At 72.1% G+C, this 57,671-nt stretch carries 36 protein-coding genes (1 of these 36 only partly in view); 21 read left to right on the top strand and 15 right to left on the bottom strand.

What is annotated here, in order from left to right:
- The 10 genes from WME97_RS08610 to WME97_RS08655 all read right to left on the bottom strand — a co-directional run.
- Positions 1-1,191 carry the 5' portion of a protein kinase domain-containing protein gene (locus WME97_RS08610; RefSeq protein WP_437551041.1) on the bottom strand. The gene continues 405 nt to the left of window position 1, outside the view, so only the first 1,191 of its 1,596 coding nucleotides appear in the window; it begins with the start codon at positions 1,189-1,191; its stop codon lies off the left edge, out of view.
- Between the two features lie 346 nt (positions 1,192-1,537).
- A complete protein-coding gene (locus tag WME97_RS08615) occupies positions 1,538-2,896 on the bottom strand; it encodes a PGRS family protein (protein WP_437551043.1) in 1,359 nt (452 codons plus the stop codon).
- Between the two features lie 305 nt (positions 2,897-3,201).
- Positions 3,202-4,281 carry a tetratricopeptide repeat protein gene (locus tag WME97_RS08620; RefSeq protein ID WP_437551045.1) on the bottom strand — a complete coding sequence of 360 codons (1,080 nt, stop codon included), beginning with the start codon at positions 4,279-4,281 and terminating at the stop codon, positions 3,202-3,204.
- 88 nt (positions 4,282-4,369) lie between these two features.
- Entirely contained in the window at positions 4,370-5,731 is a 1,362-nt protein-coding gene (locus WME97_RS08625; RefSeq protein ID WP_437551047.1) for a PGRS family protein, read from the bottom strand.
- A gap of 254 nt (positions 5,732-5,985) precedes the next feature.
- A complete protein-coding gene (locus WME97_RS08630) occupies positions 5,986-6,996 on the bottom strand; it encodes a PEGA domain-containing protein (protein ID WP_437551049.1) in 1,011 nt (336 codons plus the stop codon).
- A gap of 44 nt (positions 6,997-7,040) precedes the next feature.
- On the bottom strand, positions 7,041-8,816 hold the full coding sequence (locus tag WME97_RS08635) for a hypothetical protein (protein WP_437551051.1): 1,776 nt from the start codon (positions 8,814-8,816) through the stop codon (positions 7,041-7,043).
- Positions 8,806-9,825: a hypothetical protein gene (locus WME97_RS08640; protein ID WP_437551052.1), complete on the bottom strand. Its 1,020-nt coding sequence runs from the start codon at positions 9,823-9,825 to the stop codon at positions 8,806-8,808. Before WME97_RS08640 ends, WME97_RS08635 begins: the two co-directional genes overlap by 11 nt.
- A gap of 276 nt (positions 9,826-10,101) precedes the next feature.
- On the bottom strand, positions 10,102-11,172 hold the full coding sequence (gene tsaD, locus WME97_RS08645) for a tRNA (adenosine(37)-N6)-threonylcarbamoyltransferase complex transferase subunit TsaD (protein ID WP_437551054.1): 1,071 nt from the start codon (positions 11,170-11,172) through the stop codon (positions 10,102-10,104).
- Positions 11,160-11,750 carry a hypothetical protein gene (locus WME97_RS08650; RefSeq protein ID WP_437551056.1) on the bottom strand — a complete coding sequence of 197 codons (591 nt, stop codon included), beginning with the start codon at positions 11,748-11,750 and terminating at the stop codon, positions 11,160-11,162. The genes tsaD and WME97_RS08650 overlap by 13 nt, the downstream gene beginning before the upstream one ends.
- Positions 11,747-16,018, bottom strand: a complete 4,272-nt coding sequence (locus WME97_RS08655) for a HEAT repeat domain-containing protein (protein ID WP_437551058.1) — start codon at positions 16,016-16,018, stop codon at positions 11,747-11,749. The genes WME97_RS08650 and WME97_RS08655 overlap by 4 nt, the downstream gene beginning before the upstream one ends.
- A 244-nt stretch (positions 16,019-16,262) precedes the next feature.
- On the opposite strand from WME97_RS08655, the gene WME97_RS08660 reads away from it, so the two are divergent.
- The 13 genes from WME97_RS08660 to WME97_RS08720 all read left to right on the top strand — a co-directional run bounded on the left by WME97_RS08660 (position 16,263) and on the right by WME97_RS08720 (position 40,035).
- Positions 16,263-18,020: an AAA family ATPase gene (locus tag WME97_RS08660; RefSeq protein ID WP_437551060.1), complete on the top strand. Its 1,758-nt coding sequence runs from the start codon at positions 16,263-16,265 to the stop codon at positions 18,018-18,020.
- A gap of 236 nt (positions 18,021-18,256) precedes the next feature.
- Positions 18,257-22,273: a protein kinase domain-containing protein gene (locus WME97_RS08665; RefSeq protein WP_437551062.1), complete on the top strand. Its 4,017-nt coding sequence runs from the start codon at positions 18,257-18,259 to the stop codon at positions 22,271-22,273.
- Positions 22,274-22,708: 435 nt separating this feature from the next.
- Positions 22,709-23,257: a hypothetical protein gene (locus WME97_RS08670; protein ID WP_437551064.1), complete on the top strand. Its 549-nt coding sequence runs from the start codon at positions 22,709-22,711 to the stop codon at positions 23,255-23,257.
- 88 nt (positions 23,258-23,345) lie between these two features.
- The gene (locus tag WME97_RS08675) at positions 23,346-24,518 is read left to right on the top strand and encodes a TolB family protein (RefSeq protein ID WP_437551066.1); all 1,173 of its coding nucleotides are present in this window, start codon (positions 23,346-23,348) and stop codon (positions 24,516-24,518) included.
- A complete protein-coding gene (locus tag WME97_RS08680; RefSeq protein WP_437551068.1) occupies positions 24,515-28,048 on the top strand; it encodes a hypothetical protein in 3,534 nt (1,177 codons plus the stop codon). The genes WME97_RS08675 and WME97_RS08680 overlap by 4 nt, the downstream gene beginning before the upstream one ends.
- Before the next feature lie 166 nt (positions 28,049-28,214).
- Entirely contained in the window at positions 28,215-29,033 is an 819-nt protein-coding gene (gene pssA, locus WME97_RS08685) for a CDP-diacylglycerol--serine O-phosphatidyltransferase (protein WP_437551069.1), read from the top strand.
- 142 nt (positions 29,034-29,175) lie between these two features.
- Positions 29,176-29,577 carry a hypothetical protein gene (locus WME97_RS08690; protein WP_437551071.1) on the top strand — a complete coding sequence of 134 codons (402 nt, stop codon included), beginning with the start codon at positions 29,176-29,178 and terminating at the stop codon, positions 29,575-29,577.
- Between the two features lie 176 nt (positions 29,578-29,753).
- Complete coding sequence (locus tag WME97_RS08695) at positions 29,754-30,665, top strand: cytochrome C assembly family protein (RefSeq protein ID WP_437551073.1); 912 nt, start codon at positions 29,754-29,756, stop codon at positions 30,663-30,665.
- Between the two features lie 5 nt (positions 30,666-30,670).
- Positions 30,671-32,260 carry a glutamyl-tRNA reductase gene (gene hemA, locus WME97_RS08700; protein ID WP_437551075.1) on the top strand — a complete coding sequence of 530 codons (1,590 nt, stop codon included), beginning with the start codon at positions 30,671-30,673 and terminating at the stop codon, positions 32,258-32,260.
- The gene (hemC, locus tag WME97_RS08705) at positions 32,257-33,162 is read left to right on the top strand and encodes a hydroxymethylbilane synthase (RefSeq protein WP_437551077.1); all 906 of its coding nucleotides are present in this window, start codon (positions 32,257-32,259) and stop codon (positions 33,160-33,162) included. Before hemA ends, hemC begins: the two co-directional genes overlap by 4 nt.
- Positions 33,163-33,428: 266 nt before the next feature.
- Entirely contained in the window at positions 33,429-35,027 is a 1,599-nt protein-coding gene (locus tag WME97_RS08710; RefSeq protein ID WP_437551079.1) for a glycoside hydrolase family 57 protein, read from the top strand.
- Positions 35,028-35,581: 554 nt separating this feature from the next.
- Positions 35,582-36,763 carry an efflux RND transporter periplasmic adaptor subunit gene (locus WME97_RS08715; RefSeq protein WP_437551081.1) on the top strand — a complete coding sequence of 394 codons (1,182 nt, stop codon included), beginning with the start codon at positions 35,582-35,584 and terminating at the stop codon, positions 36,761-36,763.
- Positions 36,764-36,807: 44 nt separating this feature from the next.
- The gene (locus WME97_RS08720; protein WP_437551083.1) at positions 36,808-40,035 is read left to right on the top strand and encodes an efflux RND transporter permease subunit; all 3,228 of its coding nucleotides are present in this window, start codon (positions 36,808-36,810) and stop codon (positions 40,033-40,035) included.
- Positions 40,036-40,105: 70 nt separating this feature from the next.
- Here WME97_RS08720 and WME97_RS08725 read toward each other — a convergent pair whose 3' ends face one another.
- A complete protein-coding gene (locus tag WME97_RS08725) occupies positions 40,106-41,260 on the bottom strand; it encodes a S1C family serine protease (protein WP_437551085.1) in 1,155 nt (384 codons plus the stop codon).
- Positions 41,261-41,375: 115 nt separating this feature from the next.
- Here WME97_RS08725 and WME97_RS08730 point away from each other — a divergent pair, with 115 nt between their 5' ends.
- From WME97_RS08730 to WME97_RS08760, 7 genes are all read left to right on the top strand, one after another.
- Positions 41,376-43,088 (top strand): DUF885 domain-containing protein, encoded by a 1,713-nt coding sequence (locus WME97_RS08730; protein WP_437551087.1) that lies wholly within the window; start codon positions 41,376-41,378, stop codon positions 43,086-43,088.
- 128 nt (positions 43,089-43,216) lie between these two features.
- The gene (locus WME97_RS08735) at positions 43,217-43,744 is read left to right on the top strand and encodes a hypothetical protein (RefSeq protein ID WP_437551089.1); all 528 of its coding nucleotides are present in this window, start codon (positions 43,217-43,219) and stop codon (positions 43,742-43,744) included.
- A gap of 260 nt (positions 43,745-44,004) precedes the next feature.
- Positions 44,005-44,478, top strand: coding sequence for a hypothetical protein (locus tag WME97_RS08740; protein WP_437551091.1), 474 nt, complete (start codon positions 44,005-44,007; stop codon positions 44,476-44,478).
- Between the two features lie 251 nt (positions 44,479-44,729).
- A protein-coding gene (gene prfB, locus WME97_RS08745) for a peptide chain release factor 2 (protein ID WP_437555342.1) occupies positions 44,730-45,873 on the top strand; the annotation gives its coding sequence in 2 pieces (ribosomal slippage) (positions 44,730-44,798 and positions 44,800-45,873; 1,143 coding nt in all).
- Entirely contained in the window at positions 45,870-47,591 is a 1,722-nt protein-coding gene (gene lysS, locus WME97_RS08750) for a lysine--tRNA ligase (protein WP_437551093.1), read from the top strand. Before prfB ends, lysS begins: the two co-directional genes overlap by 4 nt.
- Positions 47,588-49,750 carry an FtsX-like permease family protein gene (locus WME97_RS08755; RefSeq protein ID WP_437551095.1) on the top strand — a complete coding sequence of 721 codons (2,163 nt, stop codon included), beginning with the start codon at positions 47,588-47,590 and terminating at the stop codon, positions 49,748-49,750. Before lysS ends, WME97_RS08755 begins: the two co-directional genes overlap by 4 nt.
- Positions 49,751-49,757: 7 nt before the next feature.
- The gene (locus WME97_RS08760) at positions 49,758-50,492 is read left to right on the top strand and encodes an ABC transporter ATP-binding protein (protein WP_272101325.1); all 735 of its coding nucleotides are present in this window, start codon (positions 49,758-49,760) and stop codon (positions 50,490-50,492) included.
- Here the strand turns inward: WME97_RS08760 and WME97_RS08765 are convergent.
- The 3 genes from WME97_RS08765 to WME97_RS08775 all read right to left on the bottom strand — a co-directional run bounded on the left by WME97_RS08765 (position 50,481) and on the right by WME97_RS08775 (position 54,835).
- A complete protein-coding gene (locus WME97_RS08765) occupies positions 50,481-52,562 on the bottom strand; it encodes an FAD-dependent oxidoreductase (protein ID WP_437551097.1) in 2,082 nt (693 codons plus the stop codon). The genes WME97_RS08760 and WME97_RS08765 overlap by 12 nt on opposite strands.
- A gap of 196 nt (positions 52,563-52,758) precedes the next feature.
- A complete protein-coding gene (locus WME97_RS08770) occupies positions 52,759-53,802 on the bottom strand; it encodes an arginine N-succinyltransferase (protein WP_437551099.1) in 1,044 nt (347 codons plus the stop codon).
- Between the two features lie 187 nt (positions 53,803-53,989).
- On the bottom strand, positions 53,990-54,835 hold the full coding sequence (locus tag WME97_RS08775) for a shikimate dehydrogenase (RefSeq protein ID WP_437551101.1): 846 nt from the start codon (positions 54,833-54,835) through the stop codon (positions 53,990-53,992).
- 47 nt (positions 54,836-54,882) lie between these two features.
- Between WME97_RS08775 and lepB the strand changes: the two genes are divergently transcribed.
- Positions 54,883-55,617 carry a signal peptidase I gene (lepB, locus tag WME97_RS08780; RefSeq protein WP_437551102.1) on the top strand — a complete coding sequence of 245 codons (735 nt, stop codon included), beginning with the start codon at positions 54,883-54,885 and terminating at the stop codon, positions 55,615-55,617.
- A gap of 9 nt (positions 55,618-55,626) precedes the next feature.
- Here lepB and ftsH read toward each other — a convergent pair whose 3' ends face one another.
- Entirely contained in the window at positions 55,627-57,450 is a 1,824-nt protein-coding gene (ftsH, locus tag WME97_RS08785) for an ATP-dependent zinc metalloprotease FtsH (protein WP_437551104.1), read from the bottom strand.
- Positions 57,451-57,671: the final 221 nt, after the last annotated feature.

The following is a 57,671-nucleotide window of genomic DNA, read 5'->3' on the forward strand; positions in this document are numbered from 1 at the left end:
TGCGGGAGACGGAGCCTCGGCCTGCCCGCCATAGTACGCTCCGAGCGTCACGCCGAGCCCGCTGACGGCAGCCGCGGCGCCCGCGGCGATGAGCCACGTCGTCCACGCGACCGAGCGCCGTCCACCGGACGGCCTGGCGGGATCGATCGTGCCAGTCAGCGTGCCCGCCGAGACAGAGCCCGCCAGCGGCGCTGGTGACGGCGCGAGCGGCCCGCCGGGGGTCGTGCCGCCCGGCCCCAGTGGCATTCCGGGCAGGGGCGTCGCCGCCCCTGGAACGAAGCCGGTGGGGGCCAGGGGGAACGGTCCGTGCGCATCGGAGACGGACGACGCGAACCGCGGCGCGCCCGCGATGCGCGCGAACTCGTCGACCAGCTCGCGGACGGTCTGGAACCGGTGGGCCCGATCGCGCGCCAGCGCCCGGTGGAAGAAGGCGTCGATGGCCGGGGGCAGGCCGGGGGCGAGCTGGGTCGCGGAGGGGATCGGGTCGACGAGGATCCTCGTCATGACCTGCGCGAGCACATCGCCGGGGAAGGGGAGGTATCCCGTGACCATGCGGAACAGGATGACCCCGAGCGCCCAGAGGTCGCTGCGCGCGTCGACGTCGCGCTCGGCGCGGAGCTGCTCCGGGCTCATGTAGTGGGGCGAGCCCATGACCTCGCCCGTCGTGGAGGCGTCGGCGACGAGCTTCGAGGTGGTCTCCTTGGCGATGCCGAAGTCGAGGAGCTTCACCATGTCCTCGTCCTCGCCGTCGACGCGCGCGAGGAAGAGGTTGGCGGGCTTGAGGTCGCGATGGACGAGGCCGGCGTCGTGCGCGCTGCGCAGGGCCTTGCCGGTCTGGGCGAGGATGCGATGCGCCTCCAGCAGCGGGAGGCGGCCGCGCCGCAGGAGGCGCGCGTTGAGGTCCTCGCCCTGGAGGAGCTCCATGACGAGGTAGGGGACGCCCTCGTGTATGCCGAAGTCCTGCACCTTGACGACGTGCGGGGTCCTGAGCTGGGCGGCCGCGCGCGCCTCGCGCTCGAAGCGGGCGCGGAACGCGGGAGAGTTGGCGTAGGCCGGGTCCATGAACTTGACGGCGACCGGCGTGCCGAGCTGGAGGTGGTGCGCGACCCAGACCGAGCCCATGCCGCCGCGGGAGAGCGGGCGCTCGAGGCGGTACTTGCCGATGAGGACGGAGCCGGCGCCGAGGTGCATGGGCGGGAGTTCGGGAGGAGGGGAGAGGCTAGCGGATCCGGGCGTGGGGGAGGAAGAGGATGAAGCCGAGCGAGGGTGGATCGGGCGGAGGCGGCTGGCGGAGGGAGGCGCGGGGCAGGCGGCGATGCGGTGGCGACCGGGATTCTCCCGATGCGGGCGTGGTGGACGGAAGCTCCGGCGCGCGGCTGATGCCGAGGTCGGGGGTGCTGACAGCGTGTCTGCGCTCCTCTCGGTGGAGCGGTGACACCCTCGGGAAGCGGGCCGCGCCGAGCGACGCCGCTGGCGGGATCGCGAGGCCATCGGGGGAGCGCGAGACGCACGAGGGGCCATCGATGGGGCCATGGCGTCACGGGGAGGCGAAATCGAGCGTCGGCGCCTTGGCTCCGGAGGCGCCGTCGCCGTTGCTCCCGTCTCCCTCGCCGCCGAGGCCGGGCTCGCCGAGCTCGAAATGGAGGTCGTTCGCGTCCATGGGCGGCGGCTTGTCGCGAAAGGCGATGCCGATGGAGTGACCGCCGCGGCCACCGCCGCCGCGACCGCCCTGACCGCCCGGGCCGCCCGGGCCGCCGTCGCAGGCGTCGTCAAGGCCGGAGGAGCCCGACAGCGCCTTGCCGCCGGTGCCGCCGTTGCCGCCGTTGCCGCCGCGCTGTCCTGGAGCGCCGTTGCCGCCCTTGCCACCGCTGCCTGTCTTCAGGGTGACGTCGTGGAGTTGTAGAGTCGAGTCGAGGCTGATGAGCGCGATGCTCGCGCCGCCGGCGGAACCGCCGAGGCCGCCCTTGCCACCGCAGCCGCCCGCGCCACCCGAGCCGCCGCTGGGGCCTCCGACTCCCTTGGCATTGGGGTCGGGGCAGGAGCGCCCGGAGGCGCCACTCTGGGGAACACCGCGAGCGCCGCCACCACCGCCGCCACCCTGCGCCTTGGTTCCGGGCAGGCCGGGCAGGCCGCCTGCGCCGTCGTAGCCACCTCGTAAGAGGGTGCCGAGAGCCGTGGCCCCGCGGCCTGGCTCGCCGGGCATGCCACCTGCACCAGCGTTGCCAGGGGCGCAGACAGTTCCCCCTGCCGTCTGCGCGGCTCCGCCATTGGCCGAGTCACCCGGTAGGCCATCGCTGCCGTTGCCACCGTTGCTCGTCTGTCCTACTCCGCCAGCGCCGCCGATGGAGACCTCGCCCCCATCTTCGCAGTCGTTGACTGGCTCGGCACCGCCGGCGGTAAATGCGGCCATGCACCCACCGTCACCTGGGTTCCCATCGACACCGCGCGTGGCGCTGCTCGTGTCCTGGCTTTGAACGGCGCCAGGTGCGGCATCACTTGCCTCAATCGTGCAGCGCGCCAGCGAGACACTGACACCATCGGCCATCGCCGCGATGGACGACGCTCCGGATGTCAGAACCGATTCAGCAAGGACATTCACGTCCTCCATCCGAACTGATCCGCCCCCGTGCATCGTGAGCGGGATGGTCCCAGCCTCGGCCGTCAGCGTCGTCCGCTTCTGTTCGCCGACCCATCGCCAGCCGTTCTCGCAGTCGAGTCCACCGAACAGCGTCACATTCGCCTGGATCTCGACCTTCTCTTCGAACGTCTCGGCGCACGCATACACGTTCTTCCTCGTGGCATCGGGGAAGGCAGTCGCGAGGGCGATGGCTTTCCCCAACGACTTCACCGGCGCGTCCGGCGTCCCGGCGTTCTCATCGTCTCCGTCGAGCCTCACGAAGATCCCACCACACAACGCGTCGGCCTTCCATCCTTCGCCCTCTCCTGGCACACACTGCGGCGGCGGTCGCGGCTGTCCTCCGGCTCCGCCTTCTCCCTCGCTCCCGTGGCAGCCGAGGATGTCCGCGCAGCCGGTGGTGTCCTCTCCTTGGGAGCCCGCTTCGTCGGCCTCCTGAGGACGAGAGAACGGCCAGTCGCACCCGGCCCCGCCGGCGGCTAGGGCCATCGTCGCTAGAAAGAGCACCGAGGCGACACGAGCGCGGCGACGCATAGTGCAAACTCCTCCTGTCCAGGAATGCGAGATCAGAGCTGTCCGGTGAGCGAGAGTCCGGCAACACTCGGCCCCAGGAGCGGCGCTGCCCGCACGCCTGGCGCCACCTCAACAGGCTTCCTCGTCACGAGCCCATACACAAGCGTGCCAGCCCCGATCGCCCCGCCTGCCACGAAGCTCCAGAACGCCGCGTTGCTGAGATCAACCTTGGCATATGCCGTATCCCTGAGGCCAGTGCAGCCGGTCTGGCTCATGCCACGACAGGAAGATTCGCTGTACCCGTTGGCCAGCAACGCATCCTTCTTGTGCTCTGCCTCGCTCGCCCGCGCGTTGGCCATCACCGTGAGTATCGCGCCCGCCGCGACGCCAGCGCCAGCCGCAATCCCGCCTCCGACGAGCACTGCCGTCCGGACGTCATCTCGCGGCGTCATCAGTGCCGAGGAGATCGATGGGGCAGCGCGCTCAGTCACGCTTGAGGATGGCATGCGTTCGGCTGCCGGTTGCTCAACGGCCGGCAGCGCATCGATCGCGGCCTGATCAAGCTTGACGCGTTCTCTCGATCCCTCGGCCAGCTGGATAGCCCGGGTCAAGGGGCGGCGCCCAGGCGAGCGAACGACCAAGGTGTGAGCGCCTGGATCGCGCTGCACCGGGGTAGAACCCTGGATGGGCAGGCCATCGAGCGTTATCTCCAGCCCGGCAGGAACGGTACCCGTGACGTTGACTTCCACGGTCGGGGTGCGCGCTTCTAGCTCGGCAAGCTCCTTCGTCGCGCTGGCTTTCGCGTCGGCGAATGCGGGTGGAGCGCCGGGCGCAAGCTTTTCGTTCACGACGAGCCGATATATATCGCGCGCCTCGAGAAAGCGGCCGAGCTTGACGTAACAGCGCGCCACCATGAGCAGGAACGGGGGCGCGTGCGCTTTCGCCTCCGCGTCACGAAACGCCTGAAGCGCCTCAGTGTACCGGTCAGCCTCGTAGTGGGCCCATCCCAGCTCAGCGAGCGCGACAGCGGCTGCTTTGCTCTGCGCCGACACAGGACCGTCCTGCGCCGCCGCAGGCGATGTGCAGAGCAGGCCGACGAGGAGCAGGCTGGCCGCTGCAGAACGGTAGTTCATCGCCGCACTCTTACTCACGGATTGTCCTCGGGGAAAGAGCGCGTGCCGGCAAGCTCACGAGACCTGGCCACCGCGGGGCACGGTGGCGTCACGGAGAGGAGAAATCGAGCGTCGGCGCCTTGGCTCCGGAGGCGCCGTCGCCGTTGCTCCCGTCTCCCTCGCCGCCGAAGCCGGGCTCGCCGAGCTCGAAATGGAGGTCGTTCGCGTCCATGGGCGGCGGCGTGCCGCGAAAGGCGATGCCGATGGAGTGACCGCCGCGGCCACCGCCGCCGCGACCGCCCTGACCACCCTGACCGCCGCGACCGCCGTTGCAGGCGTTGTCAAGGCCGGAGGAGTCCGGCGGTGGCGGTGCCACGCCGCCGGTGCCGCCGGTGCCGCCGGTGCCGCCGGGCTGTCCTGGAGCGCCGTTGCCGCCCTTGCCTCCGCTGCCTGTCTTCAGGGTGACGTCGTGGAACTGGAGGGTGGCGTCGAGGCTGATGAGCGCGATGCTCGCGCCGCCGGCGGAACCCCCGAGGCCGCCCTTGCCACCGCAGCCGCCCGCGCCGCCCGAGCCGCCGCTGGGGCCGCCGACTCCCTTGGCACCGCCGGGGCAGGAACGCCCGGGGGAGCCACTGCTGAGAACACCGCGAGCGCCACCGCCGCCACCGCCACCCTGCGCCGTGGTTCCGGGCATGCCGGAAACGCCGGATAGGCCGGTGTAGCCACCTTGTGAGAGGGTGCCGAGAGCCGTGGCCCCGGCGCCTGGCCCGCCGGGCATGCCATCTGCGCCGGCCTTGCCGGGGGCGCAGAGAGTTCCCCCTGCCGTCTGCCCGGCTCCGCCAATGGCCGAGCCTCCCGGCGTGCCATCGCCGCCGCTGCCACCGCTGTTCGGTTGTCCTACTCCGCCAGCGCCGCCGACGGAGACCTCGCCCCCATCTTCGCAGTTGTTGACTGGCTCGGCACCGCCGGCGGTAACAGAGGCCATGCACCCAGCTTCACCTGGGTTCCCATCGTCACCGCGTGTCGCGCTGTTCGTGTCCTGGCGTTGATCGGCGCCAGGCGCGGCATCACTTGCCTCAATCGTGCAGCGCGCCAGCGACACCTTGACACCATCGGCCACGGCCCCGATGGACGACGCTCCGGATGTCAGAACCGATTCAGCAAGGACATGCACGTCCTCCATCCGAACTGATCCGCCCCCATGCATCGTGAGCGGGACGGTCCCGGCCTCGGCCGTCAGCGTCGTCCGCTTCTGATCTCCTATCCATCCCCAGCCGTTCTCGCAGTCGAGTCCACCAAACAGCGTCACAGCTGCCTGGATCTCGACCTTCTCTTCGAACGTCTCGGCGCAGGCATACACGTTCTTCTTCGTGGCATCGGGGAGGGCGGTCGCGAGGGCGATGGCTCTCCCCAACGACTTCACCGGCGCGTCCGGCGTCCCGGCGTTCTCATCGTCTCCGTCGAGCCTCACGAAGATCCCACCACACAACGCGTCGGCCTTCCACCCTTCGCCCTCCCCTGGCACACACTGCGGCGGCGGATCCGGCGGCCCTCCTGCTGTTCCGCTGGAGCCGCTGTCCGATTCCAACGCTTGGTCTGCGATCTCATCGTCGCTATCGAATCGAGGCCACGCGGAGCACGCGGCCATCGTCCCCAGGAAGATCGCTGCAGCAAGATAGGCGCGGCGACGCATAGTACGGCCTTCTCCCTTCGAAATATGTAAGCTCAAAACCTTCCGCTGAAGGAGAGCCCGGCCGCGCCGGGTCCGAGGAGCGGCGCCACGCGTGGGCCCGGGGTCGTTCTCGGAGGCTCAGTTCTCCTCGTCACTAGCCCGTAGACCAGCGTGCCGACCCCGATCGTTCCTCCCGCGACAAGGCTGACGAACCCGATGTTGCTGAAGTGGATCTCGTCAAGCACCGCGGCTTTGAGGTCGCGGCATTTCGACACGTCTCCGGCGGGGCATCGCTTCTCGCCATTCCATCGACCGAGCAGCTCACGCCGCATCTCTTCCGCGTCATCGGCTCGTTGGCTGGAGAGCACCCCGAAGATCACGCCCGTCACGATGCCGGCGCCCGCCACGACCCCACCTGCGATGAGCAACGGCGTCCGCAGCTCAGCGCGCGGCGCCACCGGCCCCGTCGGCTCCACCACGAAGGGACGCGCTCCCACGCCAGCGGCCGGCGCCCGCTCCAGCTGCACCACGACCGTCTCCGCACGGCCCGCCACCGCCGCGATGGGACGCATCGCAGGCGTGTACCCATCGAGCTTCGCCCCGATCTCGTGCTCGCCCGGATCCAGGAACACCCGATCCGCGAGCGGCGCCTTGCCCACGACCGCCCCGTCGACCGTCACCTCCGCCCCTGCCGGCGTCGCCTGCACCGTCACGGATGCGACCTTGGCGAGCGCCTCCTTCAGCGACGTCTCCGCGTTCTGCCGCTCGTTCACCTTGGTGGCTGGCGCCTCGCGCAGATACCGCGCCAGGTACTCTGCTGCGTCACGGTGCTTGCCCAGCTTGAGGCACGCGACCCCGAGATTCGACGCGATCTGGTAATGTGGCTTGATCGCCCACGCCGCGAGGAACGACGCGTGCGCGTCGGCCCATTTTCCCGCCGCTGCCGCCTGTCTCCCCTCTTCATAGAGCTGTCGCGCCTTGTCCGTCAGCGCGTCGGTCTCGCCGGCGGCGGCGGCGGACGGCTGCTGCGCGCCCGCAACCTGCGCCGTCAACGCCACGGCCACGCTCCAACTCCACAGAAGCGGTCGCTTTCTCATCGTCGGAGTCATCAGAACTCAGGCTTCCCTTCGGGGAGAGGCGGGACGGCAGTGCTCGACGGCGGCACCTTACCCCCTCTGGGCTTCGGGTCCAAGCGCCCCGGCGAAGCCCCACCTGCCTTGGTGTTCCTCGTCCGCCCTGATGGCTGCGTCTTCGGCTGCGGCTCACCCTGCTGCGGCTGCTCCTGCCCCGCCTGCGGCTTCGCAGTCGCCTCCGGCGGTGCCGTCGTGGCGGGCGAGCCTGTCGTCGCTGCCGCGCCGACCTCGGCGCTCGGCCCCGGCGCCGCCGCGCTCCCGGCGGGCGGCGCCACGCCCGGCCCCGTTGCCTCCGGCGTTGCCGTCCCCCCTCCGGGCGCCCCTTGCGATACCAGCACCGCGACCATCCCCGCCACGGCCACGAAGCCGAGCCCCGCGACGGCCCAGATCCACGTCCGCGACGAGGCCGGCTTCTCCACGATGACCGGGATCTCGTCGCGCTCCTCCCCGCCGACGCTCGGCACCGGCGGCATCGGCCCCGCCGGCGCGCTCCACGCCCCGCCGCCCGCCGCCCGCCCGGCCCCACCGCCCGCCGCCTGCGCCGGCACGGCGTTCCCCGCCGCCGCCTGTCCCATCCGCACGGGCCCCGTGCCTCCGGCCTCGACCCCCGCCGCCAGCGCCGCGCTCCCCAGCAGCTTCTCCGAATCGATGACCAGCGTCCCCTTCGGCCCAACCTGCTGCGACGTCGGCCCCGCCGGCCCCGCCACGCCCCGCTGCGACGGCGGCATCGACCCCGGCGCCCGCCGCTCTTGTCCCGCGCCGCCCACGCCATGCGCCGCCACGCCCACCGGCCCCGTCCCGCCCTGCTGCGCCGCGAACCGCTCGCGCCATCCGCCGCCGAACTGCGGCTTCTCCTCCACCTCGGCCAGCGGCCGCGCCCCGAACATCCCCCGCGCGATCTCCCCCTCGTCCTCCGAGACCTCCTCGATCCGGAGCAGCACCCCGTGCCGGTCCTCCATCGTGACGTCCCGCTCCCTCACGAACCGCACCGATACCCCGCCCGGGATATCCGCCTCCCGCCCGCTCGTGATCGACGTCCACTTGATGTTTGACCGGTACAGCACCGTCGCGATCCGCGCCGCCGCGTGCGCGATCGCCCCGAATGGCTCATCCGGCTTGTGGACGATCACCACCCGCTTCGGCTGCGCCGCCTCGTCGGCCACCCAGTCCCATGTCGCGCCGCTCCGCCGGAGATACGGCAGATCCCCGAACTCCTCGACATACCGCTCCAGCACGTGCGCCACGCGCTCCGGCGCCTCCCGCACCGCGCCCGTGTACTCGCGGTAGAACATGCCCGCCGACGAGTTCAGCTCCGTCGCGTTCATCACGTGCCGGTAGAACGTCGCCGACGCCTCCAGCAGCGTCGTATACCCGAGGTCCCGATCCACCGCGACGATCCCGTGCGCGAATGGCGGGTTCCCCCGCCCGGCGTGGTCGACCGCCCCGCCGATCCGGAAGCCGAAGATGAGCCCCACCGCCCCGTGGCCAGGCTCGTGCTGCGTGTCATCCCTCGACAGATTGCCAATCGCGAACGCGTGCGTCGCCCCCGTCGCAGGTTCGATGTACTTCATCAGCCGCGCCAGGTGGCTGAACTGCGTCGTCGTGAGGGGCCCTTGCGGCACCTCCGGGCAGTACATGAAGTCGATCTGGTGCCCCGGGATGTTCCCGTGCAGCACGTGATACCACGCCGCGTCCGCCGGCGCGCGGTACCGCGGGATCACATACCCCGAAGCGCCCTCGTTACCGTACATTGGGCCTGACCTGCTGCGGCACCGGCGGGGCAGGGAGCGCCGCGGTCCGCGACAGCGCCGAATGTCCGCTGATGTCCTGCTTCATCCGCTGCAGGAGCTGCGGATCATACGCGTTCTTCGGGAGGATCTTCTCCACGAAGTGCGAGAACAGGTGATGCGTGCTGTGCCCGTAGCTCGCCGACCCGACGAGCACGCGAATGTCGATGTTGTTCTTGTACCGCTCCAGGCTGTCGATGAGCGTCTTGTAATACCCGCGCGCCTCCCGCTCCACCTCGGCCGGCGTCCCGGACAGAACATCGGACTTGTTGATGAAGAGCACAACCGCCTTGCACGAGGCCAGCGTCTTCGGGCTGAAGAAGAACTGCAGCGACTGCGGCTGAAACTCCCGGAGCTGCTCCTGGATCCTCGACGGCTCGACCTTCTGACCGTCCTTGCCCGCCAGATCCACGACCATCAAGAGCCCATGGACCTCCTCCATGATGAGCTCCTGCTGCGCATCCACGATGTGCTCGCCGCCCCAGTCGCCGACCTCGAACACATGCTCCGTCAACACCTCTTTCGTGAGGACGTGGCTGACGGTCCGCTCGTAACGCTCGATCTTCGTCCCCTGCAGCGTGCCCAGATCCACGAGGGGATTCGCCCACTTGAGCGTGAGCGACGTCTTGCCGGTCCACTTGATGCCGAGCGTCAGGATCTTGTACCGCTTCTGCGTGATCTTCGGCCGGCTCTCGAGCTCGCTCTTGTACCAGTCGATCTCCTTCTGCTGGGCGTCGAGCCAGTCGACCTTCTGCCGGTCCTCGCCCCGCGAGATCTCAAGCGCCTGCTGGAGCTGCCCGTACTGCGCCCGCAGCTGATCCAGCTGGCCCTTGGCCTGCCGGAGCGCCTCGATGTGCTGGTTCGCGTCCTGAAGCTTCCGCTTCAGCTGCGTGGCCTGCATCAACAGGAACACGGCGCCTGCGCCGCACGCCACCGCGATCAACCCGAGCACTATCGGTAGAACAACCTGCATGGCTTACAATCCTCGCGACCCGCCGGGCGGGCTATCCCGCCCTGTCCTGTCCCGCGCGGCCGGAAGAACGGCGAGCGCGGGCCGGCCTGAATCCTGAGAAACGCATCAGACCACGGCTCGCCGCAGCGTACAAGTCCGAGGTAATCCCCAGCACGAGCCATTACTTCATCGTCCGCCACCGTTCGCCATCGTCCGCCATCGGACGCCATGTCCCCACGCACACAGGACCCGCGTCCTCCGCGCCCGCGCGCCGTTCGCGCTACCGGCCTGTCCCGATCACCTCGCGCCACCGCCCTTGCGGGTCACCCGCGGCAGCGCCGTCCTCGTCTCCGGCGCGAGATCCAGCGTGTCCCGCTCCCCGGCCGCGAGCCGCAGCGCGCCCGCATACGCGATCATCGCCCCGTTGTCCGTGCAGCTCGCGAGCGGCGGCACGAACAGCGCGAGGCCCCGCCGCTCGCACGCCGCGGCCATCTTCGCGCGGAGCCCCTGGTTCGCCGCGACCCCGCCGCCGAGGACCACCCGCCCGATCCTCTCGGCCCGCGCGGCCCGCACGGTCTTCTGCACGAGCGCGTCGACAACGGCCCCCTGGAAGGCCGCGCACAGGTCGCGGAGCGCCTGCCCCTCCGGCCGCCCCCGCTTCGCCACGTGCCGCGCGACCGAGCTCTTGATGCCCGAGAAGCTGAACTCCAGCGACTCCTTGCGCGCCATCAGCGCCGGCACCGCGTCCGCCGCGGCCGCCGCGTCGCCCCCGGCCGCGAGCCGATCGACCACCGGCCCGCCCGGATACCCGAGGCCGAGCAGCTTCGCCACCTTGTCGAACGCCTCGCCCGCCGCGTCGTCGCGCGTCGCGCCGAGCTCCCGGATCGCGCCGATCGCCGGGCCATCCACCCGGTAGATGGCCGTGTGCCCGCCCGAGGCGAGCAGCGCCACGTACGGGAACGACGGCCGCTCGCGCTCGTCGGAGAGCGGCGCGCCGCCGCGCCGCAGGAACACCGCGAGCAGGTGCCCCACGAGGTGATCGACGCCCACGAGCGGCTTGCCCGCGGCCCACGCGAGCCCCTTCGCGGCCTGCAGGCCGACGAGCAGCGCCCCGGCGAGCCCCGGCCGCGACGTCACCGCGACGCCGTCGAGATCCGCCACCGAGACGCCCGCGCGCGAGAGCGCCTCGCGCACCACCGGGACCACCGCCCGCGCGTGATCGCGCGCCGCGACCTCGGGCACGACGCCCCCGTAAGGCGCGTGCAGCGCCACCTGGCTGCGCACGACGTCGGAGAGGACGTCGCCTCCCTCGGTGACCACCGCCGCCGCCGTCTCATCACACGATGTCTCGATCCCTAGAACCCGCATGTCCCTGTCCGCCGCGTCAGCCTGAAATTGCCAAACACCTGCCGCTGCCCCGCCGCATCCGCCTCGCCCGGCGCGAGCGGCGCCCGGCCAGGCCGGAGCAGGCGCACCTCGACCGACGCGTCCGTGCGCAGCGACAGCACCGCGAGCATCGGCTCCGTCTCCGGCTCCGACGCGTCGACCGCGTAGATCGCGTTGCGCTCCCGGCCCTCCCCGAACTCCAGCCGCGACAGCGGATCGTGGGCGAGCGCGCCGATCGGCCGCAGCGGCGCGCCGTCGAGGAGGCGCCGCTCGGCCGTGGCCCCGTCGGGCGCCTCGTAGGTCCACAGCGCGCCGGGCGGCTCCGCCCTGTCGAGCGCGTCCGCGTCGAGCGTGAGCCGCATCTGCACCCGCGGGCTCAGGCCGGCGCGGAACGCGCCGCCCAGCGTGATCGCGCCGCAGTACGCCTCCCCGTCGGCCGTCGAGAACCGGCTCAGGTCGTCGCAGCCGGCCGCCCCGCCGGCGCTCATCGCGCCGGCGAGGGCGAGCGGCGCGAGCCGCAGCGCGCGGCGCCGCGGCCCGGGCGGAGAAGCGCGGCTCAAGGCGCGGCGCTCCGCATCAGCTCGGCCGCGGTCTGGCGGACGCGCGGCTCGGGATCGCTCGCAGCGAGCTGCCGGAGCACCGGCGCCGCCGCCGCGCGGTCCGCGGAGGCGAGGGCGCGGGCCGCCGCCTCGCGCACCAGGGCGTACGCGTCGGCGCGGGCCGCCCCGCCGAGCGTCTCGGCTACCTGGCTCGGCCTGCCGCCGCCCGCGCCCCCGCCCGGCGCGCCGAGCCGGCCCAGCGCCTCCGCCGCGCGCACGCGCAGCGGCCAGCTCGACGAGGTCCGCAGGAGCTCCGAGACGGCCGCGATCGTCGGCCCGTGCCGGACCGCGCCGAGCGCCGCGAGCGCCGCGCGCCGCACGCTCTCCTCGGGATCGCCGAGCGCGTCGACCACCGCGGCCTGCGCCTCCGGCTCGGGCCGGGTCGCGAGCAGCTCGACCGCGCGCGTGCGCACCTCGATCGCCGGGTGCCGCACGAGCGCCACGAACCCGCTCACGACCGCCGCCGCGATCCCCTCGACGGCGGCCTCCACCTGCCGCCTCGGCTCCGGGGCGAGCGCCGCGCGCCCGTCCGTGAACGGCGCGAGCCCGAGCGCCGCGACGCCCCCGCCGGCGCCGGGATCGCCGCCTGCCCCGCCCGACACGGCCGCGCCGCGCGACAGGATCGCGTCGGCGACGACCAGGGCCCGCTCGGGCGACGTCGCGACCGCGGCGACCGCGGCCTTCTGCAGCGCCGGGCCGAGCGCCACCAGCGCCGCCGCGCGATCCTCCGGGCCGGGCGGATCGGGGTCGAGCCCCGCGAGCACGTCCTTCACCGTCAGCGCGCCGTCCGGCACCGGCAGCGGCTCGCGCGCGCGCGGGTACGCGCGCCGCGTGAGCGCGACCGCCGCCGAGACCGCGGCGGCGCGCAGCCCCTCGTCCGACGAGAACGCGCCGGCGGCGATCGCCTGGGCGGCCCCGCCCGCGGCGACCGCCTCGGCCTCGCCGGCGCCGCCGCCCCCGGGTCCCGCGCTGCCGCCGCCGCCGAGCCGCGCGAGCGTGATCAGCGCCGCGCGGCGGAGCTCCGGCTCGCTCGAGTCGGCGAGCGACATGAACAGCGCGGGCCCCTCGCCCCCGCCCGCGAGCTCGCCCAGCGCGCGGACCGCGGCGGCGCGCGGCACGGAGCCGGCCTCGGGCGCCCTCGCGACCGCGGACAGCGCCGCCGCGTGCTTCCGGTCGTGCGTCAGCCCGAGGCCGACCGCCGCGAGCGCCCGCACCTCCGGCGCCGGCGACGACAGGAGCCGCGCGAGCAGCGCCACCGCCTTGGCCGCCGGCCGCCCGCCGCCCGCCGCGAGCCGCGCCACGCCCCAGGTCGCGGCGACCGCGACCGCGTCGTTCGGCAGCACGCTCGCCGCCGCGTCCCGCGGCGCGAGCATCTGCTCGTAGCGCTCCAGCATGGCCGGGTCGCGCAGCGCGCCGCACGCGATCATCGCGCGGGCGCGCAGGCCCTTGTCGGCCTGGCCTACCGCGAAGTTGTAGAGCGCCGGCCCGGCGCCCTTGTTCTCGACGTAGGCCAGCACCTCGATCGCGACCTTCTGCTGCGACTCCTTCTCGTCCGCGAGCGCGTCGAGCAGCGGCTTCACCGCGCGGGCGCCGATCTTCGCGAGCTCCGCGCGCGCCGCCGCGCTCGCCGCGCGGCCCTCGCCGCGGACCTTCTGCATCAGCGGGAAGGTCATCGCGCCGTAGAGCTCCACGAGCAGCCGCCGGTAGAGCGGCTTCTGCGGGTTGCCGACCGCGACCGGCAGGAGCTCGCGCTCGAGCACCTCGAGCGAGCCCCTGCCGAGGTTCACCTGCATCGACATCCGCGCCGCGCGCGCGACGAGCTCCTCGTCGTTCGACGCCCTCACCACCCGGCGGAAGAGCCGGTCCGCCTCCTCGGCCTGCCCCGCGGTGAGCAGCAGCTCGGCGAGGTCGAAGTACACGGGGAACAGCCGGTCGTTCTTCGCGAGCGCCTGCCGGTACTCGGCGATCGCGCGCTGGAAGTCCTGCCGCCGGCGGTACATGTCGCCGAGCTTCTGGTGGCCGCTCGCGTCCTCGGGCGAGAGCTCGACGGCCCGCGCGGCGTACCGTATCGCGTCGTCGTCGCGGTACAGCTCCGCGGCGTACTGCGCCATGCGCTGGTAGAACTCGCGGGCCCGCTTCGGGTTCACCTCGACGAGCTTGCCCAGCACGTCGATCGCGCCGAGGAGGTTCTGCTGGAGCACGAGCACGCGCTCCAGCGCGAGGAGCGAGTCCTCGTCGCCCGGCGCGGCCTGGACCAGCCGCCGGAGCGTGGCCTCGGCGTCGGGCAGCCGGTGCAGCTTGCGCTGCACCTCCGCGAGCAGCCGACCCGCCTCCAGGTCGGGCGGGGTCGCGTTGAAGCGCGCGGCGAGCGGCGCGACGCGGCTCGGCAGCTCGTGGGTGAGCGACCAGAGGCTGACGATGTGGGTGCGCGCCTCGCGCGCGAGCAGCTTGTCGTTGCCCGCCCCGGCGAGCAGCTGCTCCCAGAGCTCGCGCGCCTCCGTGTAGCGCGGCCCCGCGTTGCCGAGCGCGCTCGCCGTGCGCTCCAGTGCGATCGCGAGCGCCTTCTTGTAGCGGCTGTTCGCGGGCTCGAGCTGCGCCGCCTCCCGGAGCGCGGCGAGCGCCTCCGCCACCATGTCGTGGTCGAGGTACACCTCGCCGAGCGTGGCCGCGGCGCGCGCCCGGCTCGGCACGACCTGCTTGATGCGCGCCCACGTCTCCAGCGCCTTCTTCTTGTCGCCGGCCTGGAAGTACCGGTCGCCCAGGTCGACGAGGTGGCTCGGATCGCCGCCCGCGGCCGCGGCGAGCCGCTGGAGCACCTTGAGGGCCCGGTCCTTCTCCTCCACCCGCTCGTAGAAATCGGCGACGGCCGCGAGCGTCTCGGCCTCGTCCGCGACGCGCCCCTCGAGCTGGGTGAGCAGCGCGAGCGCCTTGGGCCGGTCGCCCCGCTGGATGAGCGTCTCGCACAGCTCGAAGACGAAGTCCGCGTTGCCCGGGGCCGCCTTGATCAGGAGCTCGTACTCGCGGATCGCGGCGTCGAGCTCGCCGGCGGTCTGGAGCAGGTGGACGAGCCGGAGCCGCGTGTCGATGTGCTTGCCGTCGAGCGCGAGCGCCTTCCTGTAGATCCCGATCGCCTTGTCGACGTCGCCGGTCTCCTCGTACAGGGCGCCCAGGGTCGCGAGCCGCTGGAAGTCCTGCCCCCTCTCGGCCTCGAGGATCGCGATGAGCTCCGCGAGCTTGCCCTCGGCGCGGAACGCGTCGGTCATGATGAGCAGGATCTCGGCCCGCACCCCGGCGGCGCTGCCGGCGATGGCGAGCGCCCGCTTCAGCACGGCGAGCGCCTCGTCCATCTTCTTCTGCTTGGCGAGCGCCTGCCCGAGATCGCGCAGCGCCGGCGCGAGCGCCCGGTTGTCGCCGGCCGCGGCCTTCACGAGCTCGCGGAACTCGGCCTCGGCGCGCGCGTGGTGCCCGCGCGCGGAGAGCTCGCGCCCGAGCTCGGCCTTCACGAAGAGCGAGCCCTGCGCGTTCTTCACGAGCGCGTCGTGCTGCGCCTTGGCCGCCTCGAAGTCGGAGAGGTCGAGGCAGAGCGCGAGCAGCGTGCGCCGGGTCTGCTCGACGTCCGCGGGGACCTTGAGTAGCGGCAGCGCCTTCTCGTAGTGCCCGCGCGCGCGCGCCTTGTCGCCGCGATCCGCCTCGAGCTGGGCGAGCGCCATCATCGCCGCCGGGTCCCCGGGCCGGTCCGCGATGGCGGCCTCGTACGTCTTGATGGCGTCGTCGTAGCGCCCGTCCTGCTTGTAGACGCCGGCGAGCACGACCTTCGAGGCCCAGGCGTCGGCCCCCGGCTGCGCGGCGCGGCGCTCGAACTCCTCGACGAGCTTCTTCAGGTTCCCGTCGCGCTCGCGGTAGAGCTGGGCGAGGCGCTGGAGCGGGAAGGGCGCGCTCGGCTGGCTCATGACGATGGCCGTGTAGCGCGCGATCAGCGCGTCGCTCGACGGGCCGCCCCGCTTCCCGTCGCCGGTCTCTGCCGGCTCCGGCTTCGCCTGCGGCGGCTTCGCGGGCTGCGGCCGCGCGGCGGGGCCAGGCCTGCCGCCGCCGGGCTTCGGGGCCTTCGGCCTGGGCCGCTTGCCGCGGCCGGACGGATCGAAATCCGCGGCCTCGGCGCGCGGGATCGCGAGCGTCGCGGCCGCGGGGATCAGGACCGCGAGGCAGCCGGCCAGAACGTGGGATCGCACCTGGGTAGGGTAGATCGACGGTGCGCGGCCGGCCACGCGGAGCAGCGGCGGCGCCGGGAACGGGCGCGATCGGGGCGGCGCGGATGCCGGACATGCGAGGCCGCTGAGCTCAGCAGACGACTTTCCAATTCCGGCCGGGCGCTTGACGCGCCGGGGGCGGCCGGGGACAGTCCCCCGCGCGCTCTGTCTGGCAGCGTCGACACCATCACGTCGAGCGACAGCCCCCTGCGCGCCGCGAGTCGCCATGCCCTTCGTCCCCGCCCTCGGCCAGTCCGATTTTCGCGAGCTCCGCCATGCGGGCGCGGGTTATGTCGACAAGACACCCTTCATAGGACAGCTCCTCGCCGATCCTGCGCAGGTCGTCCTGTTCCCGCGACCGCGCCGCTTCGGAAAGACCCTGAACCTCTCCACCCTCGCGTATTTTATCGGGAAACGCGACGAGGACCTCTCCCCGCTGTTCCAGGATCTCGCCGTCTGGAACGACCCGGCGGCCCGTGAGCATTTCCAGCGGTACCCCGTCCTCTTTCTGACGTTCAAGGACATCAAGACCCTCTCTTACGAGACCACGCTGGACGCGATTCGCACGGAGGTTCAGCGCCTCTACAGCCAGCATCAACACCTGCTGAAGAGCGACGCGCTCCGCCCCGATGAGCGGCGACATTACGAGCACATGCTCCTCGGCGAGATCTCCGAGGAAGACTGCCGTGGCTCGCTGAGAGAGCTCTCCGATTACCTCGCGCGCCACCACGGTCAGAGGGTGGCCATCCTGATCGACGAGTACGACACCCCCATCCAGTCCGGGTACCTGAACGGCTTCTTCGACGAGGTGACGCTGTTCTTCCGGAACTTCTTCTCTGCCGCCCTCAAGGACAACCCCTCTCTCTTCAAGGGGGCGCTCACGGGGGTGCTGCGGGTCGCCCGGGAGAACCTCTTCTCCGGCCTGAACAACGTCATCGTGTCGTCGATCCTGAGCGATCGCCGCTACGCAACGTCGTTTGGCTTCACCGAGGCCGAGGTCGCCAGCGTCCTGGAGCAAGCGCGGCCCGACGGCGTCTCCGCAGCGCAGCCGGCGCCGCTCCCGGACCCCACGCTGCCGCGCCTCGAGGAGGTACGCGCGTGGTACAACGGATATCGCTTCGGCGGCGAGGTCATCTACAATCCCTGGTCCATTCTCAACTGTGTGGCCAGCGGCGCTCTCCGGCCGTACTGGGTCAACACCGCCTCGACCGAGCTCCTCCAGCACCTCATCGCCCGGCGGGGGCTCGGGCTCTCGAGCGAGACCGAGGCGCTCCTGCGCGGCGAGCCCGTCGAGGCGCGCATCGACGAGAACATCGTCTTGCGCGATCTGGACCAGCAGCCGGAGGCGCTGTGGAGCTTCCTCCTCTTCTCCGGCTACCTCACGACCACGGCGGTGCGGGAGGAGCTCGGCGAGGTCACCGCCTCGCTCGCCATTCCCAACCTCGAGGTCCGCGTCGCGTACCGCGATCTCTTCCGCTCCTGGCTCCGGCGCGGGCTCCCCGAGCGGAGGCACGCCGAGGCGCTGATCCGCGCGCTGCTCGGCGGCGACGCCCCGTCGCTGGAGGCGCTGATCGAGCGGCTGCTCGTCACGGTGATGTCCTATCAGGACCCCGCCGGCCGGGAGCCGGAGAAGCTGTATCACGGCTTCATCCTTGGCCTCCTCGTGCAGCTCGAGGGTGATTACGACGTTCGCTCGAACCGTGAGTCCGGCCTCGGCCGCGCGGACCTGCTCGTGCGGCCGCGCGCGCCGGGCCGTCCAGGCGTCGTGCTGGAGCTCAAGGTGCCACAGCGAGGCGAGACCCCGGAGCAGGCGCTCCTCGCCGCGGCGCGGCAAGTCCGTGATCGCCGTTACGCGGTCGAGCTGGTCGCCGCCGGCGCCGCCCCCGTGCATGAGCTGGTCGCGGTCTTCGACGGAAAGCGCGCCTGGGTGAGGCTGGTCGATGAGGTCCTCCCCGGCGCCAAGGACGGACACCCGCAGGGCTAATCGACTCGGGCAGACGTCGGGCACATCGCTGTTCGTTGTGGTGAGGCGCACTACCTCGGATCCGCCCTCGCCGCGAGCTCACCGCGCTGCGGTCCCTGACGTTGCCTTGCTTACAGCACAATTTGCTGACGGGGAGCGCTGCAGTTCTGGATATCCTCGGTCGCTGCGATGAGCTCGTCCGAAGCACCCCACAGGCGAGCGCTGCGGCTCTCTGAGTCGTCTCAGGGGTACCGCTGATGCGCGCTGGTGACATCGTCGCCGACCGCTTCGAGATCGAAGGGCACGCGACCTCCGGCGGCATGGCGCAGATCTTCCGCGCCCGCGATCGGCTCACGGGCGAGCCGGTCGCGCTGAAGATCCTCCAGCGCACGGGCCCGCAGGAGTCGCACCGCTTCCGCCGGGAGGCTCACGCGCTCGCCGCGCTCCGTCACCCCGGGGTCGTCGGGTACGTCGCCCACGGCACGACCGAGGGCGGCGAGCTCTACCTCGCCATGCAGTGGCTCTCCGGCGAGACCCTCGCCGAGCGCTTGCTCCGCGAGCCGCTCACCGTCCCCGAGAGCCGCTCGCTGGGCGTGCGCGTCGCCTCCACGCTCGGCGCCCTCCACCGGCTCGGCATCGTCCACCGCGACCTCAAGCCGAGCAACCTCCTGCTCGTCGGCGGCTCCGTCGACGAGGTCACCCTGCTCGACTTCGGCGTCGTGCGCGTCGCGGACGCCGGCCAGGAGCTCACCATGCCCGGCGTGATGCTCGGCACCCCCGGCTACATGGCCCCCGAGCAGGCGCGCGGCGAGGTCGCCATCGACGCCCGCGCCGACGTCTTCGCCCTCGGCTGCATCCTCTACCGCTGCCTCACCGGCCGGCCCCCGTTCGTCGGCAACGACGGCCTCTCCGTGCTCGTGAAGGTCCTCCTCGAGGATCCGCCGCGGCTCCGGGAGCTCCGCGGCGAGGTCCCGGCCGCGCTCGACGACCTCGTGACGCGCATGCTCGCCAAGGCCCCGCGCGACCGCCCCCGCGACGGCGCGGCCGTGGCCGCCGAGCTCGGGTCGCTCGGCGATCTCGCGCCGGCCTCGCGGCGCGGCCTCCCCGTGCCCATGGGCGGCCCGACGCCCGAGCTGACGACCGGCGAGCGCCGGATGATCTGCCTCCTCCTCGCCCGCGACGGCGCGCTCGACAGCGACGCTACCCGGTCCGAGGGCGAGGACGCGCTCCGCGTGCGCGCGCTCAGCGCCCTGGCCGAGCGCCACCAGGGCCGCCTCGAGATCATCGAGGCGCGCTCTCCCGTCGTTGTGCTGTCCGGCCTCGTCGCGCCGACCGATCTCGCCGCCCGGGGGGCGCGGTGCGCGCTCGCGATGCAGGTGCTGCTCGGGGGAGCGCCCGTCGCGCTCGTCTCGGGGCGCGCCGAGATCACCGCCCGCTCTCCCATCGGCAAGCTCATCGATCAGGCCGCCGCGCTGCTCGCCGGCGACGAGGCGCGGCTCGGCGTGGTCCGCATCGACGAGGTCACGGCCGGCCTGCTCGGCGCGCGGTTCGATCTCGGGTCGGATCACGCGGGCCATCTCCTGCGCGGCGAGTGCGACGACCTCGAGGCGGTGCCGCGCCTCCTCGGCAAGCCGACGCCGTGCGTGGGCCGTGACCGCGAGCTGTCGCTCCTGGAGGCGACGTTCGCCCAGTGCATCGAGGAGCAGACCCCGTCCGCGGTGCTGGTGACGGCCCCCGCCGGCATGGGCAAATCGCGCTTGCGCGTCGAGCTGCTCCGGCGCCTCCGGGCGCGGGACGAGCCGATGGCGGTCTGGATCGCGCGCGGCGACCCCATGAGCGCCGGCTCTGCCTTCGGCCTCCTGGCGCAGGTGCTCCGCCGCGCGCTCGGCGTCGCCGACGGCGCGCCGGCCGCGGCGGTGCACCGCAGGATCCGCGAGCGCGTCGGTCACCACGGCGAGCGCGGCGCCCACGTCGCGCCCTTCCTTGGCGAGCTCGTGGGGACGCCCTTCCCGGACGAGGCCAGCGAGGCGCTCAGGGCAGCGCGGCGGAGCTCCGTGCTCATGGGCGATCAGCTGCACCTCGCGTGGGAGGAGTTCCTGCGCGCCGAGTGCGCGGCGCAGCCGGTGCTGCTCGTCCTCGAGGACATGCACTGGGGCGACCTGCCCACGGTCGGCATGATCAACAGCGCCCTCCGCAACCTGCGCGACGCGCCGCTCATGGTGCTGGCGCTCGGCCGGCCCGAGGTGCGCGAGATGTTCCCGAAGCTGTGGGCCGGCCGCGGCGTGCAGGAGATCGAGCTCACGGGGCTCTCGCGCCGCGCCAGCGAGCGGCTCGCGCGCCAGGCGCTCGGCGGCGCCGTCACGGAGGAGATCATCGGCACGCTGATCGAGCGGGCCGACGGCAACGCCTTCTTCCTGGAAGAGCAGATCCGCGCTGCCGCCGAGGGGCGAGGGGCCGCGCTGCCGGAGACGGTGCTGGCGATGGTGCAGGCGCGGCTCGAGGCGCTCGATCCCGAGGCGCGGCGTGTCCTCCGGGCGGCGAGCGTCTTCGGCCAGAGCTTCCGGCCCGCCGGCGTCGCCGCGCTGCTCGGCGGCGCCGACGCCGAGGTGGCGATCCGGCTCGCCGAGCTCGTCGAGCGCGAGGTGATCACCCCGAGGCGGCCGCCTGGCCGGGGCGGCGCGCCTGGTGAGAGCCTCTCCTCCACGTCGTCCGCGTCGTCCGCGCGCGGGCCCGGGGGCGGGCCCGAGCGCGAGGCCCCGCCGGCGCGCCGTGCCGGGGCGCCCGAGCCTGGCCCTCCGATCGACGCGGGCGCGGACGACGCCGAGTACAGCTTCCGGCACGGCCTTGTGCGGGAGGCGGCGTACGGGGCGCTGACGGAGTACGACCGGCGGCTCGGCCACCGGCTGGCGGGCGAGTGGCTCGAAGGGGAGGGGAAGGGCGACGCGGCGCAGCTCGCGGAGCACTTCGAGCGCGGCGCCGAGCCGGGGCGCGCGGCGGCGTGGTACCGGCGCGCGGCGGAGCAGGCGCTGCGCGGCAACGATCTCCTCGCCGCGATCCGCCGCGCTGAGCGCGGCCTCGCGTGTGGCGCGACCGAGGCAGAGGCGGGCGGGCTGCTCCTCGTCGACGCGGAGGCCCGCGTGTGGCGTGGCGATTTCGCCGTCGCCGAGCAGCGCGCGCTCGACGCCGTCGCGCTGTTCGAGCCGGGCTCGCCGTCCTGGTACTCCGCCGTGACCTGGGTGGTCACGGCCGCTGGCAAGCAGGGGGCCTTCGATCGCGTGGAGTCCTGGGTGGCGACGGCGCGGGGCGCGTCGCCCCGCGAGGGCGCGCTGACCGGGAGGGACGTCTGCCTCGTCGAGGGGGCCAACTGGCTCGCCTTCGGCGGCCGCTACGCGGTGGCGGACGGGATCATCGAGGCCCTCGAGCGCAGCGGGGAGGAGGAGCGGCCGCTCGACGTCGAGGTGCTCGCCAGGCTCTACGAGGCGCGCGCCATCCGCACCATGACCTCCGGCGATCTCGGCGCCTGCCTCGACGGCATCGAGGCGGCGCTCGAGGTGTTCGAGCGGAGCGGCGATCGCCGCAACGCGTGCTCGCTGCGGGTGAACCTGGGCGCCATCACCATGGAGCTCGGGGACTACGAGGGGGCCGAGGCCGCGCTGCGCGCCGCGCTGCGCGCGGCGGAGCAGATGGAGCTCACGGATCTGGCCGCGGTCGCCCGCACCAACCTGGGCAACGTGATGAGCGCCCGCGGCAATCTCGACGAGGCCCGGCGGGTCCAGGCCGAGGCGATCGCGACGTTCCAGCGGCTGGGCGATCCGCGAGCCGAGGGGATCGCCCGCGCCTACCTGGGGAAGGCGGCGCTGCTCGGCGGCGATCTCGGCGCCGCCGAGGCCGAGGCCCGCGCGGCTGCGGAGCTCCTGCGAAGCGCGCCGCCGATGCGCGCGGCGGCGTGGGCCCTCTCCGCGCGGGTCCTGCTCCGGAAGGGCTGCGCCGAGGAGGCGCTCGCGCTCTCCGGCGATGCGCTCTCCCTCCTGGAGTCGCTCGGCGCGGTCGAGGAGGGCGAGTCGCTGATCCGGCTCGTGCGGGCCGAGGCGCTCTTCGCGAGCGGCCGGCAGGCCGAGGCGCTCGACGCGATCGCGCGGGCACGCGACAGCGTGATGTCCCGTGCCGGGCAGATCTCGAATCCTCGCTACCGGGAACGGTTTCTGTCTGCGCTCGACAACGGCGAGACGCTCGCGCTCGCGGCGCGCTGGCTCGGCGACCGAGACGCTCCATGAACTCGCGCTCCGTTGCACGTGGGATTCCCTGCTCGCGGCTCTTCCAGGTGCCGTGCGCTGCCCACGAGCGCGCCTGAACGACCGTTTCCTCGCCGTTCTCACGACGTCACCGCAGGCGCGGAATTTTAGGGTTCCTCCGTAAAAGTCGTTGAGGAAATTCCTGATGCGTGTTTCATTTGTGAGGAGGGGGCTATGCAATACCGTTTCAAACTCGCAATCTCGTTCCTGGGCCTGTCGTGCGTTCTCCCGGCCTGTATCGGCGAGGCTGACCCCCTGGAGGCAGCCGGCGGCACGGCGGAGCAAGAGATGGTGACGCGGAATGCGTTCACGAAGGAAGCGCTCGTGGAGAGTGCGTTCGCGACAGACTCGCTTGCTACGGAAGCGCTCACTGGCAACCCGCTGACGAGCGACGCAGTCGCGAGCAGCAGTGATGTCATGAGGGCGCTGCGCGATCCCCTGGCCCGCGAGTTCTTGACGTACGTGGCGAGCTGCGCGCTCCCGGCGGGGCAATCCGTGCAGGTCTCCCTGGACGGCGAGACCTATACCTTCGAGGGGAGCATCGGTCTTGCGCTCGAGTGGGGCCGAGCTCATGGGAAGTGCAACGCTCACTGCCAAGGCTGGGTCTCGGCCTGCATGCTGGCCAGGATCAACGATGTCGGGCAAAGCGTGCCCCTCTCGATGCGTGGCAAGCACAAGGCCCTTGACTCGGATCAAGCGGAGCGGGATGCCTTCCCTCAACGGGAGGGAGCCTATTTCGGCGACCTCTTCGCGCCGGAGCAGCGCCGGTTCGCGTGCAAGTCGCCCGGCTCGACGCTCATCAGCCGTGTGTGCGGCGGGACGGGCGTCGACACGCAGGGCTGCATCGTCGACGTCCTCGGCGACTGCGACGACATCTGCGGCGCTCCGACGTCGGACGGCAGCTTCCCGAACTGCGTTGGCGGTGGCCATACGACGCCGACGACGGTGACCGTCTTCCGGGAGTAGCCGGTCCGGGGTTCCGTCGCCTCGGGCTGACCCGCTGCGGGCGCCTCCCCGCGACGGCTCGCCGCTTTCGTACTATGGTCGCGCCGCCATGAAACGAAGGCTGCCCGCCCCGCTCGCCTGCCTGCTGCTCGCCGCCTGCGCCTCCTCGGAACCCCGACCGAAGGAGCCGCTCGGCCAGATCCCGGAGGCGACGACCACGGCGAAGCCCGAGTGGCTTCCCTTCCGCATCCGCGCCGGCAAGAGCGTCGCCGCCGATCCGCGCGAGAAGCACTTCGCCGAGCTCCGGCAGCTCACCTTCGGCGGAGAGAACGCCGAGGCCTACTGGTCGCCCGACGGCAGGAAGCTCGTGTTCCAGTCGACCCGCGACGGGAACAAATGTGACCAGCAGTACATCCTGGATCTGGAGAGCGGCGAGGTCCGCCGGGTCTCGAACGGCCAGGGCAAGACCACCTGCGGCTACTTCCTCTTCCCCGCGCCCGCGGCCTCCGCCCAGGCGCGCGTCCTCTTCGCCTCCACGCACGCCGCCGGCGAGGCGTGCCCCCCGAAGCCCGACCACTCGCAGGGGTACGTCTGGCCGCTCGACGAGTTCGACATCTACACCGCGAACGCCGACGGCTCGGAGCTCCGCCCCCTCATCCAGGGCAAGGGCTACGACGCCGAGGCGACCGTCGCGTTCGACGGCTCGCGCCTCGTGTTCACGAGCACGCGCGACGGGGACATCGAGCTCTACACGGCGAAGCTCGACGGCTCGGACGTCAAGCGCATCACGAGCACGCCCGGCTATGACGGCGGCGCCTTCTTCTCCCCCGACGCGACCAAGCTGGTCTGGCGGGCGAGCCGCCCCACCGGACCGGCGCTCGACGACTACCGCGCGTTGCTCGCCAAGGGGCTCGTGCGGCCCAGCGCGCTCGAGATCTTCGTCGGGGGCGCCGACGGGCAGAACCCGCGCCCGGTGACGAGGAACGGCCGCGCCAACTTCGCGCCCTACTTCCTCCCGGACTCGCGGCGGATCCTCTTCGCCTCCGATTTCAGCACCCCGCAGGGCGCCCGGGGCATGCCCAACTTCGACCTCTACCTCGTCGACTCCGACGCGCCCCCGGCGGCGGACGGCGTGCCGCCCGTCGAGCGCGTGACCTTCTACGAGGGCTTCGACAGCTTCCCGATGTTCTCGCCGACCGGCGAGCACGTCGTCTTCGCCTCGAACCGGTACGGCGCGAAGCCTGGCGAGACCAACCTGTTCGTCGCCCGCTGGGTCGAATGACCGCGCCGCCGTCGCGGACCCGCGCGCCGCTCGCGCTCGCGTCGGCGTACGCGCTCGCGGGCTGCTCGGGCGCCCCGGCGCAGCCGCCCCGCCCTGCCGAGGCCACCCTCCCGTCGCCGGACGCCGCGGGCGCGGCCTACACCTCGCCCGCGCGCTGGAGCTACCATCCGGCGGCGCCCGACGCCGCGGTCGCGTGGGCGCCGTTCGCCGGCGCCGGCTGCGTCGTCGTCGCCCAGGGAGGGCAGCGGTGGACGGTGACGCCCGATCCACGGGCGTCCACGCCGCCGCCGAGCGCCGCCGGGCCCGATGCGCAGGCCGCGCGCTGCGCCGGCCAGGGCAGGACGAGCGCCTCGCCCGCGCCCGAGGAGCTCACCGCGATCGTGCGGCGCTCGCCGGCCTCCTGGATGTTCGTCGGCGCGAGCGGCGCGATCTACGAGGCCTCCTCGCCGCTCGGCCAGCTCACGCGGGCGCTCTCTCCGCCCGAGCCGCTCCTTCAGGTCGCGGGCGCCGGCGGCTCGCTGATCGGGGTGACCCGGGGCGGCGGGGTGCTCCGGTGGCGCGAGGAGCTCGGCTGGAAGCCGGTGCTGCTCGACGGCGCCGCGGGGCAGGGCGGGGCCCCGGCGCGCGCCTTCGGCGTCGCCATGGCCGACGGCGGCCGCGCGCTCGTGCTCGCGCTGCCGGAGGCGCTGTTCGCCAGCGAGGACGGCGGGGGCACCTGGTCGCGGGCGCCGCTCCCGACGATGGGCCTCTCGCGGGTCGGCGCCCTCGGGGGCGAGCTCCTCGCCGAGGGGCTCCTCGCGTCGGCGACCTGGGATCCGCGGCGCACGCCCGCGTTCTCCCGCAGCGCGGCGACGCTCCCGCGGGCCGACGTCGAGCTCGACGTGACGACCCCGCGCGTCCCGTCCGCCTCCGCCGTGTCGATCGGGCGGGCCGCGATGAGCGGCGATCGCTACGTCGAGGCGGTCCGCCCGGAAGACGCCGGCGCGCCGTGGCTCTTCGCGAGCGGCCCCATCGAGGGGCCGCTCAAGGAGGCGGCCATGCCGGGCACGGGCGACTGCGGGAGCATCAAGCTCGGCGCGAACGGCCGGCGCGTCGTCGCGGTGTGCGCCGAGCCGGACGGCGATCGCGTCGTGGCGCGGGTGCTCCGCAGCGACGATGGCGGCGGCGCGTGGTCGCCGGCCGTCACGCTGGAGACGCCCGACATCGACCAGGTCGGCGTCGCGGTGGCGCCCGATGGCGCGGCGCTCCTGACCGGCGTCTGCAAGCCGAGCGACGGCGCGGACAGCTGCAAGCCGACCGCGCCGCTCCTCCTGTCCCACGACGGCGCCCACGACGAGGATCGCGCCGCGGTCGCCCTCGCGGCGGCCCCCACGCTCGGCGCGCCCGCCGTGTTGCCCGCGTTCTCGGCGGACGGGCGCTCCGCGTATTTCCTCGGCTTCCGCGGCAAGGACGAGCGCCTCGCGCTGTTCGTCTCGCACGACGGGGGCGAGACCTTCGCGCCGCGGCCGCTCGACGCGACCGCCGCGCTGCCCGCCCCGCAGGCTGACGGCGCCGAGGACGAGGACGAGGAGGGCGGGCCGGGCGACGGTCCCTCGCCGGAGGGGTTCGAGGTCGTCGAGGAGAGCGCGCTGCGCCCGGCGGAAGACGGCGCCGTCGGCCTGCTGCTCTCGGAGCGCGGCTCGCTCACGTACCTGACCGCCGACGAGGACGGCCGGGTGCTCACGGCGACGACCCCGCCGGAGAGCGCGGCGCTCGCCGGCTTCGGGCGGCGCGTGCTCGCGCTCGCGTCGCGCGCGCGCCCGAGCGGCGATGACGTCGCGGCGCTCTGGGAGTCGCTCGACGGCGGCGTGAGCTGGGCGGAGCTCCCGGAGATGCCGGCGCTCTCGCGCGAGGTCTCCGAGGCCCAGCTCACCATCACGTGCGGCGCCAGCGGCTGCCTCTTCGGCGACGTGGCGACCCGCGTCGGCTGGGGCGGCCTGGCCGACGGCGCGCTGTCGCGCGCGCCGGATCCGGCCCCGCGCGGGCAGCCTTCCGCGCGCACGCCCATCATCTGCGAGACGCTGTCGTCCTCGAAGTGGACGCGCGTCGACCATGTCGACTCGAGCGGCCTCGGCCTGCCCGACGGCGACGAGCTCTTGCGCGGGCGGTCGGTGTGGTCGTTGCTCACGCGCGCCCCGAACGGCGCCGTCGACGTCGTCTCCGCGATGCTCCCCGAGTCCGGCGCCGGGGAGGCGCGGGTCGTCACGCGATCGCTGCTGCCCGCGGTGCCGGCGGGGCTCGGGCGAGCGCGGGTCGCGACCAACGTCACCTCCCAGATGGAGGGTTACGCCGTGGCGCGCCTGCGGATCCCGGGCGGCGCGGCGGCGCCGGGGGCCCCGATGCGCAACGTCGAGGTCGCCTGGGAGAACTGGATGGATGGCACCTCGGGCCGCGGCACGATCCCCGACGCCGGCCCGTTCGAGCTCGGCGACGTGAAGGTCGTCCCCGAGGCCGCGCGAAAGCCGCGCGCGGGCGCCCGGCCGCAGGCCGGCCCGGGAGGCGCGGCCTCGCGCCGCGCGCCGCCCCCCGACGACTTCTTCGATCCCGCGCTCCTGTCGGTCTCGCTGCGCGGGCTCTTCATCAGGCCGCACTCCGGCAGCGCTCAGTCGGCGCTCACGTTCTTCTACGAACCGCCGGGGAAGCTCCAGCGCTTCGACTTCCCGTCCTGGCCCGCGTCGGGCCTTCACGGCAGCCTCGACGTGCGCGCCGACGCGGTCCTGGCGGACGGCCAGCCCGTCGGCGTGGGGATGGTCCGGCAGGCGTCGAACGGCCCGACGATCGGGATGCTGCTCGCCCACCGCCCGGCGCCTCCCGCCGGCGCATCCGCCGCGCCGGGCTCGGGCGCCGCGTGGGCGATCGATGCCGTCTCGGTCGCTCCGCCGGCGGACCGCGATCGGATCGTGCACACCGACTGGACCTACGCTGGACGGTCGATCGGCGTGGCGACGCTGGTCGCCCACCCCGGGCACGCGGCGGCGTGGTCGATCTTCCAGCCGTTCCGCGGGGATGGCACGCTCGGCCCCGCGCTGCCGCTGCCGACGCCGTTCGACCTCGGAGACGCGCCGCGCCCGTGCTCTGCCGCCGAACGCGCGGCGACCGCGCGCCAGGAGGCGCCGCTCTTCCTCGGGAGCACGGCGTTGTTCCCGGGCACACGCCACCCCGTGCTCGTCGTGGACGCCGCTGGTCCCTCCAGCCCGCCCGAGTTCACCGTGCTCCTGACCGCCACCACGGTGCTCCACGGTACGCCTGCCGCGCCGTGTGTTGCGGGCTGGGAGGCGCGAGCGATCGGGCGGGCGCCCCGCTCTGCGATCATCCCGGGCGATCTCGCCCAGGCGTGGTTGTTCCGGCCCGCGGCGGCCTCGGCGGTCGCTGTGGGCGGATCGAGCGGCCCGGCCGTCGAGCTCCGCCCGATGGTGTGCCGCTTCGATCCCGGCGCGGAGATCCCGGAGGCGGTATGGAGCGAGCCGGGCATGGCGCAGCCCGCGCGTTGAACGACGGCGGAAAAGCAAAAACGACGAATGAAACGAAGCTGACGGTGAGATGAAACGATCCCGGATCCTGGCTCGCGGTAACCTTCTAGCGACTCGCGTGTGCGCTTCGGCGCTTGCGTTCGCGGTCCCTGCGGCGATAGCCTGGCCTGCCTAAACGGGAGGCGGCATGATCCGGAAGCGACGGCGGTTCGAGCTCAGGAAGACGCTGTTCCTGCTTCCGAACCTGATCACCCTCTCATCGATCTTCTGTGGCTTCGACTCGATCCGGCGCTCCGCGACCGCGCAGTCGGAGGATGATTTCTACCGCGCCGCGCTGCTGATCGTCTTCGCGATGTTCTTCGACACCCTCGACGGGCGTGTCGCGCGGATGACGAAGACCCAGAGCGCCTTCGGCCTGCAGATCGACTCGCTGGCCGATATCGTCTCGTTCGGCGTGGCGCCGTCGATGCTCGTGTATCAGTGGACGCTGCACCGCTTCGATCTCGCGGGGCTGCTCGTGTCGTTCATCTTCACGGCCTGCGGCGCGGTCCGGCTGGCGCGCTTCAACGTCCTCTCCATGGGGGAGGCGGGCAAGCCCACGAAGCCTTCGAAGTACATCGTCGGCCTCCCGATCCCGGGCGCGGCGGGCATCCTCGTCTCGATCGTGGTCGCGAACCACGCGGCCGCGGGCGAGATCGGCGGCGAGCGCTACGCGTCGGCGATCCTCGTCACCACGACGATCCTGTCGCTGCTGATGGTCTCGACCATCCGGTTCCGCTCTTTCAAGGATCTCCGGCTCAACGTCCGGACGGTGCTCTTCGTGGCGTTCGCTGTCGGGTCGAGCGCGGTGATCTCGACGCAGCTCCAGCCTGCGTTCGTGCTCGTGTGGTTGCTGGGTTTCTACGTGCTGCTCGGGATCTTCGAGTCGCTCTGGCACCTGCCTGCGCGGCTCCGCGGCCTGCGTCGGGACTCGGTGCCTCCGCCCACGGTACCCCCTGCGGCCTGAAGCGCCTGCGTCCTGAAGCGCCTGCGGTCGGCACCTGCGGCCGGCGCCTGCGGCCTGATGAAGCGCGTCGGCTCGGGCTCACCCCTGGTGGCCGGCATCGCGACCCAACCGCTCCGGCTCATTTTTGAGTAGACTGCGTGCGATGAAGAACCGCGTGTTCTTTCCGCAGGCCGCGCTCGACGACTGGATCGCGAGCGACCGCGTCGATCTGAACAACGACGAGCTTCTGATCAAGACCGAGGGCCGCCGCTACAAGATCATCGAGGCGATCCGCGTGCTCCGCGAGGTGACGGGCTCGGCGGACATCCACGAGGTCCTCGGCAGGGTCAAGACGCGGGCGTTCCTGCGGGAGCTCGGGGCGGAGATCCTCGAGGGGTCCATGATCATCGGCGACAACGCCTACGACGTGATCCCGGGGTTCATCGGCGCCCCGGTGGGCACGTTCGCCGAGCACCGCAAGGCCGCCCCGGCGGGGACAGCGACCAGCAGCAGCCCGACGAGCGACGAGGAGCTCCTGGCCGCGTTCCTCACCAGCAAGGTGTAGCGGCGCCGCGCCCGGTCGCTTCCGCGCGCCACCCGCGGTGGCGAGGCGCTGCCGATACGGTCTCTCGCGCCCGCCCCTTCCGGCGCATCCGCGCTGTCGGGCCTCGGCCTACGAGAGTACGCTCCCGCCTCTGCGGCCGGCGGGCCATCCCCGGTGAGGCAGGCTATAACGGGGCCATGCCCGAGGTCATCTCCGGGATCAGCTTCGCGCTCGCCCTGCTGTTCTACAGCTTTGCCAGCGCGCTCTTCTTCCTCGACGTCGCCCGCAGCCGCGCCCGGCTCCCCTCCACGGGGGACCTCGCGGGCCTCTTCGGCGCGGGGGCGCGCGTCCACGACCCCGGCGCTCGGCCGAGCGCTGCGGTCGCTGCCTCCGTCTCGCGGCACGCGCCCCTGCTGCTCGGCCTGGGCGCCCTCGGGCACGCGACCTACGTCACGCTCGCCAGCTTCGTCGCGCGGGTCTGCCCGGTGCACTCTGTTCATTTCATGCTCTCGGTCGCGTCCCTCCTCGCGATCGCCGTTTACCTCGTCGCCCGCCATCGCTTTCGCATCGACGCGCTCGGGCTCCTCATCGGGCCGCTCGGGCTCGCCTTCCTGCTCGGCACGTTCTTCCTCGGAAAGCCGCACCCCGAGCCGAAGCTCAGCCCGCTGTTCATCGCGGCGCATGTCATGGCGAACCTGCTCGGGATCGCCCTCTTTCTGCTCGCCGGCGCCTCTGCCGCGCTCTACCTCGTCCAGGAGAAGCGGCTCAAGCGGAAGCGGCATCTGGAGCGCATGGGCAACCTCCCGCCGCTCGACACGCTCGACCGCGCCGTCCATCGCTTCCTGAGCGCCGGCTTCCCCTTGCTGACGCTCGGCATTGTCACGGGGACGTACTGGGCGCACCGGCTCGAGATGGGCAACGCCGAGGAGGTGATGCGCGCCATCTTCGGCTACGCCACATGGCTCCTCATCGCGCTCGTGCTGCTCTTGCGCGCCGCCGCCGGCTGGCGCGGCCGCCGCGCGGCGTACGGCACCATCGCGGGGCTCGCCTGCGCCGGGGCGGTGCTCATCATCTATCTCATCCGTCCCGCCTCGGGGCTCGGAGGCTAGCGCAGGTGATCTTTGTCGGGCTCTCCCACAAGACCGCGCCCATCGAGGTGCGCGAGCGGCTCGCGATCGGGCGGGATCGGCTGCCCGAGGTGCTCGCGCGCCTCACGTCCCACCCTGCCATCGGCGAGGCGCTCGTCCTCTCCACCTGCAACCGCGTCGAGATCTACGCCTCACCCCGGCAGCAGGCGCCCGCGCCGCCCCGCCCCGGGAGCGCTCCGCCGCCGTCCGACGAGGAGCTCTCGCGCGACAACGAGGCGCTGCGCGCCGCCGTCGCGACCCTCGTCGGCCTCGGCGGAGACGCCGTCCGGGCTCACCTCGCGGGCCGCGTGGGGAGCGATGCCGTCCTCCACCTCTTCCGCGTCGCCGCGTCGCTCGACTCGATGGTCGTCGGCGAGCCGCAGATCCTCGGACAGATGAAGGAGGCCATCGAGGTGGCCCGCGGGGCGAAGGCCCTCGGCGCGAGGCTCGGCCGCGCGGCCCACCGCGCCATCAAGGTCGGCAAGCGCGTGCGCACGGAGACGGCGATAGGCGCCGGGCAGGTCTCGGTCTCCAGCGTCGCCATCGATCTCGCCCGCCAGATCTTCGCGGATCTCGCCGGTCACACCGCGCTGCTCATCGGCGCCGGCGACATGGCCGAGGCCGCCTCGAAGCTCCTCGTCCGCGCCGGCGCCCGCCTCATCGTGGTCAACCGGAGCCCGGACCGCGCCGCCGCGCTCGCCCGCGAGGTCGGCGGCGAGCCTCGCCCCTGGGCCGACCTCGAGCGCTCCGTCATCGACGCCGACATCGTGATCTCGTCGACCTCGAGCCCCAATTACGTGGTCACGCCCGACCTCGTCCGCCGAGCCCGCAAGGCCAGGAAGGGCAGGAGCCTGTTTCTCATCGACATCGCGGTCCCGCGTGACATCGACCCCGCCGTCAACAAGCTCGACAGCGTGTACCTCTACGATGTCGACGATCTCTCGCAGATCGTGGCGCAGTCCGTCGAGGGGCGCGCCGCCGAGGCGGCGCGGGCCGAGGCGATCGTCGCGGACGAGGCGCAGGCCTTCGAGGCGTGGACGCTCGAGCGCGCCCTGACGCCCACGATCGTCGGCTTGCGGGCCCGCACGCGATCCATCCTCGCGGCTGAGGTCGAGCGCAGCCTCTCCGGCAAGCTCCGGCACCTCGGCGTGGCCGAGCGCCAGGCCCTCGCGGTGATGATCGACGCCGCCACGAACAAGCTGCTCCACGTGCCCACCACCCGACTCCGCGCGATGGCCAGCGATCCCCGCGTCGCCGAGCACGTCGACTCGCTCCGGGAGCTGTTCGACATCGACGGCGCGCCGTCCGAAAACGCCGCCGCCTCGGCGCTCGCCGAGGGGGAGCTCCGCGTCGCGGTGGACGGGCCTCCCACGCCTCGCTCCGCCCGCGGGGCAGCGCCTCCCGCCTCCGGCGCTCGAGGCGGTGCCTCGCCCCGGCACGCCGATCCGCGCCCCCAGGCTGCCGAGGACAACGGGGTGTACGCGCGGCAGCCCGGCGGGCGCCCCGCCGAGGCGGGCGTCATGGCCGTCGCGAATCCTGCCGCGGCCGTGAGCGCAGCTGGGCTAAAGGGAGCGTGATGCCCACGGAGCTCACCCTCGCCACGCGCCGCTCGGCGCTCGCCCTCGCCCAGTCCCGCGCCTTCGCTCGGTCCCTCGAAGCGGCGGTGCCCGATCTCTCCCTGCGCGAGCTCGAGGTGGTGACCTCGGGCGACAAGACGCAGGATCGCTCGCTCCAGGACATCGGCGGCAAAGGGCTGTTCATCAAGGAGCTCGAAGAGGCGCTCCTGGACCGGCGCGCCGACTTCGCTGTCCACTCGATCAAGGACGTCCCCGCCGAGATCGCCCCGGCGCTGTGCCTCGCCTGCATCCCCGCGCGGGAGGACCCTCGCGACGCGCTCGTCACCCGGAGCGGCGCTTTGCTCGCGGAGCTGCCGGCGGGCGCCCGGGTCGGGACCTCGAGCCTCCGCCGGGCGGTCGCGCTGCGCGAGGCGCGCCCGGATCTCGTGATCGAGCCGGTCCGTGGCAACGTCGACACCCGGCTCCGCAAGGTGTTCGACGGCGTGTTCGACGCCGTGGTGCTGGCGCTCGCCGGCCTGAAGCGGCTCGGCCTCGAAGGCCGCGCCACGGAGGTGCTGTCGCCCGAGGTGTCGTTGCCCGCGATCGGACAGGGCGCGCTCGGCATCGAGTGCCGCACGGCGGACGACAGCGTGCGTGACGTCCTCGGGACGCTCGCGGACGCCGAGACCACGATCTGCGTCTCTGCCGAGCGAGCCGTGATGGCCGCGGTGGAAGGCAGTTGCCGGACGCCGGTGGCCGCCTATGCGGTGCGGGACGGCGACGCGATATGGCTTCGGGCGCTCCTCGCCGAGCCCGACGGCTCCCGGTTGCGAAGGGCGGAAAGGCGCCTGTCGTGGCCCGGCAACACGCACGAAGCCGAGCGCCTCGGGGCGGACCTCGGGGCGGAGCTCAAGAAGGGTTGAGGCGTGTAACTCGACTGGAAGGCTGCCACATCCAGAACATTTCTGGTGTGGAATTGATAAGGGCTCTCCGTACCACGCCGGGATGAACGGTCACCTGGCGATGGGATCGCCAGCGCTCGGCGCGCCGGCGCCTCCAGGCGGAGCCCGTCGGCCCGCGCCTCGCGCGCCGCCGCCCATGACCGGCGCGCGTTCGCCGCGCGCTTCCCGCGCGGGCGCGACCGTGCGAGACGACAGCCCGCCGGCGGTTTCCCGCCGCCCAGCGCTCCATGCCGGGCTACGTCGCCCTCGTCCTCCACGCTCACCTGCCGTACGTGCGTCACCCCGAGCACGTCCGCTCCCTGGAGGAGCGCTGGCTCTTCGAGGCGCTCTGGGAGTGTTATCTCCCCCTGCTCGGGGTCCTCGATCGCCTCGCCGCCGACCGCGTCGTCGCCCCGCTGACCCTCTCCGTCTCGCCGTCGCTCCTCGCGATGCTGCGCGACGAGCTGCTCCTTCGCCGGTTCGAGGACCACCTCCGCCGGCTCACCGCGCTGGCGGCCCGGGTCGAGGCCCGCTTCGCCGGGAGCGGCTTCGCCGAGGCCGCCGCGTTCTACCGCGCGCGGCTCGCGGACGCGGCGAGCTCCTGGGACGCGCTCGGCGGCGATGTCCCGGGCGCCCTGGTGCGCCACGCCGGGGCGGGCCGCGTCGAGCTCCTCACCACGGCCGCGACGCACGCGTACCTGCCCGGACTGCTCGCCACGCCGGCGTCGATCCGGGCGCAGCTGCGGCTCGGCCGCCAAGCCTTCGCGGCCTTCACCGGCGCGCCCGAGCCTCGCGGCCTCTGGCTGCCCGAGTGCGCTTACGCGCCCGGCCTCGACGCGGATCTCGCGGCGGCGGGCGTCCGCTTCACCGTGCTCGACGCCCACGCGCTCACGCTCGCCGCGCCGCCTGCGTCCGCGGGCGCGTCCGTCCCGGTGCTCTCGCCTGCCGGCCTCGCGTGCTTCGGGCGCGATCGCGACAGCGCGCGCGAGGTCTGGTCGCGCGACGCCGGCTATCCGGGTCACCCGGTTTACCGCGAGTTCTACCGCGACGTCGGGCTCGACCTGCCCGAGCGCGAGCTCGAAGGGGAGGTCGGTCCCGACGGCACCCGGCTCATGACCGGCCTCAAGCTTCATCGCGTGACCGGTCCCGGCCCCGACAAGGCGCCGTACGACCCGGCCCGCGCCTCCGCGCAGGCGCGCGCGCACGCCGCGGACTTCGTTGCCCGCCGCGAGGCCGCGCTCGCGTCGATCCGCGGCGTGAACGCCCCGCCTATCCTCGTGGCCCCCTACGACGCCGAGCTCTTCGGCCACTGGTGGCTCGAAGGGCCCGAGTTCCTCGAGCACGCCCTGCGCCGCCTCGCGGCCTCGGATCGCGCCGTTCCGATCGCGCTCGGCGCGTACCTGGAGCGCCATCCGCCCGTCGAGGTCGTGGAGCCTGCCGCCTCGACGTGGGGCGAAGGTGGGTTCGGCGCCTTCTGGACGGGCCCGAGCGCGTCCTCCCTGTGGCGCCACGCGCACCACGCCGAGCGCGCCGTGCTGGGCGCGCTCTCGCGTTGCCGCCACGCGGGCGGCCTGCCCGGCCGCGCGCTGGACCAGGCGATCCGCGAGCTCCTCCTCCTTCAATCGAGCGACTGGGCCTTCATGATGTCGGCCGGGGAGATGGCTTCCTATGCGGAGGCGCGCGCCCACGCCCACGCGACCCGCGCCCGCCGCCTCGCGTCCCTGGCCCAGCAGTCCACGGCCTCGCCCTCCGACGTGGCGTGGCTCGACGCGCTGTGCGCGCTCGACCCTTTCCTCGCCGAGCTCTCGGGCCCTGCGCTCCGAGGCGCCTTCGACCCGTGGCGCTGAGCCGGCGTTCCTCCGCGCCGCTCGCGTCCGGATCTCCCGCGCTCCAGGGGCAGATCTCTTTCCGGTAAAGAAGGATTAAGTTGTGTTAAAATATTGTGCCAAGGTACTTCGCATGATCGCCGACCGTCCTCGCCACGGCGGTCGACTCTGTGGGAGGGCGTGTGCGCCCCGCGGCGGTGCCCTCGGCGCCTCTTTTCGGGAGGGTGACCCGCGATTCACCCGCCCGTTTCATCGCCGGCCGCCGGCCGCGCGACCCGGCGCCCATCTCCCAGCACGTTTTTCGCGGTCATGGCGGCATGAAGTGCGAGAGGGACGGAGACCTTGTCCGGAACACCCCCTTGATGACCGGCCGGTCAGCACCCTAGTGTGATGCCCGCCAGCTTTGCTCCTGGACCGCACCGGCAGGCGCTGGCAAAGAACCGGGCGGACTCCCCATGACACATCCTCCTTGCGGACCCGAGCGCCGTTTCGCTCGATGGGCTCTCGGCGCTCGTAGCGCCTCATCGAATCACTCCCGCGCCGCCGTCGTCGCGGCGCTGCTCGCTGCGCTCGCGGTGCCCACGTTGACCGGTTGCCGCCGCCCCGAGGCGGACGCGCAGCCGTCGCCGGCGCGCGACACCGCTGCGCCACGCCAGAAGCCCGCGGTGCGCTTCGGGAAGGTGACCGCGCGCCCGCTCGCGCAGACGCTGGACATCAGCGGCACCCTGGTCGCCGACGAGACGAGCGAGGCGGCGACGCAGGTCGGCGGCTTGGTCGTGAGCGTCGCGGTCGACGTGGGCTCCCGGGTCAAGAAGGGCGATCCGCTCGTCGTGCTCGACGCGCGCAACGTCGCGCTCCAGTCGCAGGCCGCGTCCGCGGCCGTCGCGCAGGCGCGGGCCAAGCTCGCGCTGCAGGACGGCGCGTCGCCGAAGGGCATCGATCCCGACCAGGTGCCGGAGGTCCGGGCAGCGAAGCAGAGCATGGAGCTCGCGAAGTCCGAGGCCGATCGCGTGAAGCAGCTCTACGACCAGGGCGCCGTCCCCCAGTCGACCTGGGACTCGGCGCGCACGCAGGCCCAGAACGCGACCGCGCAGTACGAGGCCGCGGTCAACGGCATCCGCGCGACCGTCGCGGCGCTCACGTCCGCGCAGGCGCAGGCGGGGCTCGCCTCCAAGGCGGTGTCCGACACGACGGTGCGGGCGCCCTTCGACGGCGCGATCGCCGAGAAGCGGATCAGCGTCGGCGAGTACGCCAGCCCGGGCCGCGTCGTGGCGGTCGTGGTCCGCGACAACCCGCTGCGGCTGCGCATCGACGTGCCCGAGGCGGACATCGCGCACATCGAGGTGGGCAAGCCGGTCAGCGTCTCGGTCGCCTCCTTCCCCGATCGCCTGTTTCCGGGCGTCGTGAAGCGGATCGGCGCGAGCCTGAAGGCCTCGTCGCGCACCCTGCCCGTGGAGGCCGAGTTCGACAACAGCGAGGGCAAGCTCCGCCCCGGCCTCTTCGCGCAGGGGCAGCTGACGCTGACCGGCGAGTCAAGAACGGCGATCCTCGTCCCCGAGTCGGCGGTCGGCACCTCCGGGACGAGCGCGCGCGTGTTCGTGAAGTCGGGCGATCGGGTGACGGAGCGGCTCGTCAAGCCCGGCCGCAAGATCGAAGGCCTCATCGAGGTCGTCGGCCCGCTCGCCGAGGGGGATGAGGTCGCGATCGACAAGGTGAGCGAGCTGGCGGACGGCATCGAGGTCGCGGCGGCGCAGTGAGCCGAGCGCACCGCGCGCCTCATTACTGAAGAAAGGTAGCGACCATGCAATGGCTCGCGGCAATCTGCATCCGTAGGCCGGTTTTCGCCTCGGTGATCGTCCTGCTCCTGACGGTGCTCGGGGCGTTCTCCTACTTCGGCCTCGGCGTGGACCGGTTTCCCAAGGTCGAGTTCCCGTTCATCGTCGTGACGACCGTCCTCCCCGGCGCGGCGCCCGAGGAGGTCGAGACGGAGCTCTCCGACAAGATCGAGTCGGCGGTCAACACGATCAGCGGCATCGACGAGCTGCGCTCGGCCTCGGTCGAGGGGCTCAGCCAGGTCATGATCTCCTTCCAGCTCGAGAAGGACGTCGACGTCGCCGCGCAGGAGGTGCGCGACAAAGTCGAAGGCATCCTCGCGGATCTGCCGGAAGGGATCGAACCGCCGGTGGTCGGCAAGCTGGATCCGGACGCCGCGCCGATCCTCACGCTCGCCGTCTCGTCGCCGAAGGCGGACGTCCGCTCGGTGACCGAGTTCGCCGACAAGACGCTCCGGCGCGAGCTGGAGTCGCTCGCCGGCGTCGGGCAGGTGCTCCTCATCGGCGGCCGGAGCCGGCAGATCAACATCTGGATCGATCCGGAGAAGCTCGAGAAGTACGCCCTGACCGGCGGCGTGGTGGCCCAGGCGCTGGCGAGCCAGAACGTCGAGATCCCGGCCGGCCGGATCGAGCAAGGGGGCAGGGCGCTCACCCTGCGGACGCGCGGCCGCGTGCAGTCGGTCCAGCAGATGGCGGACATCGTCCTCGCGAACCGCGACGGCTACTCCGTCCGGCTCGGCGACGTCGCGGAGGTCCAGGACGGCATGGCGGAGCCGGAGTCCGCCGGCTTCCGCGGCCTCGATCCCGCCGTGCTCCTCAGCATCCGCAAGCAGAGCGGGACGAACACCGTCGAGGTCATCGACGGGCTGAAGGCGCGGATCAGCGAGGTGGAGAAGCGCCTCCCCGAGGGGTACAGCATCGCCGTCGCCCGCGATCAGTCGGAGTTCATCAAGAACTCGGTCCACGCCGTCAAGGAGCACCTCGTGCTCGGCGCGCTGCTCGCCGCGATCATCGTCGCGCTCTTCCTCGCGAACGCCCGCAGCACGATCATCTCGGCGATCGCCATCCCGACGAGCATCATCTCCACGTTCGCCCTGATGAAGGTGGCGGGCTTCACGCTCAACGGGATCACGCTCCTCGCGCTGACGCTGGCGGTCGGCATCGTGATCGACGACGCGATCGTCGTCCTCGAGAACTGCTACCGCTGGATCGAGGAGAAGGGCGCGAGCCCGTGGGAGGCGGCGCTCCAGGGCACGAAGGAGATCGGGCCCGCGGTGCTCGCGACGACGCTCTCGCTGGTCGCCGTGTTCCTCCCCGTCGCGTTCATGAGCGGCATCGTCGGCCGCTTCCTGAACTCGTTCGGCCTCACCATGGCGTTCTCGATCCTGGTCTCGCTGATAGTGAGCTTCACGCTGACGCCCATGCTGTCCGCGCGATGGCTGAAGAAGCCGGAGAAGCACGACGCCAGTAGCTCCAAGGAGTCGCGCTTCTACGGGCCGATCGAGCGCGGCTACATGGCGATCCTCCGCTGGTCGATGGCGCACCGCTGGGTGATCGTGCTCGCCTCGCTCCTGGCGCTGTTCTCGATCCCGGTGCTGGGGGGCATGGCCAAGTTCAACTTCCTCCCGATCGAGGACGAGTCGCAGTTCCAGGTCAGCATGCGCGCGCCCGAGGGCGTGAGCCTCGACGGGACGCGCGTCATCGCCACGCGGCTCGCGTCGGACATCGAGAAGCTCCCCGGCGTCTCGTACACGCTGACGACGATCGGCGACGATCCGCAGAAGACGCCGAACATGGCCACCATCTACGTGAAGCTCAGCCCGGCGGAGCAGCGCGCGCTGTCGCAGCAGGACCTCATCGATCGCGCCCGGCGCGAGCTCCAGCCCAAGTTCGACGCGGAGAAGCTCCGGGCGAACATCGGCCCAGTGCCCGCCTTCTCCGGCGGCCAGAACACCCAGATCGCCTACCAGGTGCAAGGCCCCGACCTCCAGAAGATCGGCCAGTACTCCGACGTGCTGCTGCAGAAGCTCAAGGCGATCCCGGGCGTCGTCGATCCGGACACCTCGCTGCTCGTGGGCAAGCCGGAGATCCGCGTGGTCATCGACCGCAAGAAGGCCGCCGATCTCGGCGTTCAGGTCGGCGACGTGGCCAGCACCCTGCGGCTCCTGGTCGGCGGGTACAAGGTGTCGACCTACAACGAAGGCGGGGAGCAGTACGAGGTGCGCGCGCGCGCGCTGCCGAGCTTCCGCTCCGACAAGGAAGGCCTCGCGAAGATCACGGTGCCGTCGACCAAGCTCGGCGCCGTGACGCTCGACAACGTTGTGTCGTTCGCCGAGGGGACGGGCCCGTCGCGCATCGAGCGGTACAACCGGCAGCGGCAGGTCATGCTGACCGCCAACCTCGAGGCGGGCTACTCGCAGCAGACGGTCATCCAGGAGCTCGACAAGGCGGTCGCGGAGATGAACCTCGCGTCCGGCTACTCCGCTGGCCCCGTCGGCGCGTCGAAGGAGCTCGTCAAGATGATGAAGAGCTTCCTCGTCGCCCTCCTCCTGTCGCTGGTCTTCATGTACCTCGTGCTCGCGGCGCAGTTCGAGTCGTGGCTGCACCCGATCACGATCCTCCTGTCGTTGCCGCTGACGGTGCCGTTCGCGTTCATCGCGGTCATCATCTTCCGGCAGTCACTCAACATCTTCTCGCTGCTCGGCATCGTCGTGCTGTTCGGCGTCGTGAAGAAGAACTCGATCCTCCAGATCGATCACACGATCAAGCTGCGCGAGCACGGCTTGCCGCGGGCGCAGGCCATCCTGGAGGCGAACCGCGACAGGCTCCGGCCGATCCTGATGACCACGCTCGCGTTCGTCGCCGGCATGATCCCGCTCGTCGTCTCGAGCGGCGCGGGCTCGGGCACGAACCGCGCGACCGGCTTCGTGATCATCGGCGGGCAGACGCTGGCGCTCCTCCTGACGCTGCTCGCGACCCCGGTCGCCTACTCGCTGTTCGACGACGTCTCCTCGTGGCTCAAGCGGATGCTGCCCTTCATGCGGGGCAACGACGACCAGGGCGATCCGCGCGGGGCGGGGGAGGGCGGCGTCGCTCCGGCGGGGGATGGGGTCGCCGCGGCGGGGCACCGCGGCGCCGCGGCGCGCGCCGCCGTCGCGCACGACGCGGGCCGGCCGGCGTCGGCGCAGCTCGACTAGCAGCACACTGGCAGCGCTCCGGGGCCGCGGCGCGCCGCGCCCGGCCCCGTTCGCTACCGCGGCGAGGCGCTCACTGCGCTTCGCCGTGGACCTTGCGCAGGATCACCTCGAGCAGCCCGTCGAACGCGTCGCGCATCGCCCAGGCCTGGGCGGCCTCGTCGTCGAGGCCGGCCGCCTTGCGCCGCCCCTCGACGAGCGCGTTCCTCGGGCCCCTGCACGCGGGGCCGAGCCGGCGCTCCATGTCGAGCGAGGCGCCCGCGTAGACGTGATAACAGGACGCGAAATCCCCCTGGTTGTAGAGGGGCGAGCCGACCTGGATCGCGCCGTCCATCGTGCGCGCCAAGACGAGCAGGTCACCCTCGGTGCAGCCGCGGAGGATCGCGAGCGCGTGGTGAGGCACCGATCGCTTGACCGCCGGCAGCCCTTGCTCTTCGTCGGCCGTCTCGGCCGCAAACGTCGAGAGCGGGACGGGATCGGGGCGCACGAGCAGCCGCTTGAGGTAGTCGGCGGGCACGCCGAAGTTGAGGTTCTGCCCCTGCGTCGAGACCGCCGCGGCGACGCCGATCACCTCGCCGTGATCGTTGAACAGCGGGCCGCCCGAGGAGCCTGGCGCGATCGGCGCGGAGATCTGCAGCAGCGTCAGCTCCGGATCCACGACGCGGACCGCGCTCACGAGTCCGTTCGACACGGTGTCCGCGAGGCCGAGCGGATGGCCGATCGCGACGACCGGATCGCCCGGGCGGACCGCGCCGCTGTTGCCGAGGGAGAGCAGCGGGAGCCTCCGAGGCGCGTGGATCCGGACGATCGCCAGATCTCGAGCCTCGTCGAACGCGAGCACCTCGAGCACCGGGTGCTCGCTCTGATCCGAGAGGACGACCTTGAGGTCCGGCATCCCGGCGACGACGTGGAAATTCGTCGCGATCCAGCCGTCCTCGCGGACGAGGAAGCCCGCCCCGAGCGAGCCGTCGCCGCGGATCGTGACGACCGCCGGCATGGCGCGCGCCGCGATCTGCGCTGGCGTCATCGCCGCGGGCCGTGACGCGGAGATCGCCGGCTGGCTCGCCGAGCTCGCGGTGCAGCCGAGCGCCGCGATCGCCGCCGCGGCGACGAGCGCCGAGACGCGCGGCCAGGCGCGCCGCTGCGGGGGACGGGGGCGCGATGGAGGAGCGGCGCAGGAGGGCCGGTCGTCGTCATGGAGCTCGCCTGGCAGGCTGCGGTGGTTCATGTCGCTCCCCGAGGCCGCCGCGTGAGCGACCTCCCTCCAGCAAGCGTAACGAAGACCCGACGGATCGTCTCGCGCGCCCGGAGAAAATCCGGTCGTGCCCGCATATGCTGTCGCGGTGAGCCAAGACCACGACGCGCGCGATCCGATCTTCGCCCTCAGCGACGAGTTCGTCGAAGCCTTCGCTGCCCGCTGTCCTGCCCATGCCACCCTCGCGGGCATCCCCTGCGACGAAGGCGCCTGGAACGACTGGAGCCCGAGCGGCGCCGCGTCCTGGGCCTCCACGGTCGCGTCCTTCCAGGAGCGGCTCCGCTCGCTGCCGCCGCCGCGCCCCGGGGCGGAGGCGCGGTGGGGTCGCCTCGCACGCCGTGTCATGGCGGATCACCTGGAGGAGCGGCTCGACGATTTCCGTCACGGCGAGCACCTGCGCGATCTCAACAACATCGAGTCGGCGTTCCAGCACCTCCGGATGGTCTTCGACCTCATGGATGTCCACAGCGCCGCCGGCTGGGAGGCCATCGCGTCGCGCCTGGAGGGGCTGCCGCGCGCGTGCGACAGCTACCGCGCTTCGCTCGAGGAGGGGCGCCGGACGGGCCAGCTCGTCGCGCGTCGCCAGGTGTTCGCCGTGATCGAGCAGGCGCGCTACCAGGCGGGCGACGCGTCGTTCTTCCTCACGCTGCCGGCCGCTCACGAGGCGTCGGGTCGCGGCGCGGGCGCCGGCCGCGCGCGCGTCGTCGACGGCGTCGAGCGGGCGCGCGCCGCGTTCGGCGCGCTCGCCGGCTACCTGGAGCAGACGTACCTGCCGAGCGCGCGCGCCGCGGACGCCGTGGGAGAGGAGCGCTACCTGCGCCTCGCGCGCCGCTTCCTCGGCGCGAGCATCGACCCGATCGAGACCTACGCCTGGGGGTGGTCCGAGGTGCACGCCATCGAGGCCCAGATGGCGCGCCTCGCCGGCGAGATCCTCCCCGGCGCGTCGCTGTCCGAGGTGATCGATCTGCTCATGACCGACCCCGCCCGGTGCGCGCAGGGCGCCGACGAGTTCCTCCGCATCATGTCCGAGCGCCAGCGAAAGGCGCTCGCCGATCTCGACGGCGTCCATTTCGACATCCCGGCGCCCATCCGTCACATCGAGGTGAAGCTCGCTCCGCCGGGCGGCGCGCTCGGCGCCTACTACGTGCCCCCGAGCGACGGCTTCAAGCGGCCCGGCACCGTCTGGTATGCGCCCGGCACGAAGCAGGCGTTCCCGCTCTACGAGGAGATCACCACGGCGTACCACGAGGGCTTTCCTGGCCATCACCTGCAGTGCGCGCTCCAGGTGCACCTCGATGACCGGCTGAGCCGGCTCCACCGCTTCCTGGTGACGAACTCCGGCCACGCCGAGGGGTGGGCCCTCTACGCCGAGCAGCTGATGTACGAGCTCGGTTATTTCGAGCGCCCCGATTACGTGCTCGGGATGCTCGCGGGCAAGCTGACGCGCGCCTACCGCGTCGTCCTCGACATCGGCATGCACCTGGAGCTGCCGATCCCCCGGGACGCGCCGCTCCACGCCGGCGAGCCCTGGCGTTACGAGATCGCCGTCGAGTACCTCCAGCGCCGGGCCTTCCTCCCGCTGGATCACGCGCACAGCGAGGCGACGCGCTATCTGGGCTGGCCGGGGCAGGCGATCTCCTACAAGGTCGGCGAGCGCGTCGTCCTGGAGCTGCGCGACACGCTGCGGCGCCGCCACGGCGAGGCCTTCGATCTGAAGGCGTTTCACGCCAGGGTGATCGGCTCCGGGTCCGTCGGGCTCGACCACCTGCGCGAGATCGTGCTCGACGACGCCGCGCACTGAGCGCGCGTCAGACACGCGCTCGCCAGACACGCGCTCGTCAGACACACGCTCGTCAGACACGCGCGCCGCCCGCCCGCCCGCCCGCTTCGCGCCTCGACGCGCGGCCACGCGCGTGCCAATCGACGCGGGTGAGCGCTCCCCCAGCGAACGAAGCCCCCGAGGCGCGGCCCGACGGCTCGGACCTCTGCACCGCGTGCGGCCTCTGCTGCACGGGGCTGCTCTTCGACGTCGCGCCGCTCGAGGAGCACGAGATCCCGCGGGCCGAGAAGCTGCGCTTGCCGCTCGCTTGCAATCGGTACCACGACGCCTTCAGCCTGCCGTGCCCCTGCCACCTCGACCGGAAGTGCACCGTCTACGAGATGCGCTTCTCCGTGTGCAGCAGCTACGAGTGCGGCCTGCTCCGGCGCTGCAAGGCGGGCGAGGTGCCGCTCGGCGAGGCGCTGTCCCGCGTCGAGCGCGTGCTGCGCCTGGCGGACGACGTGCGCGCGCGGGTGCCGCCGCTCGTGCCGCCGCGTCCGCTCTGGGACGAGGCCCGCGAGCACATCCGCCGGCGTGACGCCGAGGACCCGTCGCCGGCGTGGCAGGGCGAGCGCGGCGCGCTCGTCGCCGCGCTCGGTGAGCTCCGGGTCGCGTGCAGGGAAGGGCTCGATCCGTAGCGCCGGCGCCTCGCGAGGGACGCGGGAAATGGTCTTTCCCATGCCGGGGTCCAATCCGCGGGGCGCTCCAACGTGCTTTGGAGACCTCCCTCTCTCTGTCCTGCAAAGATCTCCAGGCCCCCCAGGACACCGACGAGCGCGGAGACTCCCATGCTTCGTCCAGGCCGAGCGTGATCCGCCCTCGGCTGCGCGGGCCATGCCCTCGTCAACATGCTTGTCTCGGCCTCCCGGCGGCAGGCTCCAGGCCGTATATACGACCCATGGAACCGACGATCCGCCGGATGACCAACAAGTATTCTGCCATCGCTGCAGTGATCAGCTTCGTCACTCAGCCCATTCCCGGCGCAGATGAGTTGATCGTGGTTCCCATTCATTACTCCTTCTCCGTGTCGCTGACCCGGCGCCGGGGCGTGCCGCTCCGCAGGGCTCCGTGGCTGCAGGTGAGCAAGATCATCTGGGGTGGAGCGGGCGTAAGGCTCTTCGCCAACTTCACGCTCGGCCTCGTCCCGGTCGCCGGTCTCTTCTCCAATGCGGTCACCGCCGTCGCCTTGACGGAGTTCCTGGGCCGCTACCTCGACGCCGCGCTGAGCAGCGAGGCGCCGCCTCCCGCGGTCTCCATCAGGGCCATCAGGGATGCCCTGCGGAACCCAAGGCAAGCGCGGAGCGCTCAGCGGTTGTGGTCCAGGATCCGCCGCGCCGTCCGGGAATCCGCCCCTGCGCCGACTCCTGGTTGAGGCGCCTTGTCCCGCTTGACGGGAAGCTCGGAGCTCGCGCGGCCTCGGGGCGCCCCGCTGTCGTGACGCGGTCCACGGCCAAGGAATCCGCGGCGCCGGGTCATCCGCCGCACTCCCTTCCGCCTGCGCGCCGCGTTGACGAGCGCGTCGTCGGCGCGCCCGACGTGGAGCCGCCTCGGTCCGCCCGCGCGCGGCGGTCTCGCCTGCGTCTCTCCTGGCGATCGCCGTCCAGATCGAATAGATCCCCGGCCATGCTCTCCGAGACCCGCGAGAAAGTCCTCGACATCAAACGGCGCTTTGAGGCGCTAAGGGGGCATCTTTGACGTCCCCAAGCTCGAACGGATGCTCCAGGATCTGACCCAGACGACGCTGTCGCCGGGGTTCTGGAACGATCAGGAAAAGGCCCAAGCCGTCCTGCGCAAGCGCGCCCAGGTCGAGTCGAAGCTCGAGGTGGCGCAGCGGCTCGGCCGCGAGATCGAGGATCTCGCGGAGTACCTCGAGCTCGGCGCTGCCGAGGGCGACGAGGGCGTCATCGCCGACGCCGACGCGCAGGCCGGCGCAATCGCCGGGCGCCTGCGCAAGGTCGAGCTCGATCGCATGCTGTCCGGCCCCGCCGACCGCGGCAACGCCATCGTCAGCATCCACCCGGGCGCCGGCGGCACCGACGCGAAGGACTGGGCGTCCATGCTCCTCCGCATGTACCTGCGCTTCTGCGAGCGCCGTGGGTACAAGACGGAGATCATCGACTACCAGGACGGCGACGAGGCCGGCATCGACGCCGTCACCCTCACGGTGAGCGGCGACGCCGCCTACGGCTATCTGCGCTCCGAGGCCGGGGTCCACCGCCTCGTCCGGATGAGCCCGTTCAACGCCGATCACACGCGCCAGACCGCGTTCGCCGCCGTCGAGGTCACCCCGGACAGCGACGACGAGATCAACATCCAGGTGAACGAGAAGGACATCGAGATCACGACGATGCGCGCCGGCGGCAAGGGCGGGCAGAACGTGAACAAGGTCGAGACCGCCGTTCGCCTGCGGCACCTCCCGACCGGCCTGAACATCGTGTGCCGCGCCGAGCGCAGCCAGCACCAGAACCGCGCGATGGCGATGAAGGTCCTCAAGGCGAAGCTGTACGAGATGGAGCTCCAGAAGCGGGATGCGGAGGTCCAGGCCTACAACGCCGCGAAGAGCGCCATCAACTTCGGCAGCCAGATCAGGAACTACGTCCTCGCGCCCTACCGGCTCGTCAAGGACGTGCGCACCTCCACCGAGGCCACCGACGTGGACGCCGTCCTCGACGGCGATCTCGAGGGCTTCATCGAGGCCTATTTGCTCGCCGCGGCCGGCGGTTCGCTCCGGAAGGGCGGCTCCGTCGCGGAGGACGACGCTCCGTGAGCCAGCAAAAAGACAGACCGAACGACAAGAAGACCGAGCGGCTCGTGAAGGAGGCCGCCGAGGCCGCGCGCGCCGAGGAGACGCTGATCGCCACCCGCAAGGCGAAGGCGGCCCGCCTCCGCGCCCGCGGCGACAACCCGTTCGCCAACGACGTCACGGAGGGCGAGCCGCTCGTCGAGCTCGCGGCCGTCCGCGCCCGCTTCGACGGGGCGCGGGCCGCGGCCGAGCCGAGGCCCGAGGGCGCGGCGCCCGAGCGATCTGCCTCCTCCGCGGCGGATCGCTACGATCCGGCGCGCGTCGAGCCGGTCCCGCTCCGCGTCGCGGGCCGGGTCCTCTTCGTGCGCTCGTTCGGCGGCGTCACCTTCGTCCGGCTGCGCGACCGAACCGGCGAGCTCCAGCTCTACTGCGAGCAGGGGATCCTCGCCGATTTCGAGCGGCTGGAGGACATCGATCTCGGCGACTTCGTCGAGGCCCACGGCGTCGCGATGGCGACGCAGAAGGGCGAGCTCTCGATCCGCGCAGGGCGCCTCCGGCTGCTCACGAAGGCCTACCGCCCGCTGCCGACCAAGACGAGCTTCAAGGACGTCGAGTCGCGCTACCGCATGCGGTACGTCGATCTCGTGGCCAACCCGCACGTCGCGGGGGTCTTCCGCGCCCGCACCGCGATCGTCGCCGCGCTGCGCGAGTTCCTCGACGCACGCGGCTTCCTCGAGGTCGAGACCCCGACGATGCACACGCTCGTCGGCGGCGCTGCCGCGAAGCCGTTCAAGACCCACCACAACGCGCTCGACCTCGAGCTCTTCATGCGCATCGCGCCGGAGCTCTTCCTGAAGCGGCTCGTGGTCGGCGGCTTCGAGCGCGTCTACGAGATCGCGCGCTGCTACCGGAACGAGGGGCTGTCGACGCGGCACAACCCCGAGTTCACGATGCTCGAGTACTACCAGGCGTACGCGACGTACGAGACGCTGATGGACGCGACCGAGGCGATGCTCCGCCACGTCGACGCCCGCCTCGCCGAGCGGCTCCCGGCCGAGCACGCGGCCTGGGCCGCGCAGCGCACGTACTCGCTCGAGCGCTTCGAGCGCGTCCCCATGGCCGAGGGGATCGCCCGCGCCCTGGCGAAGTCGGGCCTGCCGGCCGACGTCCCGCAGCGCGTCGCCGCGGACGACGCCCCGATCAAGGAGTGGGCGAAGGCGGCGAAGGCGAGCGGGCGCGAGATCGACTGGACGAACTTCCGCGCGGGCGCGAAGAAGTGCGAGTCGCCGGGTGAGCTCGTCTTCTGCGCCTACGAGTACGTGGTCGAGCCGTTCCTCACGAGGGACTACCGCACGGAGGCGGGCGACAAGAGCGTCCCTGTCTTCATCATCGACTATCCCTTCGAGGTCTCCCCGCTCGCGCGCAAGAAGGACAGCGATCCTTCGCTCGTCGACCGCTTCGAGCTCTTCATCGACGGCCGCGAGCTCTGCAACGCCTTCAGCGAGCTCAACGACCCCGAGGACCAGGACGCGCGCTTCCGCGCGCAGGTCGAGAAGAAGTCCCGGGGCGAGGAGGAGGCGATGGATTACGACGCCGACTACGTCCGCGCCCTGGAGCACGGCCTCCCGCCGACGGCGGGCTTCGGCATGGGGGTCGATCGCCTGACGATGCTCCTCACCGGCGCGACCTCCATCCGCGACGTCATCCTGTTCCCGCTCCTCCGTCCCGAGACCGACGCGTGATCGAGCTCTCCAGGTCGTTGCAGGCGGCGCTCCTCGCCGCCGTTGCTCTGGGCATCGTCCTGCTCGCCTGGCGGGGCTACACCCGCTTCGACAAGAAGGGCGAGCTGGAGCCGCGGCGTCCCGGCGTCGTGCGCGTCGGGGTCGTGGTCGCTCTCACGGGCGCCAGCCTGCTCGCGCTCACGCTCATCGCGTCCAGCGGGCGCGCGAAGAGCCTCGCGCCCATCGGCGCCTTCTTCGCGGGCAATACCCAGCTGATCGCCCAGCTCGTCGCCACGCTGATCGTGGGGGGTGCCCTTCGGCTGTTCCGGGCCAGGATGGCTGCGGACAACGCCCGGTGGCTCTCCGGCAGGTGGGGGTCCAAGGCCCGCGTGGGGCTCCGCGTGCTCGGCGCGATGTCCCTGATCGCCGCGCTCGCGATCGTCGTCCTCTGGGTCGCGGTCCTGCCCATCCAGCCGACCTTCCGGTGGATCCTTGGAGGCATCCTGTTCGGCGCGGGCGCGGGCTATCTGGTCGCCGGGAGCCGCCCCGTCCGCAGGGGGCTCTATCGCGCGCTCGGCTGGTGGTGGGGCGCGCTCGTGGGCGTTGCGTTCGGCGTCACCGCGACGCTCACGGCCAGGATGCCCGTCGGGAAGGGCGCGTCGTTCAATTCGACGGATCAGATCATCCGCTTCACCGCGCTCGTCTCGAGCGTCGTCTTCCTGTTCTTCGTGCTGTCGGCGCTCCTGCCGCTCGCCCTCGACGCGCTCGAGCGCCGGAGCTTTGTGCCCCACGTGGCCGCGCGCCATGTGCGCGCCTCGAAGAGCGGCTTTCTCACGGTCATCTCGGTCCTGTCGATGGCCGGCGTCGCCGTCAGCTCGTGCGCCCTGTGCTCGGTGACGAGCATCATGGGCGGCTTCGGCGCCGACCTGAAGCGCAAGATCCTCGGCAACAACGCGCACATGGTCGTCGACGCCTCCCGCCCTGGCGGCTTCGGCAACTGGGACGACAAGCTCACCCAGGTGCGCGTCGCGCTCGCGCCCTACGGAGGCGCCGCGACCCCGGTCGCGGCCGGCGAGGCGATGGGCTCCAGCGCCTCGAACACCGCGGGCGCGCTCGTCCGCGGCATCGATCCGGACACCATCGGGCAGGTCATCGACCTCGCCAAGAACATCGAGGTCGGCAGCTTCGACTACCTGCGCGAGCCCGAGAAGCTGACGAGCCTGCCTCCCGAGGAGATCATCGGTCGAGGTCCTGGCGGGGAGCCGTACTTCAAGGGGCCGGACTTCCGCCAGCCGACGGACGTCGACCCGTCGGTGCGCGACTACCTGAAGCTGCAGACGCGCGTGTACCCGGGCGTCATCATCGGCCGCGAGCTCGCGAAATCGCTCCACGTGCTCGTCGGGGACGAGGTGACCCTCCTGTCGCCGATGGGCGAGCTCGGCCCCACCGGCGTGATGCCGCGCTCCCGCAGGTTCCGCGTCGCGGCGATCTTCTATAGCGGCATGTACGAGTACGACGTCACGCACGCGTACGTCTTGATGGAAGAGGCGCAGAAGTTCTTCAGCCTCGACGACAAGATCACCCATATCGACATCCGGGTCCCGGATCCCGAGCGGGTGCAGGAGGTCCGCCCGGCCGTGGAGGCGGCCGTCGCCGCGAGCGCCGCGCTCGATGAGGCGCCGGAGGGAGGAAAGCCGCCGCCGCAGCTCCGCGTCCGCGACTGGATGGAGATGAACAAGAACCTCTTCAGCGCGCTCAAGCTGGAGAAGATCGCGACGTTCATCATCCTGTCCATCGCCATCGCGGTCGCGAGCTTCTGCATCGTCTGCACGCTGCTCCTCATGGTGACCGAGAAGGGCAAGGAGATCGCCGTCCTGAAGGCGCTGGGCGCCTCGGACAACGCGGTGATGCGCGTGTTCATGCTCGAGGGCGTGATCATCGGCGCCATCGGCACGATCTACGGTGTCGGCACCGCGCTCGCGGTCTGCACGGGCCTGTACTGGTTCGGTGTCCGGCTCGATCCGGACGTCTATTACATCGACCGGTTGCCCGTGAACGTGAACCTCTCCGACTACGCGATGGTCGCGGTCGCGTCGCTGCTCATCTGCACCATCGCCACCATCTACCCGGCCCGCGCCGCCTCGAGGCTCTCTCCGGTCGACGGGCTCCGCTACGAGTAATCACTCCATGTCCACTCCGCTCGTCGTCGTCGAAGACCTCCGCAAGACCTTCGTTCACATGGGCCGCGAGCTCCACGTGCTCTGCGGCATCGACATCGTCATCAACCAGGGCGAGGTCGTGGCGTTCGTGGGCCCCTCCGGCGCCGGCAAGAGCACGTTCCTCCACTGCATCGGCACGCTGGATCTCCCGACGAGCGGCCGTATCCGCCTCGGCAACGACGAGCTCACCGGCCTGCCGGGCTCGCGGCTCGCGGCGATCCGGAACCGGACGATCGGCTTCGTCTTCCAGTTCCACCACCTGCTCCCCGAGTTCAACGCGGTCGAGAACGTGATGATGCCGGGCCTCATCCAGGGGAAGACCCGCCGCGAGATGGAGCCGCTCGCGCGCTCGCTGCTCGCCGAGGTCGGGCTCGCGGCGCGCGCGACGCACCGGCCGGGGGAGCTGTCGGGCGGCGAGCAGCAGCGCGTGGCCCTGGCGCGGGCGCTCGTCCTGTCGCCGAAGCTCCTCCTCGCCGACGAGCCGACCGGGAACCTCGACACCGCGACGAGCGACTCGATCCACCAGCTGTTCTTCGAGATGAACCGCAAGCACGGCACCACGATCGTGGTGGTCACGCACAACCTCAGCTTCGCCGAGTCGATGCCGCGCGTGGTGACGATGCGCGACGGGACGATCGAGAGCGATCGTATCGGCAGCGAGCGCGCCGCGGCCCTCGGGTACCGCGACGGCTCAGCCGGATAGCCGCTCGCTCAGGAGCTCAGCCGCGCGCAGCGACATGGCCATGATGGTCATCTGCGGGTTCACGCCGAGCGACGAGGGGATCGCGCTTCCATCGCACACGTAGAGCCCGGCGACGTCGTGCGCCTGGTGGTCCGGCCCGAGGCACGATGACCGCGGATCCACCCCGATACGGCACGTCCCGAGCGGGTGGAACGCGGCCACGTCGAGGTCCCCGGCCTTGATCTGCCGCGCCTTGAGCCGCTCCAGGTCCGCGGGGCCGTTCACCTCGTCGCAGCCGGCGACGAGCGGCAGGACGCGCCGCGCCCCCGCGGCCAGGAACACCTCGCAGAGCAGCTCGACCCCTCGCTTCATCTTCGCGAGGTCCTCCCCGTTCATCGTGTAGAGCACGAGCGGCGTGCCGCCGATCCCGGGCCTCACCTCGCCGCGGCTCGTGTCCTTGATCATGAACCCGAACGTCGCGAGGTGCGGGTACCGCTCCATCAGCTCCGTGTAGCGGTGTCCCGTCCAGGGCACGGCCAGCGCGGCGACGTCGAACGGGAGCGAGCCTCCCTCGAACATCAGCCCTTCATCGGCGAAGTGGTCGATCTGGTAGCCCTGCGGGATGCCTTGCCACTGATCGATCCGCTCATCGAAGAGCGCCATCACCTTCGAGGCCGGGTGGATCGAGAGGTTCTTTCCCAGCGCGCCGCTCGACAGGCATGCTCCGCTCCGGCGCAGGAGCAGCGGCGTCATCAGCGCGCCGCCGGCCACGACGACGGCCTCCGCCCTGACCACGAGCCGAGGCTGCCGCCCTGCGCCGCTCGCCGCGCGGTCGTCGTTGCTTCCGGCCCTCGTGTCGCCGCCGAGCACGGCAGTCGCCCCCCGCGCGCGGCCCGCCACAATATCGATCGTCCTGACCCGCGCCGCGGTGATGAGCTGCGCGCCCCGCTTGAGCGCCTCGGGCACGTAGCTCACGTCGGTCGAGCGCTTGGCCCCCGTGGGGCAGCCGAAGCAGCAGATCCCCTGCCCATCGCAGTCCGGCGCGTTGCGCTGGAGCGGCCCGTGCCGCAGCCCGAGCCGCTCCGCCCCGCGCCGGACGATCGGCCCGATCGCCCCGAGGTGAAGCGGGTCGGCGGGGGCGACCTGGAGCATGCGCTCGACGCGCTCGTAATAGGGAGCGAGCCCGCCGGACGAGAACTCCGCAGGGAGCCCCATGCCGTCGCGCCACGACGCGAAGGTGCTCTCCGGAGCGCGGTAGCAAGTACCGGAGTTGATCACGGTGCTCCCTCCGACGGCGCGCCCCGCGAACACCGGGATATTCACGTTGCCGAGCGTCATGTCGAGCCCGTGGTCGCGGTACATCTCCCGGTAGGCGCGCGCGGGCCGGCCGGTGAAGCTCGAGCGGCGGTGGAAGTCGCCCTCCTCGAGCATGAGCACCGCGTGTCCGCGCGACGCGAGCTCGTAGGCCGCGGCCGCTCCGCCGGCGCCGGTGCCGATCACGAGGACCTCGCACTCGAGCTCCAGGTCCTCCTCGACCTCGCGCCCGTCGGTCACCTGCGCGAGCCAGCGCGGCGCCTCGTCGCGCACCGTGGGCAGCTCGTAACGGCAGCCGACGTGCTTGAACATCTCGGGCCGGTCGTAGTGGACGAACCTGAGCGGCGTGAGCGCGGCGCGGAGCACCGAGCGCAGCGTCCGCGCCCGGCTCTGCTCGAAGCCGCGGAGCACCTCCATCCGCTCCTCGAGCGGCAGCGCCGACAGCGGCCTGAGCCGGAACGGAAGGGGAGCGAGCTCTATCGCCCACAGCGCCGCGCGCACCCCCTGCGCCAGGTGCGGCGGGATCGAGCCGAGCCAGGCCGCGAGTCGGCTGGCGGTCGCGGCGCCCGCGCCGTCGAGGAAGCGGCCGGGCGGCATCGCCGCCTCGGCGAGCGCGGCGGCGATACGCATCTCCCGCCCAGAGAGCCTGGGCGCCGCGCCGTCCTTTGCTTCGGGGGCCCTCTCCGCGCCGGCATCCTCCCTCGGTGTCCCGGGCCAGCGTTCTCTCCGCTCCAGCGCGGGCAAGCGCCCGAAATCGAGGTCCAATCCAAGGGTCATGGTCCTCCGAATCGCTCGTGAAAACTTCTGTTAATTCTGTAGCAACAGAATCGTCGTGATGCAAGGCGGGCTGATCCGCTGGTGGGCGCGGCGCGCAGGCGGGCTGATCCGCTGCTCTCGCGTGTGCGGGACGTGTCGCACAGGCGGGCTGATCCGCTGGTCTTGCGCGTGCTGGACGCGGCGCGCAGGCGCCCTGTCACGGCATCGGCAGGACCCAGATCGGCGAGCGGGGCTGGAGCTCCAGGTGCTTCCAGGCGTCCTCGGCGATCGCCATGCCGAGCTCTCCCTCATCGCGGAGGCTCGCGGCGACCGCGCGAAAATAAGGGGCGTCTGGGCGCTCGATCGCGAGGATGCCCTTCGGATCCGACGGGCTCGGGGTGAACGGGCGGCCCGCCTTCGCCCGGCGCGTATCGCTCACGAGCGAGATTTCGTCCATGCGGGCGGTGAAGTGCGGCCCTCCGTCGAACGGATCGACCCTGTGAGCGTAGCGGAAGCCGACGCGGCGGAGCAGCTTCTCCACCCCCCGGGTCTGTGCCCCGACCTTCCCGATCACGCGCTGCGCGTCCTCGGGCAGCAGCGAGGCGTAGATGGTCCCCTCCGGGAAGAGCCCCTTGATGAACTCCTTGTTCTTCTTGGAGAGGAGATCCGCGTCGGCATAGCTCATGTCGGTGAACTTGCGCCCGAGCGCTTCCCAGAGGTGGCTTGTCCCGTCCGGCTCGAGGGGGGGCATCAGCTCCGCGAGGATCTCGTCCTGGAACAGCGCGGATCGCGCGGCCATGTAGAGGAAACGAACATAGGAGATCATCGTGCCGAGCCGCTCGGGCCCTTGCCGGTACTCCGGCATGAGCACGAGCCCGCCGATCTCCGTGGGGCCGTTGTACGAGTAGCCGATGCGCAGCACGGTATGATGGAAGTGCTTGTCGATCGTGGCCGAGTACTTCTCCTCGTCGAGCACGTCGAAGAAGATGTAGGGGATGCCGCGCCGGCCGAGCTGCGCGATGATCATCGACGTCCCGACGATCATGCCCTTGTCGCCCTTCGTCAGGTCGACGAGCACGAAGACGTATTGGCGGAGGCGGGGATCCTGGATCGCCCCGTTGAAGCTCTTGTGGCTCTCGGCGACGATCTCGTGGATTGCGTCACGGTTGTTCGGCAGGTTGACCGAGTTCAGGTGGCGCGCGACATAGAGGAGCTGCTCCTCGTCGCCGGTCACGGCTGCGCGTATCTCGAACGAGATCATCGCCGGAAGCCTACGCGTGGCGCCCGCCCTTCGCCATTGCTCCGGAGGCCGCGCGCACGGCGCAGAGCGGCGATCGCCGCGCACCCTGGCCGGCCGGACAGCGCGAGCCTGCCGCAGGACGTCGCGCGCGTCAGCCGAGCTCAGCGCGCGACGCTTCGTCCGTGGCGTCGAGCGGCGGCTCCGCGCGTCAGCCGAGCTGAGCGCGCAGCGCGTCGTCCATGACATCGAGCGGCGGCTCCCGCCCGGTGTACAGCCGGAACTGCTCTGCAGCCTGGTGGAGGAGCATCCTCCCGCCGTGAACGGCGGTCGCTCCGCGCCGACGCGCCGCCGCCACGAGCTCCGTGATCATCGGTTTGTACACGATATCCATCACAAGGAGACCTTCCCGCAACCACTCCTCCGGGACAGGGCTTCGCGGATCGACCTCGGCCATGCCGAGCGACGTGGCGTTCACGAGGACGTCGTGGTCGGGCGAGAGCGCCGCTGCGTCGAGCGGCACGGCCGCCCCGCCGACCGCCGCCGCGAGCCGCCGCGCCTTCTCGAGATCGCGGTTCGCCACCGTGACGCTGGCGCCGCGCTCCGCGAGCCCGAACGCGACAGCGCGCGCCGCGCCGCCGGCGCCGAGGAGCAGCACCCGCGCGCCCCCGAGCCGCGTCACCTCCTCGAGCGCCCGCACCGCGCCGATCCAGTCGGTATTGTAGCCCCGGAGGCGCCCGTCGTTGTTCACGATCGTGTTGACCGCGCCGATCCGCTCGGCGACGGGATCGAGCTCGTCGAGCCATGGAATTACCGCCTGCTTGTAGGGCATCGACACGCCGAGGCCGCGGATCCCGAGCGCGCGCATCCCGCGCGTCGCGCCTTCAACATCGGTCACCGCAAAAGGGATATAGGTAAAATCGAGTCCCAGCGCGCGGTAGCCGGCGAGGTGCATGGCGGCCCCTGTCGTTACCGGATGACGCGACATTGATCCGCAGAGTGTGAGGCGGCCCAGAGCTTGGGAGAGTGGTGCAGTCGATGAAGTGCAGCCGTGCATGCAGCGAAGCTGGCTTGTCTCGAGCGCGGATGCTAGCCCCGCCAGAGATGAGCGAGCCCAGCGTTCCCCGGCCGGCGGTGGAGGCCGCGGCGGTGTGCCTCCAGCCCGACAAGGCCGGACTTTTCATGCTTCGATCCGATCGCGCGCTCGCGCGGCGCGCCTACCAGACGGTCGCGCCGTTCGGGCGGAGCCTGCTCAAGATCCTCGCGGCGCTCGCGATCCTCACGCTGGGTCGCTCGACCCTCGCGGACCAGTACCACGTGCCCACCGGCTCGATGTGGCCGACGATCACCCCCGGCGATCGCATCCTCGTCGACAAGGTCGCCTACGGGCTCCGCGTCCCGCTCACGGATCACTACCTGTTCGAGCGCAGCGGGCCGAGCGCCGGCGACGTGGTGCTCTTCGCGGATCCGCGCGGCGGGCCCACCCTCCTCGTCAAGCGGGTGATCGCGCTCCCGGGCCAGACGGTGATGCTCCGGCAAGGCGTGCTGTACGTCGACGGCGCGGCGCAAGCCCTCGAGCAGCTCGTGGACGGCACGAGGGTGGAGCACCTCGGCGAGGTCACCCACACGGCCGGCGAGCCCGACTTCGACGCGTTCGGTCCTGTCGTCGTCCCGCCGGACCACCTCTTCGTGATGGGCGACAACCGCGCCGCGTCGCTCGACAGCCGGGCGATGGGGGCGGTGCCGAGAGAGCTCCTGCGCGGCCGCGTGCTCCGCGTCGTCTATCACCATGACGCCACGGGCTTCGATCTGTCCCGCGCGCTGCGGAGCGTCGACTGAGCGGCAGCTCTAGGCTTCCCCTCTTGCCACCATCTCCCTGAGCTCATCGCCGCTCAGGGTCTCGACCTCGTAGAGCCGGGCGGCGACGCGCTCGAGCGTCGGCCGGTGCCCCTGGATCAAAGCGCGCGCCCGCGCCTCCGCGTCCGCGAGGATCCGCGCGACCTCCGCGTCGATCGCGCGCGCGGTCGCGTCGCTGCACTCCCGCGGCCCTGCGCCGGACGGCATCGCGCCCTGCGCTTCGCCGAGGAACGACAGCGGCCGGCGCGGATCGAGCGCCGAGAGCCCGAGCCCCTGGCCCATCCCGAGCTCGCGGACCATGCGACGCGCGAGCTCGGTCGCGTTGAGCAGATCGTCCTGCGCGCCGGTCGAGAGGTCTCCGACGGCCTCCTCCTCGGCGACGCGGCCGCCCAGCAGCACGACCAGCCGATCGAGGATCTCCTGCCGGCTCCACAGGTAACGATCCTCGCGCGGCTGCTGGATCGTGTACCCGAGCGCGCCCGGCCCCCGCGGCACGATGGACACCTTGCGCACCGGATCCTGCGTCGGCAGCAGCGAGGCGGTCAGCGCATGCCCCACCTCGTGGTAGGCGACGACGAGCTTCTCGCGCGCTCCGAGCCGCCTGCCGCGGCGCTCGAGCCCCGCGAGCCCGCGCTCGATCGCCGCCTCCAGGTCGCTCTGTCCCACCGCCTCCGCGCCGCGCCGCGCCGCGAGCAGCGCGGCCTCGTTGACGATGTTCGCGAGGTCGGCGCCGACGAGCCCCGCGGTCTGCGCGGCCACGGCGTCGAGATCCGCGCCAGGATCGAGCGCCACCTTCCTCGCGTGCACCGCGAGGATCTCCTTCCGTTCGGCGAGGTCGGGCCGATCGATGTGCACCCGGCGATCGAACCGCCCCGGCCTGAGCAGCGCAGGATCGAGGATCTCGGCGCGGTTCGTCGCGGCGATCACGACCATGGCCGTGTGCGCGTCGAACCCATCCATCTCGGTGAGGAGCTGGTTGAGCGTCTGCTCCCGCTCGTCGTGGCCGCCGACGGATCCGCCGAGGCCGCGCACCTTGCCGACCGCATCGAGCTCGTCGATGAACACGAGGCAGGGCCCCTTCTCGCGCGCCTGCGAGAAGAGGTCGCGCACGCGCGCGGCGCCGACGCCGACGAACATCTCCACGAACTCCGACCCGCTTGCGCTGAAGAAGGGGACGCTCGCCTCTCCTGCGATCGCCCGAGCGAGCAACGTCTTGCCCGTGCCGGGCGGCCCCACGAGGAGCACCCCTCTGGGCATCCGCCCGCCGAGCTTCTCGTAGCGCTCGGGCGCTTTGAGGAAGTCGACGATCTCGCCGAGCTCCGTCTTCGCCTCGGCGTTGCCCGCGACATCGCGGAAGGTCGCGATCGCGCCCCGCTCCTCGTAGAGCCGCGCCTTGTGCTTGCCGAAGGCGGTCGCGGCGCCCGAGATGGTCCCTGCCGTCGTCGCGCGGCGCGACGCGAGGTGGCCCATCGCCGCCAGACCGGCGAGCGGCAGCAGCAGCCAGAGGTACGGCGGCAGCCCCAGCTCGTCCGCGACGCGCGTGTACGGGATCCCTCGCCGGTCGAGATCGGCGAGCAGATCCTTCTCGGTCTGCTCGATGCGCCCCGTGCGATAACTCTGCGGCGCGCGCGCGCTCAGGCCGGGCACCGCGCGTCCGATGTACATGTCGTCCCGGATCTCGATCTCGGCGAGCTCTCCGCTCTCCGCGAGCGAGCGGAAGCGCGCGTAGGGGATCCGCCCGTCGGACGCCGCCATCACCTGAAGCAGCAACGCCGAGCCGAGCACCAGGACGAGAACAATCCAGAGCGACCGCATGCTCCCGCCTCCGCACGGACAAGCGACACGGCCGGCGAGGCCGACCTGTCGTCACGGTGCGCCCTGCACGGAGCCTGCCAAGGCGGCCCGCGCACCCTCGCGGCAGGTGCGGCGAGCCGAGGCGTCGCTCGATCCGCCGCGCAGCGCCGAGCGCGCCCGGCGCGGCATGGACGCCCGGCGCGAGCCGATCAACCCTCGCTGCATGGGGAGAGCTCTTTTCT

Source organism: Sorangium sp. So ce367 (genome assembly GCF_051520455.1).
GTDB lineage: Bacteria > Myxococcota_A > Polyangia > Polyangiales > Polyangiaceae > Sorangium > Sorangium cellulosum_B.

What these genes read in the sequence shown, in the direction of transcription:
- WME97_RS08695 (WP_437551073.1), top strand. Translation starts at nt 29,754, where the DNA reads ATGCCCGAGGTCATCTCCGGGATCAGCTTCGCGCTCGCCCTGCTGTTC.
- WME97_RS08765 (WP_437551097.1), bottom strand. Translation starts at nt 52,562, where the DNA reads ATGACCCTTGGATTGGACCTCGATTTCGGGCGCTTGCCCGCGCTGGAG.
- tsaD (WP_437551054.1), bottom strand. Translation starts at nt 11,172, where the DNA reads ATGCGGGTTCTAGGGATCGAGACATCGTGTGATGAGACGGCGGCGGCG.
- WME97_RS08760 (WP_272101325.1), top strand. Translation starts at nt 49,758, where the DNA reads ATGTCCACTCCGCTCGTCGTCGTCGAAGACCTCCGCAAGACCTTCGTT.
- WME97_RS08720 (WP_437551083.1), top strand. Translation starts at nt 36,808, where the DNA reads ATGCAATGGCTCGCGGCAATCTGCATCCGTAGGCCGGTTTTCGCCTCG.
- WME97_RS08660 (WP_437551060.1), top strand. Translation starts at nt 16,263, where the DNA reads ATGCCCTTCGTCCCCGCCCTCGGCCAGTCCGATTTTCGCGAGCTCCGC.
- ftsH (WP_437551104.1), bottom strand. Translation starts at nt 57,450, where the DNA reads ATGCGGTCGCTCTGGATTGTTCTCGTCCTGGTGCTCGGCTCGGCGTTG.
- WME97_RS08675 (WP_437551066.1), top strand. Translation starts at nt 23,346, where the DNA reads ATGAAACGAAGGCTGCCCGCCCCGCTCGCCTGCCTGCTGCTCGCCGCC.
- WME97_RS08690 (WP_437551071.1), top strand. Translation starts at nt 29,176, where the DNA reads ATGAAGAACCGCGTGTTCTTTCCGCAGGCCGCGCTCGACGACTGGATC.
- WME97_RS08665 (WP_437551062.1), top strand. Translation starts at nt 18,257, where the DNA reads ATGCGCGCTGGTGACATCGTCGCCGACCGCTTCGAGATCGAAGGGCAC.
- WME97_RS08725 (WP_437551085.1), bottom strand. Translation starts at nt 41,260, where the DNA reads ATGAACCACCGCAGCCTGCCAGGCGAGCTCCATGACGACGACCGGCCC.
- lepB (WP_437551102.1), top strand. Translation starts at nt 54,883, where the DNA reads ATGAGCGAGCCCAGCGTTCCCCGGCCGGCGGTGGAGGCCGCGGCGGTG.
- WME97_RS08775 (WP_437551101.1), bottom strand. Translation starts at nt 54,835, where the DNA reads ATGCACGGCTGCACTTCATCGACTGCACCACTCTCCCAAGCTCTGGGC.
- WME97_RS08640 (WP_437551052.1), bottom strand. Translation starts at nt 9,825, where the DNA reads ATGCAGGTTGTTCTACCGATAGTGCTCGGGTTGATCGCGGTGGCGTGC.
- pssA (WP_437551069.1), top strand. Translation starts at nt 28,215, where the DNA reads ATGATCCGGAAGCGACGGCGGTTCGAGCTCAGGAAGACGCTGTTCCTG.
- WME97_RS08680 (WP_437551068.1), top strand. Translation starts at nt 24,515, where the DNA reads ATGACCGCGCCGCCGTCGCGGACCCGCGCGCCGCTCGCGCTCGCGTCG.
- WME97_RS08620 (WP_437551045.1), bottom strand. Translation starts at nt 4,281, where the DNA reads ATGAACTACCGTTCTGCAGCGGCCAGCCTGCTCCTCGTCGGCCTGCTC.
- WME97_RS08670 (WP_437551064.1), top strand. Translation starts at nt 22,709, where the DNA reads ATGAGGGCGCTGCGCGATCCCCTGGCCCGCGAGTTCTTGACGTACGTG.
- WME97_RS08710 (WP_437551079.1), top strand. Translation starts at nt 33,429, where the DNA reads ATGCCGGGCTACGTCGCCCTCGTCCTCCACGCTCACCTGCCGTACGTG.
- WME97_RS08740 (WP_437551091.1), top strand. Translation starts at nt 44,005, where the DNA reads ATGGAACCGACGATCCGCCGGATGACCAACAAGTATTCTGCCATCGCT.
- WME97_RS08770 (WP_437551099.1), bottom strand. Translation starts at nt 53,802, where the DNA reads ATGATCTCGTTCGAGATACGCGCAGCCGTGACCGGCGACGAGGAGCAG.
- WME97_RS08635 (WP_437551051.1), bottom strand. Translation starts at nt 8,816, where the DNA reads ATGTACGGTAACGAGGGCGCTTCGGGGTATGTGATCCCGCGGTACCGC.